The 55,754-nt window shown below is 70.0% G+C and carries 52 protein-coding genes (2 of these 52 cut by a window edge); 29 read left to right on the forward strand and 23 right to left on the reverse strand.

The features are described 5' to 3' along the window. Positions 1 to 456, forward strand: partial view of a DUF899 domain-containing protein gene (locus tag E9232_RS04080; protein WP_309792299.1) — the 3' portion only. It extends 339 nt beyond the left edge of the window; only the last 456 of its 795 coding nucleotides appear in the window; its start codon lies beyond the left edge, outside the window; its stop codon occupies positions 454 to 456. A 24-nt stretch (positions 457 to 480) separates the two neighbouring features. On the opposite strand, the gene E9232_RS04085 is transcribed toward E9232_RS04080, so the two are convergent. Then, positions 481 to 1,380 carry a LysR family transcriptional regulator gene (locus E9232_RS04085; protein ID WP_309792301.1) on the reverse strand — a complete coding sequence of 300 codons (900 nt, stop codon included), beginning with the start codon at positions 1,378 to 1,380 and terminating at the stop codon, positions 481 to 483. A 148-nt stretch (positions 1,381 to 1,528) separates the two neighbouring features. Between E9232_RS04085 and E9232_RS04090 the strand changes: the two genes are divergently transcribed. Beyond that, positions 1,529 to 2,530, forward strand: coding sequence for a DUF1254 domain-containing protein (locus E9232_RS04090; protein WP_309792302.1), 1,002 nt, complete (start codon positions 1,529 to 1,531; stop codon positions 2,528 to 2,530). A gap of 109 nt (positions 2,531 to 2,639) precedes the next feature. Then, positions 2,640 to 2,897 (forward strand): hypothetical protein, encoded by a 258-nt coding sequence (locus tag E9232_RS04095; RefSeq protein ID WP_309792303.1) that lies wholly within the window; start codon positions 2,640 to 2,642, stop codon positions 2,895 to 2,897. 13 nt (positions 2,898 to 2,910) lie between these two features. Here the strand turns inward: E9232_RS04095 and E9232_RS04100 are convergent, their stop codons facing one another. Together E9232_RS04100 and E9232_RS04105 are read right to left on the reverse strand one after the other, a co-directional pair. After that, a complete protein-coding gene (locus E9232_RS04100) occupies positions 2,911 to 3,078 on the reverse strand; it encodes a hypothetical protein (RefSeq protein ID WP_309792304.1) in 168 nt (55 codons plus the stop codon). A 55-nt stretch (positions 3,079 to 3,133) separates the two neighbouring features. Continuing rightward, positions 3,134 to 3,556: a VOC family protein gene (locus E9232_RS04105; protein WP_309792305.1), complete on the reverse strand. Its 423-nt coding sequence runs from the start codon at positions 3,554 to 3,556 to the stop codon at positions 3,134 to 3,136. Positions 3,557 to 4,053: 497 nt separating this feature from the next. Here E9232_RS04105 and E9232_RS04110 point away from each other — a divergent pair, with 497 nt between their 5' ends. The 3 genes from E9232_RS04110 (at position 4,054) to E9232_RS04120 (ending at position 6,735) form a co-directional block, all read left to right on the forward strand. After that, positions 4,054 to 4,701: a MarC family NAAT transporter gene (locus E9232_RS04110; RefSeq protein ID WP_309792306.1), complete on the forward strand. Its 648-nt coding sequence runs from the start codon at positions 4,054 to 4,056 to the stop codon at positions 4,699 to 4,701. Positions 4,702 to 4,819: 118 nt separating this feature from the next. Beyond that, positions 4,820 to 5,767, forward strand: coding sequence for a threonine/serine dehydratase (locus E9232_RS04115; RefSeq protein ID WP_309792307.1), 948 nt, complete (start codon positions 4,820 to 4,822; stop codon positions 5,765 to 5,767). A 434-nt stretch (positions 5,768 to 6,201) separates the two neighbouring features. Next, positions 6,202 to 6,735: a Ros/MucR family transcriptional regulator gene (locus E9232_RS04120; protein WP_309792308.1), complete on the forward strand. Its 534-nt coding sequence runs from the start codon at positions 6,202 to 6,204 to the stop codon at positions 6,733 to 6,735. A gap of 248 nt (positions 6,736 to 6,983) precedes the next feature. Here E9232_RS04120 and E9232_RS04125 read toward each other — a convergent pair whose 3' ends face one another. The 7 genes from E9232_RS04125 to E9232_RS04155 form a co-directional block, all read right to left on the reverse strand. Beyond that, a complete protein-coding gene (locus E9232_RS04125) occupies positions 6,984 to 8,414 on the reverse strand; it encodes an aldehyde dehydrogenase family protein (protein WP_309792309.1) in 1,431 nt (476 codons plus the stop codon). Between the two features lie 197 nt (positions 8,415 to 8,611). Beyond that, the gene (locus E9232_RS04130; protein WP_309792310.1) at positions 8,612 to 9,622 is read right to left on the reverse strand and encodes a LacI family DNA-binding transcriptional regulator; all 1,011 of its coding nucleotides are present in this window, start codon (positions 9,620 to 9,622) and stop codon (positions 8,612 to 8,614) included. Between the two features lie 88 nt (positions 9,623 to 9,710). Continuing rightward, a complete protein-coding gene (locus E9232_RS04135; RefSeq protein WP_309792311.1) occupies positions 9,711 to 10,310 on the reverse strand; it encodes a sarcosine oxidase subunit gamma in 600 nt (199 codons plus the stop codon). Next, positions 10,303 to 13,278 (reverse strand): sarcosine oxidase subunit alpha family protein, encoded by a 2,976-nt coding sequence (locus E9232_RS04140; protein ID WP_309792312.1) that lies wholly within the window; start codon positions 13,276 to 13,278, stop codon positions 10,303 to 10,305. The genes E9232_RS04135 and E9232_RS04140 overlap by 8 nt, the downstream gene beginning before the upstream one ends. Continuing rightward, a complete protein-coding gene (locus E9232_RS04145; protein ID WP_309792313.1) occupies positions 13,275 to 13,541 on the reverse strand; it encodes a sarcosine oxidase subunit delta in 267 nt (88 codons plus the stop codon). The genes E9232_RS04140 and E9232_RS04145 overlap by 4 nt, the downstream gene beginning before the upstream one ends. A 12-nt stretch (positions 13,542 to 13,553) precedes the next feature. Beyond that, positions 13,554 to 14,804, reverse strand: a complete 1,251-nt coding sequence (locus E9232_RS04150; RefSeq protein ID WP_309792314.1) for a sarcosine oxidase subunit beta family protein — start codon at positions 14,802 to 14,804, stop codon at positions 13,554 to 13,556. A gap of 161 nt (positions 14,805 to 14,965) precedes the next feature. Beyond that, the gene (locus tag E9232_RS04155; RefSeq protein WP_309792316.1) at positions 14,966 to 15,919 is read right to left on the reverse strand and encodes a GlxA family transcriptional regulator; all 954 of its coding nucleotides are present in this window, start codon (positions 15,917 to 15,919) and stop codon (positions 14,966 to 14,968) included. 134 nt (positions 15,920 to 16,053) lie between these two features. Here E9232_RS04155 and dinB point away from each other — a divergent pair, with 134 nt between their 5' ends. From dinB to E9232_RS04170, 3 genes are all read left to right on the forward strand, one after another. After that, a complete protein-coding gene (gene dinB, locus E9232_RS04160) occupies positions 16,054 to 17,301 on the forward strand; it encodes a DNA polymerase IV (RefSeq protein ID WP_309792317.1) in 1,248 nt (415 codons plus the stop codon). Between the two features lie 193 nt (positions 17,302 to 17,494). Beyond that, positions 17,495 to 18,106 (forward strand): TetR/AcrR family transcriptional regulator, encoded by a 612-nt coding sequence (locus E9232_RS04165; RefSeq protein ID WP_309792318.1) that lies wholly within the window; start codon positions 17,495 to 17,497, stop codon positions 18,104 to 18,106. A gap of 124 nt (positions 18,107 to 18,230) precedes the next feature. Next, positions 18,231 to 18,851, forward strand: coding sequence for a hypothetical protein (locus tag E9232_RS04170; RefSeq protein ID WP_309792319.1), 621 nt, complete (start codon positions 18,231 to 18,233; stop codon positions 18,849 to 18,851). A 48-nt stretch (positions 18,852 to 18,899) separates the two neighbouring features. On the opposite strand, the gene E9232_RS04175 is transcribed toward E9232_RS04170, so the two are convergent. After that, entirely contained in the window at positions 18,900 to 20,042 is a 1,143-nt protein-coding gene (locus E9232_RS04175) for an alpha-hydroxy acid oxidase (RefSeq protein ID WP_309792321.1), read from the reverse strand. A 117-nt stretch (positions 20,043 to 20,159) separates the two neighbouring features. On the opposite strand from E9232_RS04175, the gene E9232_RS04180 reads away from it, so the two are divergent. Next, a complete protein-coding gene (locus E9232_RS04180) occupies positions 20,160 to 21,722 on the forward strand; it encodes a D-aminopeptidase (RefSeq protein WP_309792322.1) in 1,563 nt (520 codons plus the stop codon). Between the two features lie 22 nt (positions 21,723 to 21,744). On the opposite strand, the gene hisC is transcribed toward E9232_RS04180, so the two are convergent. Continuing rightward, positions 21,745 to 22,812, reverse strand: coding sequence for a histidinol-phosphate transaminase (gene hisC / locus E9232_RS04185; protein ID WP_309792323.1), 1,068 nt, complete (start codon positions 22,810 to 22,812; stop codon positions 21,745 to 21,747). Between the two features lie 143 nt (positions 22,813 to 22,955). Between hisC and E9232_RS04190 the strand changes: the two genes are divergently transcribed. Further along, positions 22,956 to 23,786 (forward strand): isocitrate lyase/PEP mutase family protein, encoded by an 831-nt coding sequence (locus tag E9232_RS04190; protein ID WP_309792325.1) that lies wholly within the window; start codon positions 22,956 to 22,958, stop codon positions 23,784 to 23,786. Between the two features lie 19 nt (positions 23,787 to 23,805). Here E9232_RS04190 and E9232_RS04195 read toward each other — a convergent pair whose 3' ends face one another. Further along, positions 23,806 to 25,884: a M3 family metallopeptidase gene (locus E9232_RS04195; protein ID WP_309792326.1), complete on the reverse strand. Its 2,079-nt coding sequence runs from the start codon at positions 25,882 to 25,884 to the stop codon at positions 23,806 to 23,808. Between the two features lie 337 nt (positions 25,885 to 26,221). Between E9232_RS04195 and E9232_RS04200 the strand changes: the two genes are divergently transcribed. Further along, positions 26,222 to 27,268: a calcium-binding protein gene (locus E9232_RS04200; RefSeq protein ID WP_309792327.1), complete on the forward strand. Its 1,047-nt coding sequence runs from the start codon at positions 26,222 to 26,224 to the stop codon at positions 27,266 to 27,268. 68 nt (positions 27,269 to 27,336) lie between these two features. Here E9232_RS04200 and E9232_RS04205 read toward each other — a convergent pair whose 3' ends face one another. Both E9232_RS04205 and E9232_RS04210 read right to left on the reverse strand, forming a co-directional pair. Continuing rightward, positions 27,337 to 27,699, reverse strand: a complete 363-nt coding sequence (locus tag E9232_RS04205) for a YidB family protein (RefSeq protein ID WP_309792328.1) — start codon at positions 27,697 to 27,699, stop codon at positions 27,337 to 27,339. Positions 27,700 to 27,770: 71 nt separating this feature from the next. Further along, positions 27,771 to 28,232, reverse strand: a complete 462-nt coding sequence (locus tag E9232_RS04210; RefSeq protein WP_374710593.1) for a hypothetical protein — start codon at positions 28,230 to 28,232, stop codon at positions 27,771 to 27,773. Positions 28,233 to 28,395: 163 nt separating this feature from the next. On the opposite strand from E9232_RS04210, the gene E9232_RS04215 reads away from it, so the two are divergent. After that, the gene (locus E9232_RS04215; protein WP_309792329.1) at positions 28,396 to 30,093 is read left to right on the forward strand and encodes a peptide ABC transporter substrate-binding protein; all 1,698 of its coding nucleotides are present in this window, start codon (positions 28,396 to 28,398) and stop codon (positions 30,091 to 30,093) included. 57 nt (positions 30,094 to 30,150) lie between these two features. Here the strand turns inward: E9232_RS04215 and putA are convergent, their stop codons facing one another. After that, positions 30,151 to 34,050, reverse strand: coding sequence for a trifunctional transcriptional regulator/proline dehydrogenase/L-glutamate gamma-semialdehyde dehydrogenase (gene putA / locus E9232_RS04220; RefSeq protein ID WP_309792331.1), 3,900 nt, complete (start codon positions 34,048 to 34,050; stop codon positions 30,151 to 30,153). Positions 34,051 to 34,212: 162 nt separating this feature from the next. Between putA and E9232_RS04225 the strand changes: the two genes are divergently transcribed. The 3 genes from E9232_RS04225 to E9232_RS04235 all read left to right on the forward strand — a co-directional run bounded on the left by E9232_RS04225 (position 34,213) and on the right by E9232_RS04235 (position 36,436). Then, entirely contained in the window at positions 34,213 to 34,833 is a 621-nt protein-coding gene (locus tag E9232_RS04225; protein ID WP_309792332.1) for a DapH/DapD/GlmU-related protein, read from the forward strand. Positions 34,834 to 35,022: 189 nt separating this feature from the next. Further along, positions 35,023 to 35,709 carry a nucleotidyltransferase family protein gene (locus tag E9232_RS04230; RefSeq protein ID WP_309792333.1) on the forward strand — a complete coding sequence of 229 codons (687 nt, stop codon included), beginning with the start codon at positions 35,023 to 35,025 and terminating at the stop codon, positions 35,707 to 35,709. A 10-nt stretch (positions 35,710 to 35,719) separates the two neighbouring features. Next, positions 35,720 to 36,436: a metallophosphoesterase family protein gene (locus E9232_RS04235; protein ID WP_309792335.1), complete on the forward strand. Its 717-nt coding sequence runs from the start codon at positions 35,720 to 35,722 to the stop codon at positions 36,434 to 36,436. Positions 36,437 to 36,713: 277 nt separating this feature from the next. On the opposite strand, the gene mepK is transcribed toward E9232_RS04235, so the two are convergent. Next, a complete protein-coding gene (mepK, locus tag E9232_RS04240; protein ID WP_510184259.1) occupies positions 36,714 to 37,292 on the reverse strand; it encodes a peptidoglycan L,D-endopeptidase MepK in 579 nt (192 codons plus the stop codon). A gap of 285 nt (positions 37,293 to 37,577) precedes the next feature. Then, on the reverse strand, positions 37,578 to 39,269 hold the full coding sequence (locus E9232_RS04245) for a L,D-transpeptidase family protein (RefSeq protein WP_309792337.1): 1,692 nt from the start codon (positions 39,267 to 39,269) through the stop codon (positions 37,578 to 37,580). 198 nt (positions 39,270 to 39,467) lie between these two features. Between E9232_RS04245 and E9232_RS04250 the strand changes: the two genes are divergently transcribed. Both E9232_RS04250 and E9232_RS04255 read left to right on the forward strand, forming a co-directional pair. Further along, positions 39,468 to 41,324, forward strand: coding sequence for an ABCB family ABC transporter ATP-binding protein/permease (locus E9232_RS04250; RefSeq protein WP_309792338.1), 1,857 nt, complete (start codon positions 39,468 to 39,470; stop codon positions 41,322 to 41,324). Next, entirely contained in the window at positions 41,321 to 42,028 is a 708-nt protein-coding gene (locus E9232_RS04255; protein ID WP_309792339.1) for a DUF4241 domain-containing protein, read from the forward strand. Before E9232_RS04250 ends, E9232_RS04255 begins: the two co-directional genes overlap by 4 nt. Positions 42,029 to 42,044: 16 nt before the next feature. Here the strand turns inward: E9232_RS04255 and E9232_RS04260 are convergent, their stop codons facing one another. Continuing rightward, positions 42,045 to 43,349 carry an MFS transporter gene (locus tag E9232_RS04260; RefSeq protein WP_309792340.1) on the reverse strand — a complete coding sequence of 435 codons (1,305 nt, stop codon included), beginning with the start codon at positions 43,347 to 43,349 and terminating at the stop codon, positions 42,045 to 42,047. A gap of 118 nt (positions 43,350 to 43,467) precedes the next feature. After that, entirely contained in the window at positions 43,468 to 44,295 is an 828-nt protein-coding gene (locus tag E9232_RS04265) for a phytanoyl-CoA dioxygenase family protein (protein WP_309792341.1), read from the reverse strand. Between the two features lie 80 nt (positions 44,296 to 44,375). On the opposite strand from E9232_RS04265, the gene E9232_RS04270 reads away from it, so the two are divergent. After that, positions 44,376 to 45,176 (forward strand): IclR family transcriptional regulator, encoded by an 801-nt coding sequence (locus E9232_RS04270; RefSeq protein ID WP_309792343.1) that lies wholly within the window; start codon positions 44,376 to 44,378, stop codon positions 45,174 to 45,176. Positions 45,177 to 45,185: 9 nt separating this feature from the next. Here the strand turns inward: E9232_RS04270 and E9232_RS04275 are convergent, their stop codons facing one another. Beyond that, positions 45,186 to 45,500, reverse strand: coding sequence for a metalloregulator ArsR/SmtB family transcription factor (locus E9232_RS04275; protein ID WP_309792344.1), 315 nt, complete (start codon positions 45,498 to 45,500; stop codon positions 45,186 to 45,188). A gap of 140 nt (positions 45,501 to 45,640) precedes the next feature. Here E9232_RS04275 and E9232_RS04280 point away from each other — a divergent pair, with 140 nt between their 5' ends. The 7 genes from E9232_RS04280 (at position 45,641) to E9232_RS04310 (ending at position 52,643) form a co-directional block, all read left to right on the forward strand. After that, a complete protein-coding gene (locus E9232_RS04280) occupies positions 45,641 to 46,558 on the forward strand; it encodes an acyl-CoA desaturase (protein WP_309792345.1) in 918 nt (305 codons plus the stop codon). A 27-nt stretch (positions 46,559 to 46,585) separates the two neighbouring features. Further along, a complete protein-coding gene (locus tag E9232_RS04285; protein ID WP_309792347.1) occupies positions 46,586 to 46,975 on the forward strand; it encodes a hypothetical protein in 390 nt (129 codons plus the stop codon). Positions 46,976 to 47,033: 58 nt separating this feature from the next. Further along, positions 47,034 to 48,008: a methylmalonyl Co-A mutase-associated GTPase MeaB gene (gene meaB / locus E9232_RS04290; protein ID WP_309792348.1), complete on the forward strand. Its 975-nt coding sequence runs from the start codon at positions 47,034 to 47,036 to the stop codon at positions 48,006 to 48,008. Positions 48,009 to 48,349: 341 nt separating this feature from the next. Next, the gene (locus E9232_RS04295; protein WP_309792349.1) at positions 48,350 to 49,726 is read left to right on the forward strand and encodes an FAD-containing oxidoreductase; all 1,377 of its coding nucleotides are present in this window, start codon (positions 48,350 to 48,352) and stop codon (positions 49,724 to 49,726) included. Then, the gene (locus E9232_RS04300) at positions 49,723 to 50,001 is read left to right on the forward strand and encodes an acyl carrier protein (RefSeq protein WP_309792350.1); all 279 of its coding nucleotides are present in this window, start codon (positions 49,723 to 49,725) and stop codon (positions 49,999 to 50,001) included. Before E9232_RS04295 ends, E9232_RS04300 begins: the two co-directional genes overlap by 4 nt. 146 nt (positions 50,002 to 50,147) lie before the next feature. Continuing rightward, entirely contained in the window at positions 50,148 to 51,926 is a 1,779-nt protein-coding gene (locus tag E9232_RS04305) for a tetratricopeptide repeat protein (protein WP_309792352.1), read from the forward strand. 165 nt (positions 51,927 to 52,091) lie between these two features. Continuing rightward, positions 52,092 to 52,643: a thioredoxin family protein gene (locus E9232_RS04310; RefSeq protein ID WP_309792353.1), complete on the forward strand. Its 552-nt coding sequence runs from the start codon at positions 52,092 to 52,094 to the stop codon at positions 52,641 to 52,643. Between the two features lie 18 nt (positions 52,644 to 52,661). Here E9232_RS04310 and E9232_RS04315 read toward each other — a convergent pair whose 3' ends face one another. Both E9232_RS04315 and E9232_RS04320 read right to left on the reverse strand, forming a co-directional pair. After that, positions 52,662 to 53,030 carry an ArsC family reductase gene (locus E9232_RS04315; RefSeq protein WP_309792354.1) on the reverse strand — a complete coding sequence of 123 codons (369 nt, stop codon included), beginning with the start codon at positions 53,028 to 53,030 and terminating at the stop codon, positions 52,662 to 52,664. A 58-nt stretch (positions 53,031 to 53,088) separates the two neighbouring features. Beyond that, positions 53,089 to 53,751, reverse strand: coding sequence for a 2'-5' RNA ligase family protein (locus E9232_RS04320; protein ID WP_309792355.1), 663 nt, complete (start codon positions 53,749 to 53,751; stop codon positions 53,089 to 53,091). Between the two features lie 200 nt (positions 53,752 to 53,951). Between E9232_RS04320 and E9232_RS04325 the strand changes: the two genes are divergently transcribed. From E9232_RS04325 to E9232_RS04335, 3 genes are all read left to right on the forward strand, one after another. Beyond that, positions 53,952 to 54,305 carry a YciI family protein gene (locus E9232_RS04325; RefSeq protein WP_309792356.1) on the forward strand — a complete coding sequence of 118 codons (354 nt, stop codon included), beginning with the start codon at positions 53,952 to 53,954 and terminating at the stop codon, positions 54,303 to 54,305. A 10-nt stretch (positions 54,306 to 54,315) separates the two neighbouring features. Next, positions 54,316 to 55,590: an RNA polymerase sigma factor gene (locus tag E9232_RS04330; protein WP_309792357.1), complete on the forward strand. Its 1,275-nt coding sequence runs from the start codon at positions 54,316 to 54,318 to the stop codon at positions 55,588 to 55,590. Positions 55,591 to 55,651: 61 nt separating this feature from the next. Continuing rightward, positions 55,652 to 55,754, forward strand: partial view of a GFA family protein gene (locus E9232_RS04335; protein WP_309792360.1) — the start only. The gene runs 398 nt beyond the window's last position; only the first 103 of its 501 coding nucleotides appear in the window; it begins with the start codon at positions 55,652 to 55,654; the stop codon falls past the right edge of the window.

A 55,754-nucleotide genomic window follows, 5' to 3' on the forward strand; every position in this document is an offset into this window, starting at 1 on the left:
GTCGCCCACCTCGCCCATCTCAACGCCCGCGACACCACCCTGGTGTTCGTCTCGCGGGCGCCCCAGGCGGATATCGCGCGGCTGAAGGCGCGGATGGGCTGGGAGATCCCGTGGTTCACCGTCACCGACAGCTTCGACGCCGATTTCGGCGTGGACGAGTGGCACGGCACCAACGTGTTCTATCGCGACGGCGACCGCGTGTTCCGCACCTATTTCGTCAACAACCGCGGCGACGAGCAGATGGGGGGCACCTGGAACTACCTCGACATCACACCGCTGGGCCGGCAGGAGGTGTGGGAGGACTCGCCCGAAGGCTATCCCCAGACCCCGACCTACAAATGGTGGAACTGGCACGACAGCTACGTCGCGGACGCGGCGCCCGACAAGAAATGGGTCGAGGTGTCGGACGCCGGAGAGGCGGCGTTCCGGAACCAGGACACGGCCACGAAGCCCTGAGGCGGGCCCGCCGCCCCGCTCCGCTCACCCGCCGCCGCCGATATCGCAGGCCTGGACGATCTGCGGGAGATAGCCCTGGCAGAAGTCCAGATAGGTCCGGACGATGGTCGAGGGGTGGCGGTGGGGCGGATAGACCAGGTGGAGGGGCCATTCCGGCAGCGGGTGCTGCGGCAGCAGCTGCACCAGCCGCCCCTCTCGGATCGGCCTGGCCACCAGAAAGGGCGGCAGCTCAGTCACGACGTCGCCGCCCAGCGCCCGGCTGCACAGCTGGTGGTAGTCGTTGGTGGACAGCACCGCCCGGGGCGCCACCACCTGCCCGCCCAGATCCCAGCGGGCCGGGACATCGAGGCGCGTCGCCCACACCGCGCAGGGGTAGCGATGCAGCGCGTCGGGTCCGGTCGGCAGGCCCAGCCGCTCCATCAGCGTTGGGCTGGCAACGAGGACATTGCGGAAGGACAGCAGGCGCCGCGCCACCATGGCCTCGTGGACGATCGCGCCGACCCGCAGGGCGACGTCGATGCCGTCCTCGACCAGGTCCATGCGCCGTTCGGTCGAATAGACGTGGACCTCGATGTCGGGGTAGCGGCGCTGGAAGGCGGCCAGCAGGTCCCACCACGGTTCGAAGGTCTGGGGCAGCGACAGGCGCAGGCGCCCCTTCAGCCGCGCCTGGTCGCTGACCACCGCCTGCTCGGCCTCCAGCAGCGCCTCGATGCCGCCGCTGGCATGCTCGTACAGCCTCGCCCCGGCATCGGTCAGCCGGGTGCCGCGCGCCGAGCGTTCCAGCAGTTGCACCTTGAGCTGCCGCTCCAGCTCGCGGATGCGACGGCTCAGCGTGGGCAGCGGGGTTCCGAGACGGGCCGCCGCTGCCGAAAGGCTGCCCGCCTGGACCACCGCGACGAACATGCGGGTGGCATCCAGATCCATGCCGGGAGCATACCATTTCTGAGAGACTTGTTACCAATCTTGCCGGTTAATCTTCATATTCGATCGGCCTAGGGTGCCGCGCATCGGGAAGGGGGTTTTCGCCCGGGAAAGCACGATGAAACTGACCAGCATGAGGATCTTGGCGGCCATGTCGTTGATCGCGAGCTCCATCGCATCGGCCCAGACGGCGGCGGCACCGGCCCAGCCCGTCACCGTCGAGACCTACAGCCGCGCCCAGACCGATGTGAACTTCGCCGGGGTGGTGAAGGCCGGCGGCTTCGGACGGTTCAAGCATGGCCGCGAGTTGGCGCCCCCGGTCCAACAGGGCATCGTGCGCCCCAACCGCGACACGCTGTATTCCTTCGCGATCCTCGACCTCGACGCTGGGCCGGCGACGATCACGCTGCCGGATGCCGGCCGGCGCTTCATGGGGATGCAGGTCGTCAACGAGGACCAGTACACCCGGGCCACCTATTACAGCCCGGGCCCCCACACCCTGACCCGGGAGGCGGTCGGCACGCGCTACGCCATCGTGGTGGTGCGCTTCCTGGTCGATTTCGCGAACCAGCAGGATGTCGGCCAGGTCCACGCCCTGCAGGATGCCGTCACGCTCGGCCAGGACCGGCCCGGCACCTTCGCAGTTCCCCACTGGGACGAGGCCAGCCTCAAGACCATTCAGGCGGCGCTGCAACAGCTGGGAACCACGGTGTCCGACACGCGGCGCATGTTCGGTCCTGACGCGGACGCGGTCGACCCGGTCCGGCACCTGATCGGCAGCGCCATGCTGTGGGGCGGCGCGCCTGAGAAGGACGCGCTCTACCTTCCGACCACGCCGGCCCGGAACGACGGCCGCACCGTCTACGCGCTGAGGGTCGGGGACGTGCCGGTAGACGGCTTCTGGTCGCTGACCGTCTATAACAGCGCGGGCTACCTCCAGCCGAACCCGGACAACGCCTATGCGGTGAACAGCCTCAACGCCAGGAAGGGCCCGGACGGTTCGGTCGCCATCCGGTTCGGCGGCTGCGACGGCACAGCCCCGAACTGCCTGCCGATCACGCCGGGATGGAACTACACCGTGCGCCTGTTCCGCCCGCGTGCGGAGATCCTCGACGGCACCTGGACATTTCCATCGGTCCAGCCCGAGGGCTGAAGCTGTCGGCTGGCAAGCCACAGGGGAGACCGTTCGAGGATGCGTCTGGGGTGAGTCGAATGGCCATTGAAGCCGGCCGGCCGCGGTGCATGTCAGTATGATGAGATCCATGATCCGCCTGGCGCTGGTCGCCGGCCTTGCCTTCGCCGCCGCATCGGCGGCCCAGGCGCAATGCATCGTGAACCCCGGCGCCATCGGCGCCCCCTGCGTCAACGGCGGCACGCCGCCGCTGACCCACGACCGGCAGCCGGTCCTCCAGAATATCAAGCCGCCGCCGAGGGCGACGCCCGCACCGTCGGTCAAGGTCTCCCCGCCGGCCCAACCGGCCCCGAGACCGCCGATCGTGCCGCTGGCGCCGAAGCGATGACGCGCCGGCCGCCTCAGCGGCAACTGCAGGGGCTGCCCTTGCCGCCGAAATTCCTGGCGGCGAAATTCTCGGCGTCCGAGGCGTAGTCGAAGCTGCCGAACTGGCAGACATTGCTGCCGCGCGCGGTTATCTCCTGCTCCAGTGTCCGGTACTCGACCTCGATCCGCCTGCCTCGGGCCATCGACTCGGCGGGACGGGCGCCCGGATTGATCAGGACGCCCGTTCTGTTCGGCCGATCACGCGGTCTCGGGCGTCCCTGCGATCGCCGCCGGATCCATCCACATGATCTCCCAGACATAGCCGTCGGGATCCTCGACGCTGCGGCTGAACATGAAGCCATGGTCCTGCGCCGGGTTGGGATCGGCGCGACCGCCGGCCGCCACCGCGCGGGCCAGCGTCGCATCCACCGCGTCGCGGCTGTCGACGCTCAGGGCGAGCAGGACCTGGCTGTCGCGCCGCGCGTCGCCGATCGGGCGCTTGGTGAAAACGCCATAGTGGGCGTGGGTCAGCAGCATCACCCCGATTGCGTCCGAGAACATGATCGAACTGGACTGCTCGCCCGAAAACTGCGGGTTCAGCGTGCCGCCGAGCGCGAGGTAGAGCGTGGTCGAAGCGGCGAGATCGCGGACCGGCAGGTTCACGAAAATCATCTTGGGCATCACGTCCCTCCTTCTCTTGATCTGCGAGCCGCGCTTTTGTCTCGCTGCTATGTTGGTAGACGCAATATGTCTTATCGTCAAGATACATTACGTCGAGAGAAAAGACTCATGGATCGTGCCGACGTCGCGACAGAGCAATGGGCCCGCGAGCGCCCGGACCCCCCACGCTGCCGATGGCGGTGCTCGGCCGCCTGTCCGAAGCCGCCGGGCGGGTGACGCGCGACCATCTCAACCCGCTGTTCGCCAGCGCCGGGCTGCAGCCGGGCGAGTTTGACGTGCTCGCGACCCTCCGGCGATCGGGCGTGCCCTGCATGCTGTCACCCACCCGGCTTTACGATAGGAGCGGCTGCTGTCGGTGCTCACCACCGCCGAGCAGGAAAAGCTCAACGCCCTGCTCAGGAAGCTGATCACCGGGCTCTAGCCTCTTGCCGTGATCCCGATGTTGCGGCCGGCACCGCAGATCAGCCAGGGTGTCTGGCCACATCAGGGGGACGCGCATGGGCGGTTCGATCCAGACATTCCTGCTCACCCTCTCGGCCCTGTTCTCGATCGTCAACCCGATCGGGGCGGCGCTGATTTTCAGCCAAATCACCGCCGACCGGTCGCATGACGAACGCCGCCAGCTGGCGCGGACGATCGCGATGTACTCCACCCTGGTCATGCTCGGGGCGCTGTGGGGCGGCGCCTATGTGCTGAGCTTCTTCGGAATCAGCCTGTCCGCCCTGCGCATCGCCGGCGGCTTCATCATCGCCGCCAGCGCCTGGCGGCTGCTGCAATCGCCGGAGCAGCAGGAGGAGCGCAAGCAGCAGCAGGCCTCGGAGGCCGAGGGCATCGACGCCGTCGCCTTCTTCCCGCTGACCATGCCGTTCACCACCGGACCGGGGACGATCTCGGTCGCCATCGCCATCGGGTCGAGCCTGCCGGTGGGGCAGCCGTCCTTCCTGCCCTTCGTGCTCGGCGCCTCCGCCGCGGCGATCGTGCTCGCCGTCATCATCTGGGTCGCCTACTCCTCGGCCGACCGGATCGTCGCCTTCCTGGGCCATGCCCGGGCGCGCGTGCTGTCGCGGCTGATGGCCTTCCTGCTGCTGTGCGTCGGCACCCAGATCACCCTGAACGGCATCGCCGATTTCGTGCATACGCTGTAGCCCGCGCCGGACGGCGGCCGGCAAAGGGGAATTGCGTCCGGCCGTCTGGAATTGGTAGTTTGCCAATCGACGAATTCCTGACCCGAACATCAGCCGCAGGGGCGGCACCGGAGACGAGATGTCCAGGATCATCCCGATCGACCGCAGCCGGATCGCCGCCACCGAGCCGGTGATCCGCCCCCACATCCGGCGCACCCCGGTGGTCGCCGCCGAGGGCCGCGACTTCGGCATCGAGGCCGGCGCGATCACGGTGAAGCTGGAACTGCTGCAGCATGCCGGGTCGTTCAAGACCCGCGGCGCCTTCGCCAACCTGCTGACCCGCCCGGTGCCGGCGGTCGGGGTCGCTGCGGCGTCCGGCGGCAACCACGGCGCCGCGGTGGCCTTCGCCGCGCGGGCGCTGGGCCTGCCCGCCCGGATCTTCGTGCCGGCCATCTCCTCGCCCGCCAAGATCGACCGCATCCGCAGCTACGGCGCCGATCTGGTGGTCGGCGGCGACCGCTACGCCGACGCGCTGGCCGCCTGCGACGCCTGGGCGGCCCAATCCGGCGCCCTGTCCATCCACGCCTTCGACCAGGCCGAGACCATGCTGGGCCAGGGCACGCTGGCGCTCGAGCTCGAGTCCCAGGCGCCGGAGCTGGACACGGTGCTGGTCGGGGTCGGCGGCGGCGGGCTGATCGGCGGCATCGCCGCCTGGTATGCCGGGCGGGTCAAGGTCGTGGGCGTCGAGCCCGAGGCGTCGCCCACCCTGCACCGCGCCTTCGAGGCCGGGCACCCGGTCGATGCCGAGACCGGCGGCATCGCCGCCGATTCCCTGGCGCCGAAGCGGATCGGCGAGCAGGTCTTCCCGATCGTGCGGCAGCATGTGCAGGCGACCGCGCTGGTGACCGACGACGCGATCCGCGCCGCCCAGGCGGCGCTGTGGTCGGGCTTGCGGGTGGTGGCCGAACCCGGCGCCGCCGCCGCCTTCGCCGCCCTGCTGTCAGGCCGCTACCGCCCCCGGCCCGGCGAGCGGGTCGGCGTCGTGGTCAGCGGCGGCAACACCGTCGCGGTCGATTTCAGCCGCTAGCTCGACGCCTCCATCACATCGGCCGACCACTGCGCCGTTTCCCCGAGGCTGGCCGCCGAATCCTTCGGCCGGCGCGGGGCCGATCGGCATAGAGAGAGAACTCATGGCCACGCATCCGCTGGATTGGGCGGAGCCGTGGCTGCTTTGAATTCCCGGCGTGGCCATCAGGGAAACAACAAGCATGCGAAGGGGCGACGCAACAATTGTGCTCGATCCTGATTATTTTCCGCAGGCGAACCGGCGCAAGGGAAAGAGTCGCAGGACCGAAAACTTTTTTCTGAATCCCCTGGAACCTTAGAGCCAGTCTTGTCTTGTAGCATTTGACGCCATGAGAGCAGTCTCGATGATGCTGACGGCCCCCCGTGACGACCTGCGGACGCGTTGCGGCGCACAGGACATAAGGGGCGGCACACAGGACTTAAAGGGAAAGCGCGATGTCCACGCTGAGCGAAGATGAGATCCTCAAATTCACCAAGGAAATCATCGTGGCCCATGTGTCGCACAATGCGGTGGACAGCGAGTCCCTGCCGGGTCTCATCCGCAGCGTCCATCTGTCGCTGATCGCGGCCCGCGGCACGCCGGTCTCGCAGGACATGACGGCCGTCGACGGCGACCAGGAGCCCGAGGCCATCCGGGCCGAACCCGGCGCCGACCATCACCCGGCGGCGCATCCGCGCCTCGTCGCGGCCTCGACCCCGGCGGTGCCGGTCGCGGAGTCGGTGACGCCGGACTACATCATTTGCCTGGAGGACGGCCGCCCGTTCAAGATGATGAAGCGCTGGCTGCGCGCCACCTACGGCATGACGCCGGAACAGTACCGCGCCAAATGGAACCTGCCGGCGGACTACCCGATGGTGGCGCCGAACTACGCCCGCTCGAAATCGGCCTATGCCAAGACCCAGGGCCTCGGCACCACCCGCCTCCGCCACCGCGCCGAGAAGCACCGGCCCCAGCGCGCCGCCGTCTGAGGCTTTGCGCCTGCCGTCAGGCGATGGCGACGGCCGGTTCGGCGAGGCCGGCCATCGGCAGGACCAGGCTGCCGCCGAGGGCGATACCGGCCAGTGCAACGCCGGGCGGGAAGCCACCACGCCAGGATGGCCGCCCCCCGCAGGCGGATGCTGGTTCCCCGCAGCCTGCGTCGCCGCAAAAAGAATTCAGGAAGAGGCCGGCAAGCCGGAGCCCTCCGCGGCGAACCACGGAAGGCTCCGGCGAGGACTCAGGCGGCCTCGTAGCCGATCACGCCCTTGATCTCGAGGAAATCCTCGAGGCCGAATTCGGCGTATTCCCGGCCGTTGCCCGACTGCTTGTAGCCGCCGAACGGCGCGCCGGTGTCCCAGGCGGGGTAGTTGATGTGGACGTTGCCGGTGCGCAGCTGCGACGCCACCTTGCGCGCGCGGTCCAGGCTGCCCGACTGGACATAGGCGGCGAGGCCGTAGACCGTGTCGTTGGCGAGGTCGATCACCTGCTCTTCAGTCTCGTAGGTCAGGATCGACAGCACCGGGCCGAAGATCTCCTCGCGCGCCACCGACATCTCAGGCGTCACCCGGGCGAAGACGGTCGGGCGGATGAAGTAGCCGCGGTTCAGCCCCTCGGGCCGGCCCGGGCCTCCGGTCACCAGCTCCGCGCCCTCGGCGATGCCGGATTCGATCAGCTTCTGGATCTTGTCGTACTGCACCTGGCTGACCACGGGGCCCAGCATCGTGCTTTCGGCATCCGCCGGGCCGACCTTGAAGGTCTCCGCCGCCGCCTTGGCGTAGCCGACCGCCTCGTCATGCCGGTCGAGCGGCACGAACATCCGGGTCGGGGCGTTGCAGGACTGGCCGCTGTTGCCGAAGCAGCCGGCGACGCCCTTGGTCACCGCCCGCTTCAGATCGGCGTCCGGCAGGATGATGTTGGCCGACTTGCCGCCCAGCTCCTGATGCACGCGCTTGACCGTGTCAGCCGCCGATTTGGCCACCAGGACGCCGGCGCGGGTCGACCCGGTGAAGGACACCATGTCGACATCGGGGTGGCTGGAGATCGCGGTGCCGACCGTCGGCCCGTCGCCATTGACCAGGTTGAACACGCCCTTCGGCACGCCGGCCTCATGCAGGATCTCGGCGAAGATGATGGCGTCGAGCGGCGCGATCTCGCTGGGCTTCAGCACCATGGTGCAGCCGGCGGCCAGGGCCGGGCCGACCTTGCAGGTGATCTGGTTCAGCGGCCAGTTCCACGGGGTGATCATGCCGACCACGCCGATCGGCTCCTTGGCGATCAGGGTGGTGCCCTTGATCCGCTCGAACTCGAAAGTCTCCAGCGTCTCGATCATCCGGGCCAGATGGGCCTCGCCGGCGCCGGTCTGGGATTCCAGCGCGAATTTGCGCGGCGCGCCCATCTCGCGCGACACGGCGAGCGCGATGTCGCCGGCACGGCTCTTGTAGACCTCCAGGATGCGGCGCAGCAGGGCCAGACGCTCCTGCCGGCTGGTGCGGGCGAAGACCGGGAAGGCCCGCTTCGCCGCCGCCACCGCGCGGTCGACATCCGCGGCCGAGCCGAGCGAGATCTGGGCAAACGCCTCCTCGGTCGACGGGTCGATCACGTCGAGCGTCTTCGGCGTGATCGGGTCGACCCAAGCGCCGTCGATGTAGAATTGCAATTCGTGCGCCATCAGAACCTCGTTCGGTCGTGGGGCGGAGGGGAGCCGAAGGCCCGGCCCTCCGGTCGCAATGCCATCGCCGCGGCAAATGCCGGGCATGACAGCCTGGACGAGACGTTAGAGCAGCGCCGTGCGGCGGGGAAGCGTTGCCGGGTGAGCGACGGCCATGCGCCCGCCAGGCCTTGCCGCCGCGCCGCGAGTCCGGCGCACTATCGGATGGCGAAGCCGACCGATGCCCGGACCACAAGCTCCGGCGCCAGGGTGACGGCGGCCGGCAGCGGCGCCCCCTCCTCCAGGTGCCGCAGCACCGCCGTCGCGGCGGCGGCGCCGATCTCGGCGGCGGGCTGGCGGATGGTGGTCAGCGGCGGGAAGGTCTGGCTGGCGAATTCGATGTCGTCATAGCCGATCACCGAGAGGTCCGCCGGCACCGACAGGCCGGCATCTTGGGCGGCGTGCAGCGTGGCGATCGCCGACAGGTCGTTCAGCGCGAAGATCGCCTCGGGCCGCTCGCCCGGCGGCAGCGCGATCAGCTCTCGCGCCACCACAGCTCCGCCGGCAATGGTCAGGTCGCAGCGCCGCGTCAGCGCCTCCGGCACGCCCAGGCCGTGCGCCGCCAGCGCCGCCCGCAGCCCGTCCAGCCGCTCGATCACGCGGGGATGGTCGGCCGGGCCGGCGATGCAGCCGATACGACGGAAGCCGCGCCGGGCCAGGAAATCGCCGGCCAGGAAGCCGCCGGCCCGGGAATCGTCGTTGAACACCGACGGCACGATGCCGGCGGCAGCATCGATCGCCACCACCGGCACCTCGCGCACCTGGCCGAGGCGGCGGAAGAACTCGGGGCTGGCATGGGTGGTCATCACCACCACGGCGTCCACCCGCTTGGCGAACAGCATCTCGAGATAGCGGGCGAGATGCGCCGTCTCGTCGTCGGTGTTGCACAGCATCAGGGCGTAGCCATGGTCGAAGCAGGCGCGCTCGACCCCGCGCATGACCTCGCCGAAGAACGGGTTGGTGGTGGTGGTGACGATCATGCCGATGGTGCGGCTGCGGTTCGACTTCAGCGCCCGCGCCACATCCGACGGGAAATAGCCCAGCGCGGCGATGGCGCTGCGCACCCGCTCCGCCGTCTCGCCGCTCACCGGCCGGGTCCGGTTGATGACATGCGAGACGGTGGTGAAGGACACGCCGGCCTGCCGGGCGACGTCCTTGATCGTGACCATCACGGGCGCCTCGCGACCAACTCCGGGGGCATGTCCCAGCGTGTAGGAGCGAAGCCGCCCGGGCACAAGCCCGGAAACGCCGAAGCGGCTAGGCCTCGACCTCGCAGCCGAACTCCGCCGCCGAAGCATCGAGCCAGCGCCAGACGCTGCCGGCGAAGCCGCGGAGCACCGCGATCTCGTAGGTCGGTGCGTCGTCCAGCTGCCACAGCTGGGCGCCGACATGAGCGATCACGGTCACCGCCGCATCATCAGGGCCGAAGCCGCGCGGATGCAGGTCGAGGCCGACACCCTTGACCAGCGCGTCGCGGGCGTGGGGGCCGGAGACGCGCAGCACCGCCAGCCCGTCGCTCTGGTCGCTCACGGCCGCAAAGGCGCCGACGGCCGCGGCCAGATCCCGGACGAGGTCGCGCCCATCCTCGGCCACGGCGAGCCATTGCCCGGGGCCCGACCAGACGAAGGCCAGACCGCCCTGCTCCACCCGCTTCGGCGTGGTCGGCAGGTCCAGGCCGTACTGGGACCGGATCGCGGTGGCGAGGTCCGCGGCCCGGCCTTTGCGGGCGATCAGCCGGGCCAGGGCCAGCCCGTCACGCGGCCGGACGGTGACGCCGGCCTTATTACCCTCGGCACGGCCGTGGCGGCCGGGCACCAGGATGCCGGCGAAGGCGGATCGGGGGGTGAGGTCAGACACGCAGGCGCTCCCCATCGGGGTCGTAGAACACAGCTGACACCACCTCGACCGCGATCTCCTCGCCGCGCACCGGGTCGCAGGCGCGCAGGGTCTCGCCGATCCGCTCCGCCCCGCGGGCGAGCAGGCCGAGCCCGATCCAATGGCCCAGCATCGGCGAGAAGGCGACCGAGGTCATGAACCCCTGGTCGTTCTCGGTGGTCGCCGCCGCGCCGTCGGCGATGAAATGCGCCCCGGCCCGCAGCCGCCGCGACCGGTCCACCGGCCGGAAACCGATCACGCTGGGCCGCGCCGGATCGGCCAGCCCCGGCCGCCCGGCCAGGACCCGGCCGATATAGTCCTTCTTGGTCGACATCATGCGGCCGAGGCCGAGATCGGCCGCCGTGGTCTGGCCGTTCAGCTCGTTGCCGGCGACATGGCCCTTCTCGACCCGCATCACGCCCAGCGCCTCGGTGCCGTAGGGGGTGATGCCGAGATCCTTGCCCGTCTCCATCAGCCGCCGCACCAGTGCGTCGCCGTAGCGCGCCGGCACCGCGACCTCATAGGCCAGCTCGCCGGAGAAGGAGATGCGGAACAGCCGCGCCGTCACGCCACCGCAGACCGTCAGCTCGGCCGCGCCGAGATAGGGGAAGGCGGCGTTGCCGATGTCGAAGGGCGGGTCGACGATACGGGAAAGCAGGTCGCGTGCCCTCGGCCCGGCCACCGAGAACTGCGCCCACTGGTCGCTGACCGAGGTGAACTGGACATCGAGCTCCGGCCACAGGCACTGGTGGCAGAACTCCATGTGCTGCATCACCTTGGCGGCATTGGCCGTGGTGGTGGTGACCAGGAAGCGGTCGTCGGCCAGGCGGGAGGTGGTGCCGTCATCCATGACAATGCCGTCTTCGCGCAGCATCAGCCCGTAGCGCGCACGGCCGACCGCCAGGGTGGACCAGCCGTTGATGTAGAGCCGGTTCAGAAACTCCGCCGCATCGGCGCCCTGCAGGTCGATCTTGCCGAGGGTGGAGACGTCGCAGATGCCGACCGCCGATCGGGTCCGGCGCACCTCGCGGTTCACCGTCTCCAGCCAGTCCTTCTCCCCCGGCCGCGGGAAATACTGCGCCCGCAGCCACGCCCCGGCCTCGACGAACACCGCCCCCTGCTCCGCCGCCCAGTCATGCGACGGGGTCAACCGGGTCGGCCGGAAGTCGCGGCCGCGGGCGTGGCCGGCGAAGGCGCCGAGCGACACCGGGGTGTAGGGCGGCCGGAACCGGGTGGAGCCGACGGCGTCGATGTCCCGCGCCGTGATCTCGGCCATGATGCCGATGGCGTTGACGTTCGAGGTCTTGCCCTGGTCGGTGGCCATGCCGAGGGTGGTGTAGCGCTTGAGGTGCTCGACCGCGCGGAAGCCCTCGCGCTCGGCCAGCTCGATGTCCTTGTCGGTGACGTCGTTCTGGAAGTCGACGAAGCGCTTGCCCCCGCCGCCCTTGACCCGCCACAGGGCGCTGACCCCGGTCGACTCCGCCGCCACCGCCGGCGGATCGAAGGCGCCGCCGTCGTAGCCGCAATCCCGCGCAGACTCAACACCGGCCTTGCCGCCGCCGGAGAGGCAGCCGGCCAGATCGAACACGCCGGCGGCGCTGCCGGCGACGGCCATGCCCGGCGGCAGATCGCCCGGCACGAAGGCGGCGAGGCCGGGGTTCCAGGCGGGACGGCCGCCGAGATGCGAGGTCAGGTGGACGTTGGGGCTGAAGCCGCCGGACATCGCCAGCAGGTCGCAGGGCAGCGTCACGGTCCGGCCAGCGGCATCCCGCACCTCGGCCGCATGCAGCCCGCGGGCGCCGCCGACCGCGCGGGTCACCACCGCCCCGGCCAGCAGCCGGGTGCCGGCATCGCGCGCCGCCCGATCCAGCTGCGCCTCCGGCCGGGCGTCGACGATCGCCTCCACCGCCACGCCCGATGCGGCGAGGTCGGCGGCGACCGCCCCGGCCGCATCGTTGTTGGCGAAGATCACCGCGCGGCGGCCAGGGGCCACGGCATGGCGGTTGAGATAGGTCCGAACGGCGCCGGCGAGCATCACCCCGGGCCGGTCGTTGTCGCCGAACACCAGCGGCCGTTCCAGGCTGCCGGCCGCCAGCACGCAGCGCTTCGCCACGATCCGCCACAGGCGCTGGCGCGGAGCGTGGGGCTCCGGCACCGCCAGATGGTCGCCGACCCGCTCCACCGCGCCATAGGTGCCGTGGTCGAACACGCCGAACGCCGTGGTCCGGCGCAGCAGCCGCACCTCCGGCAGTGCGGCCAGCTCGGCCTCGGCCGCCGCCGCCCAGCCCGGCGCCGCCTGGTCACCGACCGCCCGGCGTTCGGACAGCAGGCTGCCGCCGAGCCGGAAACCCTCGTCGCACAGGATGACGCGCGCGCCGGACCGTCCCGCCGCCAGCGCCGCCGCCAGCCCGGCCGGGCCGGCGCCGACCACCAGCACGTCGCAATGGATGGTGGCCTTCTCGTAGTGGTCCGGGTCGGGCTCGGTCGCCGCCCGGCCCAGGCCGGCGGCGCGGCGGATCAGCGGCTCGTAGACCTTCTCCCAGAACCGGGCCGGCCACATGAAGGTCTTGTAGTAGAAGCCGGCGGCGAAGACCGGCGACAGCAGCCCGTTCACCGCCATCAGGTCGAAGCCGAGGGACGGCCAGCGGTTCTGGCTCTGCGCGTCCAGCCCGTCGAACAGCTCGACCATGGTGGCGCGGCTGTTCGGCTCTCGCCTCGCGCCGCGGCGCAGCTCGACCAGCGCGTTCGGCTCCTCCGCCCCGGCCGAGAGGATGCCGCGCGGGCGATGATATTTGAACGATCGACCGGTCAATCCAACGCCGTTGGCCAGCAGGGCCGAGGCCAGGGTGTCGCCGGGATGGCCCTGGTACTCCCGCCCGTCGAAGCGGAAGCCCAGCGTCGCGGCGCGGTCGATCTGCCCGCCGGCGGGCAGGCGGAAAGGCTGGCTCATGGCTGCGCCTCCCGGCCGCGGGCGTCGACGGCGCCGAGGATGCGGTGGTCGCGGGTGTCGCGCGTCACCACCAGCCAGCTGCGGCAGCCGCCGCCATGGTACCAGTACTCGGCCAGCGCCCCGGCCGGGTTGTCGCGCAGATAGGCGTATGCGACGAAGGCGTCGACCCCGGCATCGGGCGCCGGGCGCTGCACCGTGGCGTCGCCGAGATAGCTGAACTCCTCGGCCGCGCGCTCGCCACAATGGGGACAGGGGATCCGCATCTCTGATGTCCCTCAGTGCAGGTTCGGCTGGGCGCCGACGCCCTTTTCGTCGATCAGGTGGCCGGTGGCGAAGCGGTCCAGCCGGTAGGCGGCGTTCAGCGCATGCGGCGCGTCATGGGCGATGGTGTGGGCGAAGCACCAGCCCGAGGCCGGGGTCGCCTTGAACCCGCCATAGCACCAGCCGGCGTTGAGGTAGAGGTTGCGCACCGGCGTCCGGTCGATGATCGGGCTGCCGTCCATCGACATGTCCATCAGCCCGCCCCACTGCCGCAGCAGGCGCAGCCGGCCGAGCGCCGGTAGGATCGCCAGGCCGCCCTCGACCACATCCTCTACCACCGGCAGGTTGCCGCGCTGGGCGTAGGAGTTGTAGCCGTCGATGTCGCCGCCGAACACCAGCCCGCCCTTGTCGGACTGGCTGACGTAGAAATGTCCGGCGCCGAAGGTGATAACGCCGTCGACCAGCGGCTTCAGCCCTTCGGAGACGAAGGCCTGCAGCACATGGCTCTCGATCGGCAGCTTCAGCCCCGCCAGCGCCGCGACGCGCGAGGAGTTGCCGGCGCAGGCCAGCCCGACCTTGCTGGCGCGGATCCGGCCCCGGCTGGTCTCGACCCCGACCACCGCGCCGTCCTCGATGGCGATGCCGGTGACCTCGCAGTTCTGGATGATGTCGACGCCGCGGCTGTCGGCGGCGCGGGCATAGCCCCAGGCCACCGCGTCGTGGCGCACGGTGCCGCCGCGGCGCTGCAGCAGCCCGCCCTGGATCGGGAAGCGGGCATTGTCGAAGGCCAGCAGCGGCGCAAGCGCCCGCACCTGCTCGCGGTCCAGCAGCTCGGCATCGACGCCGTTCAGCCGCATGGCGTTGCCGCGGCGGGCGTAGGCGTCGCGCTGGGCGTCGGAGTGGTAGAGGTTCAGCACGCCGCGCTGGCTGACCATGGCGTTGTAGTTGAGGTCCTGCTCCAGCCCCTCCCACAGCTTCATCGACCATTCGTAGAACGGCGTGTTGCCGGGCAGCAGGTAGTTGGAGCGGATGATGGTGGTGTTGCGGCCGACATTGCCGCCGCCGATCCAGCCCTTTTCCAGCACCGCGACATTGGCGATGCCGTGCTCCTTGGCCAGGTAATGCGCGGTGGCGAGCCCGTGGCCGCCGCCGCCGACGATGATCACGTCATAGGCCGGTTTCGGCGCCGCGTCGCGCCAGGCCGGCGTCCAGCCCTGCTGGCCCCTTAGGGCTTGGCCCAGCACAGAGAAGATCGAATAGCGCACGCCGTGCCTCCGTTCGGGCCGGAGCCACCCCCTCACCCGGAACCGCCGACGCGGTTCCGGGTGAGGGGGTGGCTCAGGCCTATCCTTACCAAGCATCCACCCCATACCGCCCTTCGATTTGCCTCAGAGCGTCATCGGCATGTCCCATGGAGACAAGCCGCTCACTCCGCCCGGTCCCGGGCCGGCGGAGAGCCGAAGCGCTGGCGGTAGGCGCGGGAGAAGTGGCTGGTGCTGACGAAGCCGCAGGCCAGCGCCACCTCGGTCACCGACAGCGTGGTCTGGCGCAGGTGGCGCCGCGCCGCCCGCAGCCGCAGGTCGAGATAATGCTCCGCCACGCTGCGCCCCAGCCGGCCGCGGAACAGCCGCTCGAGCTGGCGCAGCGACAGCCCGGCGATGCCTGCGAGGTCCTGGCGCGACAGCGGCTCCTCGATCCGCTCCTCCATCCGCGCCAGCGCCGCCAGCAGGCCGGGATGGCTGACGCCGAAGCGCCGGCGCGGATCCAGCCGCTGCGGGTCGTCGCCATGGCGCAGCTGGGTGTGCATGAACCAGTCGGCCACCGCCGCGGCCAGGGCCACGCCGTCGCGCCGCTCGATCAGCGCGTGCATCAGGTCGAGCGCGGCGATGCCGCCGGAGCAGGTCAGCCGGTCGCGGTCGATCTCGAACAGGTGCCCGGTCGGCTCCAGCGCCGGGAAGCGCTCGGCAAAGGATGCCAGATGGTCCCAGTGCAGGGTGAAGCGGTGGCCGTCCAGCACCCCTGCCCGGGCGAGCAGGTAGGGCCCGCCGGAGACGGCGCCCAGCGCGGTGCCGTGGCGCGCCAGGTCGCGCAGCCGGGCCAGGGTCGGCGGATGGTCGAAGCCCTCGATCCCGGTGCCGGCGCAGACCAGCAGCAGGTCGACCTCCGCCATGCGGTCCGGCGGCCGGTCCGGCGCCACGGCGATGCCGTTGGAGGCGCGCACCGGCTGCCCGTCCGGGCTGAAATGCAGCCAGCGATAGCGCTCGCGCCCACCCAGCAGGTTGGCGGCGCGCAAGGGCTCGATCGCCGCGGCATAGGGCATCAGCGGAAAGTTCGGGATCAGCAGGAAGCCGACGGTGAACGCCTCCTCCGCAGCCTGCATCCCCGTCCCTCCCCACGCCGGTCGCCCTGGCCGAAAGGACGCGATCGGGCGGCGCGGGTCAAGCCCGGAGCTTGACAATCATCGGCGTTTGTTCTCTTTTTGTTCCAATCATCCTCTGCAGGTGAACGGTCGGGATGGACACCGCAGCCACCATCCTCCATGCCGACCTCGACGCCTTCTACGCCTCGGTCGAGCAGTTGCTGGACCCGTCCCTGCGCGGCAAGCCGATCGCGGTCGGCGGCGGGGTGGTGCTGGCCGCGTCCTACGAAGCCAAGGCCTTCGGGGTGCGCGGCGGCATGCCGGGCCGGCAGGCGCGCCTGCTGTGCCCCCACCTCATCTTCGTCGACGGCCAGTTCCAGGAGTACCAGCGGCTGGGCGACGCCGCCATCGGGGTGCTCGGCGACTTCACGCCCCTGGTCGAGCGGATCTCGATCGACGAGGCCTTCGCCGACGTCGCCGGCTGCACCCACCTGTTCGGCCCGCCGGCCGAGATCGCCGCCGCCATCCGCCGCCGGGTGCGGGCGGAGCTCGGCCTGCCGATCTCGGTCGGGGTGGCGCGCACCAAGCACCTGGCGAAGATCGCCTCGCAGGTGGCCAAGCCGGACGGGCTGATGGTGGTCGACCCCGCTGCCGAGCTGGCCTTCCTGCACGATTTGCCGGTCGAGCTGATGTGGGGTGTCGGCCCGGTCACCAAGGCGCGGCTGGCCGAGACCGGCGTGCGCACCATCGGGCAGCTGGCCCAGGTGCCGGGGTGGTCGCTCGAACGGCTGCTGGGCCGCGCGGCCGGCGAGAAGCTGGCGGCGCTGGCCTGGAACCGCGACCCGCGCGAGATCCGGACCAACCGCCGGGCGCAATCGGCCGGGGCCCAGTCGGCGCTGGGGCGGAAGCCGGCCGAGGAGCGGGTGTTCGTGCCGACGCTGCGCCATCTGGCGGACCGGGTCGCCACCCGGCTGCGGGCCAAGTCGCGGCCCGGCCGGACCGTGACGGTCCGCGTCCGCTTCGCCGACCTGCGCTCGGTCACCCGCTCGATCACGCTCGACGCGCCGATCTCGGCGACCACGATCCTGGCCGAAATCGCCGAGGAGCTGGTGCGCACCGTGCTGGCGCAGCACCCCCAGGAGAAGACCATCTCGCTGCTGGCGATCTCGGTCTCGCATCTCGACGACCGGGAAGCGCTGCAGCTGGACCTCCCGCTCGGGCTCGACGACGAGCGGCGCCGGCCCGGCGCCCGGAAGGGCATGGCGCGGGGAAAGGCCGACCGCGCCGTCGACGCGATCCGCGACCGGTTCGGATGGGCGGCGGTCGGCTATGGCTCGGTCGCGCTGGGACGGTCCAGCTCGGTGCCCGACGCGTTCCGCGAACTCGCGGAGAAGGACCTGTAGCGCCCCGGCGACCGCAGCCTGGAACGGCTGCGCCGGATCAAGTATCACCTCAAGGTGATGGGGCCCGGCGAAGAGAAAATCTGAGCCCCCTCGCCCTTGACGCCCCGCTTGTCCCGGACCATTGTTCGACTGGATGGTCGGTTAATGAATGGGCGCCCCGTTCCGCGGGTCGGCAGCCAGGGCGGACAAAGCGATGCGCAAACTCGACCCCGAGAAGCACGAGGCCAGGCGCCAGCAGATCCTGCGGGCGGCGACGGCCTGCTTCGCCCGGCGCGGCTTCCACCAGACCCGCACTGCCGAGATCTGCGTCGAGGCCGGGATGAGCCCCGGCAACCTGTTCCACTATTTCGACAGCAAGGAAGCCATCATCGAGGCGCTGGTCGAGGAGGAGCGGCACGAGGCCGCCCAGATCTTCGAGCAGCTGCGCCAGGCCGACGACCTGCTGCAGGCGCTGCTCGACCTGGTCGACGTCGCCTTCGACGCGCTGGCCGACCGGTCCGAGGCGCGGCTGGCGGTCGAGATCGGCGCCGAGGCGATGCGCAACCCCCGCATCGCCGTGATGTTCGAACGGTCCGACGCCGAGACCAAGGCGGCGCTGATCGGCGTGCTGACCACGGCGGTGGCGCGCGGCCAGATCGACCCGACGCTGGACCTGCCCAGCACCGCCGGCTGGCTGATCGCCCTGTTCGACGGCATGATCAGCCGCGCCGCGATCGACCCGACCTTCGACGCTGCGGCGCAGGCGCCGATGCTGCGCCTGCTGATCGCCCGCTTCCTGCGGCCGCAGCCGGCCGCGCGCCCGTAAGCACAACGACCAGCGGCCCAACGGGAGCTCGATGCGCGATTTTCCGGTCGAGCCCCATCCCCGCCCTTGCATTCGTCCGAAAACAACGCACCATGGATGGAAAGTAGCCAAGGAGGAGGCTGCCATGGGCAACGCCCATCTGGAAAAATGGCATTCCCTGGTCGATGAATTCAGGGAAAAAGCCAGACAGCTGGAACTGGAAGAGCACAACAACTGTGCCGCCAGGACCGCTGATGACAGGGCCAAGGTCGCTGAAGCCCAGCGCTTCATGGAGACCAGCTGTATCGGCGAGGCGCTCTGCGCGCTGGTGTGGGATGTCCGCCGCTTCGCCGCCTGGACAAGCACCAACAAGCGCCTCTCGATCCCCAGCGAATACAGCAACCTGCAGATCGTCGCCGACAACATGAAGGATTTTGCCGTCAGCTTCACCTACCGGGGGAAGCGCGACTACGGCATCACCTTCAAGGAGCTTTCCTTCCATTTCGATGCGAACGGCAACAGCCGCGGCGAGGCCTTCCTGTCGGCGGGCGGCAAGACGGTGTTCGGCGTCTCGGCGACAAGCAAGGCCGGGGCCGAATACGACGATTGGCACCCCACCACGATCGAGGCCTTCCGGCCCGGCCATTGGATCGCCGACCTGCTGGAGATGCATGGCGGGTGCAAGCGCATGAGGGAAGCCTCATACGCGAAGTTCCGGGACCAGATGGTGGGCCGGAGATCGTCGATGATCTCTCTGGACGAATAAGGCAGGGATGCCTCCGCGCGGAGGCATTCCCAATCCGTGTCCCCGGCCCTAGCCCCGGATCACCAGGCTGCTGCGGTCGACCTTGGTGATGTCGCCGGTGCCGGTCAGCGCCATGCTGATGTCCAGCTCCTTGCGCATGATCTCCAGCGCCTTGGTCACGCCGGCCTCGCCCATCGCGGCCAGGCCGTAGAGGAAGGCCTTGCCCATCAGGCAGCCGCGGGCGCCCAGCGCCACCGCCTTCAGGATGTCCTGGCCGGACTGCACGCCGCCGTCGAACAGGATCTCGGTCTGGTGACCGATGGACTGGACGATCCCGGGCAGCGCCGAGATCGAGGATTGCGCGCCGTCGAGCTGGCGGCCGCCATGGTTGGAGACCACGACGGCGTCGGCGCCGGTCGAGGCCGCGATCTTCGCGTCATCCTCGTCCAGCACGCCCTTGAGGATCAGCTTGCCGGGCCAGATGCTGCGCACCCATTCGACGTCCTTCCAGCTCAGCGACGCATCGAACTGGCTGGCGGTCCATTCCGACAGGGTCTTCAGGTTGCCCGCGCCCTTCACCTGCCCTTCCAGATTGCCGAAGCTGCGGCGCTTGCCGAACAGCACCTTCATCGCCCAGGACGGCTTGGTGGCGATGTCGAGCGCGTTGGCCAGCGTCAGCCGCGGCGGCACGGCGAGGCCGTTCTTGAGGTCGCGGTGGCGCTGGCCCTGGATCTGCAGGTCGAGCGTCAGCACCAGGGCCGAGCATTGCGCGGCGATGGCGCGTTCGATCAGCGACTTCGAGAAGCCGCGGTCGCGCATGACGTAGAGCTGGAACCAGAACGGCTTGGTCACCGCGCCGCGCACATCCTCGATCGAGCAGATCGACATGGTCGAGAGGCAGAACGGGATGCCGAAGGCCTCGGCCGCGCGGGCGCCGTGGATCTCGCCATTGCCGTGGAACAGGCCGGTCAGGCCGGTCGGCGCGATCGCCAGCGGCATGGTGACGTCCTGGCCCAGGATCCTGGTCGCGACCGAGCGCTTGTCGACATCGATCATCACCCGCTGGCGCAGCCCGATGGCGGCGAGGTCCGCCCGGTTGGCCCGCAGCGTCACCTCGTCATAGGAGCCGCGATCGGCGTAGTCGAAGATGGCCCGCGGGATGCGGCGCTTCGCCAGCGTCCTGAGGTCCTGGATATTGGTGATCGTCGGCATCGGCTTCTTCTTGGGCAAGGTTCTTATGTCTGATAAATGCCGCAGGGGCGGCTGTCACCCGCAATTCCGGCAGGGGCCATCTTTACACAGCGCGGCGGCGACGCCAGGGTGGCGGCCATGAGCGACTCCCTCTCCACCCGCCTCGACCGTGTCCTGGACACCCTGCCCCGCAACTATGCCGGGCCCGGCGGCGCCGTCGCCGTGCTGCAGGACGGCGAGGTGCTGGCCCGCCACGCCTGGGGCTGGGCCAATGCCGAGCGGCGCATCCCGTTCACGCCGCAGACGCTGTTCCGGATGTGCTCGATCACCAAGCAGTTCACCTGCGGCCTGGTGCTGGACGCCTTCCCCGACCCGACCGTGCTGGACGACGATGTCCGCGCCCGCCTGCCGCTGCTGGAGCAGGCGGCGCCCGGCGCCCTGCACCTGTGCCACAACCAGTCGGGCCTGCGCGACTACTGGGCGGTGGCGATGCTGCACGGCGCGCCGGTCGAATCACCCTTCGGCGACACCGAGGCCGCCCGCGTCATCGCCGGCACCCGGACGCTGCATTTCGCGCCGGGCACCCGCTACTCCTACGTCAACCAGAACTTCCGCATCCTGTCGGACATCGTGCAGGAGCGCACCGGCTGCAGCTTCGCGGAGCTGCTGCGCACCCGCATCTTCGACCGCGCCGGCATGGGCAGCGCGGTCCTGGCCGCCGACACCCGCGCCATGCCCGATGGCACCGAGGGCTATGAAGGCACCCAGGCGGGCGGCTTCCGCGCGGCGGAGAACCGCATCCTGTGGACCGGCGACGCCGGGCTCGGCGCCAGCCTGGACGACATGATCGCCTGGGAGCGCCACATCGACGCCACCCGCGACGATCCGGAGGCGCTGTACAGCCGCCTGTCCGTCCCGGTCGGCTTCGCCGACGGCGCCACCGCCCCCTATGGCTTCGGCCTGAGCCGGGGCACCGAGCTGGGCCGCGCCGTCATCGGCCATGGCGGGGCGCTGCGCGGCTGGCGCAGCCATCGCCTGTACGTGCCGTCGGAGCGCGTCTCGATCGTGGTGATGTTCAACCACTTGGCCGACGCCAGCGCCGCGGCGGTCGACCTGCTGGCCGCCGTGCTGGGCGAGACCCGGCCGCAGCCCGCCGCCGGCCTGCCGGCGCCGGAGTGGCTGGGCAGCTACATCGAGCCCGAGACCGGCCTGTCCGCGCGCATCGACGCAACCAAGGAGGGCCGGGTGCGGCTGCGCTACGGCCATTCGGCGGAGCGGCTGGACCTGCAAGCCGACGGCACCGCCGGCAACGGCCGGACCCGGCTGCGCGCCGGCGAGGGCGGGCTGTGGATGGACCGGCCGCAGGAGAACCAGAGCACGCGCCTGATTCCCTGCAACGGCACGCCCACGATCGACATCGCCGGCCGCTACCGCTGCGACGAGCTGGCGGCCGAGCTGGAGGTCGCCGATGCCGGCGGCGTGCTGTATGGCGGCTTCTCCGGCTTCCTCGGCCAGGGCCGGATGGAACTGCTCGACCCGGTCGGGCCGGATGTCTGGGCCCTGCCCTGCCCGCGGGCGTTGGACCACACCCCGCCCGGCGACTGGACCCTGAGCGTCCGGCGCGACGGCGCGGGCCGGGCCGAAAGCGTCGAGGTCGGCTGCTGGCTGGCCCGCGGCCTGCGCTACGAACGGGTCGCCTGAGGGGCGCCGTGCCGGAAAGGCGTCAGGCCGGCGGATCGACCAGTTCGGCCAGGCCGGCCACCAGCCGGTCGCACTCCGCATCGGTGCCGATGCTGATGCGCAGATGGTCCTGGATGGGCGGCCTGGCGAAGCGCCGCACCAGGATCGACCGCGCCCGCAGCCCGGCCGCCAGGGCCTCGCCGGAGATCGTGGCGTGGCGGGCGAACAGGAAGTTCGCGGCCGAGGGCAGCACATCGAAGCCCAGGGCGCGCAGGGCCCCGGCCAGGCGTTCGCGGCTGGCGATGACGCGGTCGCGCTGGGTCTCGAACCAGCCGCGGTCCTCCCACGCCGCGACCGCCCCGGCGATGGCCAGGCGGTCCAGCGGGTAGGAGTTGAAGCTGTCCCGCATCCGCTCCAGCGCCTCGATCAGCGGCCGCTGGCCGATGGCGAAGCCGACGCGCAGCCCGGCGAGGCTGCGCGATTTCGAGAAGGTCTGCACCACCAGCAGGTTCGGGTGCCGCGCCACCAGCGGCACCGCGCTCGTCCCCCCGAAATCGACATAGGCCTCGTCGATCACCACCGGCTGGTCGGGGTGGTCGTGCAGCAGCGCCTCGATGTCCTGAAGCGGCAGGGCGCTGCCGGTCGGGGCGTTCGGGTTCGGCAGGATGATGGCGCCGCAGGGCTGCCGGAAATCCGCGACGCGGACCTGCAGCCCCTCGTCGACCGGCACCTCGCGGAAGGTGATGCCGTACAGCCGGCTCCAGCTCGGGTAGAAGCTGTAGGTGACATCCGGGAACAGCAGCGGCGCGTCGTGCTTCAGCAGGGCGGCGAAGCTGTGCGCCAGCACCTCGTCCGAACCGTTGCCGACGAACACCTGGTCGGGCTCGACCCCGTGGCTGCGGGCGATCGCGGTGCGCAGCCGCAGCGCGGTCGGGTCGGGATAGAGGCGCAGCACATCCGTCGCCGCCTCGCGGATCGCCGCCAGGGCCTGTGGCGACGGGCCATAGGGATTCTCGTTGGTGTTGAGCTTGACCAGGTCGGGCAGCACCACCTGCTCCCCCGCGACATAGGGGGTCAGGCTGCTGACGACGGGGCTCCAGAACCGGCTCATTCCATTGTCCATCCGATGGGGTCGCTCCACTGTAGCAACCTCGACGCGGCACCGGCAGCGGCGGCATGCCCCACCCCAGCCATGCCTTGACCTCTCTAGAACAAACAGCGAACCTGTTCGCCACACCCGATCCGGAGGTTCCGATGCCAACCCAGACCGAAAAGGCCCTCGCCTTCCAGCGCCTGCACGCCCGCCCCGGCGCCTTCGTCATCCCCAATCCGTGGGATGCCGGCACCGCGCGGCTGCTGGCCGGGCTCGGCTTCGAGGCGCTGGCGACCACCAGCGCCGGCTTCGCCTTCACCCTGGGCCGCAACGACGGCGCCGGCAGGATCAGCCGGGACGAGATCCTGGCGAACGCCCGGGCCATCGTCGAGGCCACCGACCTGCCGGTCTCGGCCGACCTCGAAGGCGGCTTCGGCGATGCGCCGGAGGCGCCGGCCGAGACCATCCGCCAGGCCGCCGCGGTCGGGCTGGTCGGCGGCTCGATCGAGGATTCGACCGGCCGGGACGCCGACCCGATCCATGGGTTCGATCTCGCGGTGGAACGGGTGCGGGCGGCGGTGGAGGCGGCACGGTCCCTGCCCTTCCCCTTCACCCTGACAGCGCGGGCCGAGAACTTCCTGCACGGCCGCCCCGACCTGGCCGACACCATCCGCCGGCTGCAGGCGTTCCAGGAGGCCGGGGCCGATGTGCTCTACGCACCCGGCCTGGCCAGCCTGGATGATATCGCCGCCGTGGTCCGCGCGGTCGATCGGCCGGTCAATGTCGTCATGGGCCTGGTCGGCGCACGCTTCACCGTCGACCAGCTCGCCGGAGTCGGCGTGCGGCGCATCAGCGTCGGCGGGTCGCTGGCCCGAGCCGCGCTCGGCGCCTTCCTGCGCGCGGCGCGCGAGATCCACGACCAGGGCAGCTTCGGCTATGCCGCCGACGCCGTGCCGCACAAGGAGCTGAACGGGCTGTTCGCAGCCCGCTGACCGCGACCGGCCGGGGCGGCTACTCCGCCGCCTCGACCAGGCCGCGTTTCCGCAGCAGCGCCGCCGGCTCGGGCGGGCGGCCGCGGAAGTCCTGGTAGGCCTTGGCCGGGTCCTGGAGGTAGCCGGCGGAGTAGACGAAGTCGCCCAGCCGCTTCGCCACATCGGGGTCGAACACGTCGCCGGCCTCCTCGAAGGCACCGAAGCCATCGGCGTCCAGCACCTCGGACCAGAGGTAGCTGTAATAGCCGGCGGAATAGCCGCTGCCGGCGAAGATGTGCTGGAAATGCGGCGGCCGGTGCCGCATCGCGATCGCCGCCGGCATGCCGATCCTGGCCAGCGACTCGCGCTCGAACGCCGCCGGGTCGGCCGCGTCGGCGCCGGCCGCGTGGAAGTCGAGGTCGACCAGGGCGGAGGAGATGAACTCCACCGTGGCGAAGCCCTGGTTGAAGGTGCGCGCCGCCAGCAGCCGGCGCAGCAGGTCCTCCGGCATCGGCTCGCCGGTGCGGTAGTGCAGCGCGTGGCGGCGCAGGATCTCCGGGCGCTCCAGCCAGTGCTCGTAGAGCTGCGACGGGAACTCGACGAAGTCGCGCGCCACGTTGGTGCCGGAGATCGAGGGGTAGGTCAGGTCGGACATCAGCCCATGCAGGCCATGGCCGAATTCGTGGAACAGGGTGCGGGCGTCGTCGAAGCTCAGCAGGCTCGGCGCGCCCTCCGCCGCCTTGGCGAAGTTCATGACGTTGACGATGATCGGCCGGACCTCGCCGTCCAGCTTGTCCTGCTCCCGGATCGCCTCCATCCAGGCGCCGCTGCGCTTCGAAGGCCGGGCGAAATAGTCGCCGTAGAACAGGCCGACCAGCTGGCCGTCGCGGCCGGTGACCTCCCAGGCCCGCACGTCGGGGTGCCAGACCGGGACGTCGTGCCGCTCGGCGAAGGACAGGCCGAACAGCCGGTGCGCGGTGTCGAAGGCGGCCTCAATCATGCGGTCGAGCTGCAGGTAGGGCTTGAGCTCGCTCTCGTCGAGGTTGTATTCGGCCTTGCGCTGCTGCTCGGCGTAGTAGCGCCAGTCCCAGGCGGCGATCTCGAAATTGCCGCCCTCGGCCGCGGCCAGCGCCTGCAGCGCCTCCTGCTCGCGCAGGGCCCGGGCGCGGGCCGGCGTCCACACCGAGCGCAGCAGGCCGAGCGCCGCCTCCGGCGTCTTCGCCATGGTGTCGTCGAGGCGGAAATGGGCATAGCTGGGATAGCCCAGCAGCCGCGCCTGCTCGGCCCGCAGCGCCACGGTCTCGGCGATGATCGGGCGGTTGTCGGCGGCCGCACCCTCGCCGCGGGCCAGCCAGGCCTTGAACGCGGTCTCGCGCAGGTCGCGCCGGGCGGAGAACTGCAGGAACGGCTCGATGCTCGACCGGCCCAGGGTGATGGCGTGCTTGCCGGCCAGGCCGCGGGCGGCCGCGCTCTCGGCGGCGGCGTCGCGCAGCTCCGGCGGCAGCCCGGCCAGGTCGGCCTCGCCGTCCAGCACCAGGGCATAGGCCTTCTCGTCGGCCAGCACGTTCTGGCCGAACTGGGTGCCCAGCGTGGCCAGGCGTTCGCCGATCTCCGCCAACCGGCGCTTGGCCGGCTCGTCCAGCCCGGCGCCGCTGCGGGTGAAGCCGATGTGATAGCGCTCGAGCACCCGGTCCTGCTCCGGCGTCAGGCCCAGCGCGCCGCGGCGGGCGAACAGCGCGTCGACCCGGCGGAACAGCGCCGGGTTCAGCTGGATCGCGTTGCGGTGCCGGGCCAGCAGCGGCGCGATGTCCCGCTCCACCGCCTCCAGCGCGTCGTTGCTGTGCGCCGAGGTCAGGTTGAAGAAGGCGGCGGCGACCCGGCTCAGCGTCCGGCCGCCGCGCTCCAGCGCCGCGATGGTGTTCTCGAAGCTGGGCTCGGCCGGGTTGCCGGCGATGGCCTCGACCTCGCGCAGATGTTCAGCCAGCGCGGCATCGAAGGCCGGGCGGAAATGCTCGGTCGCGATCTCGTCGAAGGGCGGGCTGCCGAACGGCGTCGTCCAGGGCGCGAGCAGGGGGTTTCCGGCGGTCTGCGGCGACGGGGTCGGCTGGTCTGCGCTCATCTTGGGCACCGGCTGGTGATCGGGAGGCGTTGGCCGGCCACACTAGCAGAGGATGGCCGCAGCGTGTCAGCCACCGTCTCGACGCCCGGCCGAGCGGCAGGAATCATTCGTCATCGGCTTCGAATCTTGTTTCTTTGGATAGTGACGAAAGATTTAAAATCTTACAGACCCTGATTTCTGGCTGGGATCGATGGATTCGACAGATCGTCAAGCAGGATATGGCCGTGAATACATTTGAAATGTGGTGGCGATGCCTGTGATCGGCCAATAGCATAAGACCGTATTCTCAATGGCGGTCGCCGGCCCCTGATGTCCGGCCACCGAACAGGGGTTCCGCATGACCACGCTGACAGTGAACGCGCCGAACGGCATCGCCGGCGCCGGGTTTTCGTTCGAGGCTCTGGGGTCGCTGGATTTCGGCCATCCGCACGTCGCCTCTATCACCTCATCCCAGGCCCATATCGATTTCGACGGCGTCTCCGCCACGCTCACCGGCGCCGGCCTCGGCATCGGGCTGTTCGGCATCACCGGCGTCGTCACCGGGATGGTGCTGTCCCAGGGCGGCAGCGCGGTCGTCACGCTGACGGGCTTCTCGATCACGGCCGCGGCCGCCTATTCGGCGATCAGCAACGGCGACATCTCCGGCCTCGCCACCACCCTGTTCGCCGGCGACGATTCGCAGACCGGGTCGCAGCAGGCCGACACCCTGTCCGGCCTGGCCGGCAACGACGTCCTCAGCGGGCTCGCGGGCAACGACACGCTCGAAGGCGGCGTCGGCAACGACACGCTGCGCGGGGGCGCCGGGGCGGACCACCTGGTCGGCGGCGCCGGCATCGATTCGGCGATCTACAGTGAAAGCGCGGTCGGCGTGACCGTCGACATCGCCGCCGGCACCGGCCTCGGCGGCAACGCCCGAGGCGACGTGCTGACCGGGATCGAGAACCTCTACGGCAGCGCCGGCAACGACGTGCTCAGCGGCGGGGCCACGGCCAACGGGCTGGTCGGCGGCGCCGGCAACGACGTCCTCGACGGCCGGGCCGGCAAGGACACGCTGATCGGCGGTGCCGGCGCCGACCGCTTCGTGTTCTCGTCGGCCGCGCACAGCGTGGTCGGCGCCAATGCCGACCGGATCACCGATTTCAGCCATGCCGAGGGCGACAGGATCGACCTGCATCTGATCGACGCCAACGCCGCCGCTGGCGCCAACCAGGCGTTCCACTTCATCGGCACCGGCGCCTTCACCCACCATGCCGGCGAGCTGCATTATGCCATCGCCGGCGGGGTCACCACCATCTCGGGCGATGTCGACGGCAACGGCACCGCCGATTTCAGCGTCGCCCTGACCGGGTCGGTCGCCCTCGTCGCCGGCGACTTCGTGCTGTAGCCGAGGTTCCCAAACGAACAATCCCCGCCGGCCGGCGGGGATTGCTGCAGGTCATGCCGAGGCAGGCCTCAGGCGGTCGCCGCCGGCGGCAGCGTTCCGTTCGGCGTGGCGTGGTCCACCGCCGCGGGCAGGTGCTGCGACAGAAAGGCCAGGACCTTGTCCGCCGGGATGCCGAGCGAGGCCGCGATCTGCTGGACGTGCTGGTCGCCCAGGGCGGCCTGGATCTGGGCGCCGCTGATCGGCAGATTGCCGCCGGTGCCGACCCAGGAGCTGACCTGGGAGCCGAGGCCGCCGGCCTGGAGCTTGGCCAGGATGCCCTGCATCCCGCCCGCCTGGGTCAGGGCGTTGGACAGCAGCGCCGGAATGCCTTCCGGCGCCTCGCGGGCCACGAGGTCGCCGAAGGCGCCCTTGATGTTGTCGAACAAGCTCATGATCGACTCCCTGTCGCTGCGCGATCGGGTGGGCGGCGCCGCCCCGTGGAACGGCGCCGCCGGATAGAGGATCAGCCCTTCAACCGGGTGTTGCACTGGCTGTAGTAGCCGCCGCCCTTCTCGATCCAGCGGAGGCCGCCGTTGCCGTTGGTGGCCTTGTTGGCGTTGTACTGGTCGAGGCAGGTGTGCATCCGCGCCTTGCCTGCGGATTCGGCCGAATACTTCGCCGACACCGCCGACGGGAACACGGCGCTTCCCGCCGCGGCGGGGGCTGCCGGAGCCGCTGCTGCGGCGGCCGGGGCCGGCGCGGCAGCCGCGGGTGCTGCGGCGGCCGGGGTCGCATCGGTGCCGCATTCCGCCTTGCGGAAGTCGTTCCACTTCATGCCGTTCAGCGTACCGGCCGTCTGCGCAGCCTGATACTTCGCACTGCATTCCTGCATGGTCAGCGCCTGGGCCGGCGCCATGGCGACGAATGTCGCGCCGGCGGCCAGCACGACCGCGCCGAGACCACTCACCATCGCTCGATTGAACATCAGCACTCTCCGTGACCGAGGACCGGGATGCCATCGCGGCGCCGATGGGCGCCAAGTGGCGATAGTAACACTTTATGTCGCACGGCGTTCCAAGAATTCGCGGGATTCCGCAGTTGCGAAACTCGCAGCGGACGACCCGGAACTTGGCCGTGACTTTGCGCCCGTGGCCTTCGACACTAATGTCAGCCGTCGGGCTGTGCGCGAGGGGGCCGGCATCGACAACGGCCTGCCGCTGCGGCTCGCCGAAACCGAGGGAGGACTCATGTATCGCTTCGTCAGGGCTCTGGCACGCGGGCTGGTGTTCGCGGTTCTGTTCGGCAGCGTCTCCAGTGCCGCCCTGGCCGAGATGGTCCTCAACAAGGGCAATGGCGATGATCCCAAGACCTTCGACCCGCAGCGGATAGGGGTCCTCGCGGAGGCCGCCGTCACGGCGGATCTGTTCGAAGGGCTGATGGCCTACGGCGCCGACGGCACCCCGGTGCCGGGCATGGCGGAAAGCTGGACGGTCGCCGATGACGGCCTGACCTACATCTTCAGGCTGCGTGCGGATGGGAAGTGGTCGGATGGCACGCCGGTCACCGCGGCCGATGTCGTCTTCGGCTGGCAGCGCCTGGTCGATCCGGAGACCGCCTCGCCCTATGCCACCTATCTGGACGGGGTGGTGAACGCGAGGGATATCCGGACCGGCGCCAAGCCGCCCACAGACCTCGGTGCCCAGGCAATCGACGCCATCACCCTGAAGGTTCGGCTGGTCGCGCCCGCGCCCTACTTCGTGACATCCCTCACCCATCCCGCGACCTCGGCGGTCAGCCGCGCCAGCGTCAAAAGGTTCGGGGCCGATGCGTTCAAGCCCGGCAATCTGGTCTCGAACGGCGCCTACATGCTGGCCGAAGCCGCGCCACGGGATCACGTCAAGCTGACCCGCAACCCGCATTTCCATGATGCCGCGTCGATCCGCATCGATACGGTGATGATCTACCCGACCGAGGATGCAGATGCCGAACTGCGCCGTTTCCGGGCCGGCGGGCTGGACGTGACCTATGATCTGCCGGGCCAGCAGGTCGAGGCCCTTCGGCAGGCGAATCCAGGCCAGATCCACATCACGCCGTACCTGGGCACCTACTACTACGCCTACAACCTGACGCATGAACCGTGGCGCAGCAGCCGCGAGCTGCGCGAGGCCCTGTCATTGGCGATCGACCGCGACTTGCTGGTCACCCGCGTCACACGTGGCCGGGAACTGCCGGCCTACAGCTTCGTGCCGCGGGGCACCCTCAATTTCCCCAGCTGGCAACCCGATGCCGCGAGGCTGACGCAGGCCCAACGCGATGCCAAGGCCAAGGAGCTGTTCGCCAAGGCAGGCTATGGTCCCGACAGACCCCTGAAACTGGAGCTCTTCTACAACGTCAGCGAGAACCACGAACGGATGGCCCGGGCGATTGCCGAGATGTGGCAGAAGAAGCTGGGGGTCGTCGTCGAATTCCGGACCCAGGAGTGGGGGCCGTTTCGGGCGACATTCGACGGGCGGCGGTTTTCCGACATCGCGCGCAACGGCTGGATCGGCGACTACAACGACGCTTACAGTTTCCTGCAGCTTGGGACCGGCGGCTCACCACCCTTGAACGGAACGGGCTATGCCAATCCCAAATATCGCAGCCTGATCGCCCGGACGGCCACGGAGACGGATCCCGCGCGGCGCGGCCAACTGCTGCAGCAGGCCGAGAGGATCATGATCGACGATCTGCCGATCATCCCGATCTACCACTACGCCAGCAGGCATGCGGTCTCGCCGGCCGTGAAGGGCTGGGTGGATAACGTGCAGGACTTCCATCTGGTGCGCTGGCTGTCGATCGAGCGCTGAGCGACAGCGCCCGTCGCGGGTCGGGCTCGCCTCTGGCGGCCCGACACCCCGAACGCCTCACCCGATCGTCATCAGGCTGGCGTTGCCGCCGGCCGCCGCGGTGTTGTTGCTGACCGACCGTTCCAGCAGCAGCCATTCCAGGGCGTAGCCGGCGCGGCCGGAGGCCAGGTCGTCGCGGGCCGCCCCCTGGACCGGCACCAGCGGGCCCGGACGCGCCGCCACCGCCTGGTTCAGCGCATGCAGCGCATCGCTGTCGCCCTCGAACAGCACGGCATCGGCCGCCGCCGCAGCCCAGTCGTCGCTGCGCGACAGCAGCGGCTTCAGGGACTGCGGCACGGCGCCGAGCACTGTCTTCGCGACGTCCGCCGGGGCCGAAAGCACAACCTTGTTGCCGGTCGCCAGCGCCGCGCCGACCTGCAGCGCGGCGCCCGCCGCACTCTGGGCGATGCACAGCACCGTGCCGCGCGGCTCCAGGCTGTAGCTGTTCTTCTCGCCGACCGGGCCGGGCAGGTCGAGCGTCACGCCCAGCGGGCTGCGCGCCTCATAGCCGGCGACGCGCTCGGCCTCCGCCCCCTGCCCGATCGACCGCAGATGGAATACCCACTCCCGCAGCGCGTGGAAGCGCTTGTCGCCCACCTCGGCGCCGGCCGGGTCGGCCGCCACCGGGCCGGCCTCGGGCCGGGTCGAGAGCAGGCGGTACAGGTACATCGGGCCGCCGGCCTTGGGGCCGGTGCCGGACAGGCCGTGGCCGCCGAAGGGCTGCACCCCGACCACCGCGCCGATCAGGTTGCGGTTGACGTAGACATTGCCGGCGCCGATGCGGTGCGAGACGCGGGCGATGGTCTCGTCGATCCGGGTGTGGACGCCGAAGGTCAGGCCGTAGCCGGTGGCGTTGATGGCGTCGAGCAGCTGGTCGAGCTGGCTGCGGCGCCAGCGCAGCACATGCAGCACCGGCCCGAACACCTCGCGCTTGAGGTCGGCGATGCCGTCGATCTCGATCAGGGTCGGCGGCACGAAGGTGCCGTGTTTCGCGGCCTCCGGCAGCGGCAGCTGCTGGACCTTGCGGCCCTTGGCCCGCATCGCCTCGATGTGCCCGTCGATGATGCCCTGCGCCTCGCCGGTGATCACCGGGCCGACATCGACCGCCAGCCGGTCGGGGTTGCCGATCGACAGCTCCGCCATCGCCCCCTTCAGCATGGTCAGGACGCGGTCGGCCACATCCTCCTGCACGCACAGGATGCGCAGCGCCGAGCAGCGCTGGCCGGCGCTGTCGAAGGCCGAGGCCAGCACGTCGCCCACCACCTGCTCCGGCAGCGCCGAGCTGTCGACGATCAGCGCGTTCTGGCCGCCGGTCTCGGCGATCAGCGGGATCGGCCGCCCCTCCGGGTCCAGCCGGTCGGCCAGCACCTTCTGGATGATCTTGGCGACCTCGGTCGAGCCGGTGAACATCACGCCGCGGGTGCGGGCATCGGCCACCAGCCGCGCCCCGACCGGGCCGGCGCCCGGCACCAGCTGCACCGCGCCGGCCGGCACCCCAGCCTCGCGCAGGATCCGCACCGCGGCGGCGGCGATCAGCGGCGTCTCCTCCGCCGGCTTGGCCAGCACGGTGTTGCCGGCGGCCAGCGCCGCGGCGACCTGGCCGCTGAAGATCGCCAGCGGGAAGTTCCACGGGCTGATGCAGACCACGGGCCCGAGCGGCCGGTGGGTGTCGTTGGAGAAGCCGTCCCGCACCTGGGCGGCGTAGTAGCGCAGGAAGTCGACCGCCTCGCGCACCTCGCCGACCGCGTTGGACAGGGTCTTGCCGGCCTCGCGGATGATGGTGCCGAGCAGGGCGGGCATCCGCGCCTCCATCAGGTCGGCGGCACGCAGCAGGCAGGCGGCGCGGTCGGCCGGCGGGGTGGACTGCCAGATCGGCGCCGCGGCGGCCGCCTGGGCCATGGCCTCGTCGACCTGCTCGGCCGAGGCCTCGACCACATGGCCCACCAGGTCGCGCCGGTCAGCCGGGTTGCGGACCTCCTTTGCAGGTCCGTCGCGGTCGCCGTCGCCCAGCATCGGCACGGCGCGGACCACGGCGTCGGCGCCCGACAGCAGCGCGGCCGAAAGCGAGGCCAGCCGCTGCTCGTTCGACAGGTCGATGCCGGCGGAGTTGTCCCTGACATCGCCGAACAGGCCGCGCGGCGAGGCGATCCGGGCGTGCGGCGCACCGAGCGGCTGGACCTTGCGCGCCGCCTCGACCGGGTCGCCGATCAGCTCGTCGACCGAGACATCGGGGTCGCCGATGCGGTTGACGAAGGAGGTGTTGGCCCCGTTCTCCAGCAGGCGGCGGACGAGATAGGCCAGCAGCGTCTCATGGGTGCCGACCGGCGCGTAGATCCGGCAGGGCCGGTCCAGCTTCTCGCGGCCCACCACCTCCTCATACAGCCCCTCGCCCATGCCGTGCAGGCACTGGAACTCGTACTGGCCGCGATAATAGTTCTCGCCAGCCATCTTGTAGATGGTCGCCAGGGTCTGGGCGTTGTGGGTGGCGAATTGCGGGAACACCGCGTCCGGCGCCGCCAGCAGCTTGCGGGCGCAGGCCAGGAAGGAGACGTCGGTGTAGATCTTGCGGGTGTAGACCGGGAAGCCCTCGAGCCCATCGACCTGGGCCCGCTTGATCTCGCTGTCCCAGTATGCGCCCTTGACCAGCCGCACCATCACCCGGTGGCCGCTGCGCCGGGCGAGGTCGACGATGTAGTCGATCACGAAGGGGCAGCGCTTCTGGTAGGCCTGGACCACGAAGCCGATGCCGTTCCAGCCGGCCAGCGCCGGGTCGAAGCACAGCGCCTCCAGCAGGTCGAGCGACAGCTCCAGCCGGTCGGCCTCCTCGGCGTCGATGTTGAGGCCGATGTCGTAGCTGCGGGCCAGCACCGCCAGCGCCGTCAGCCGCGGCAGCAGCTCGGCCTTCACCCGGTCGGCCTGGGCGCGGGAATAGCGCGGATGCAGGGCCGACAGCTTGATCGAGATGCCCGGCCCCTCATAGATGCCCCGCCGCTCCGCCGCCTTGCCGATGGCGTGGATCGCCTGCTCGTAGTCGCGCAAGTAGCGGTCGGCATCGGCCGCGGTGGTCGCCGCCTCGCCCAGCATGTCGTAGGAGTAGCGGAAGCCGCGGGCCTCCAGCTTGCGGCCGTTGGCCAGCGCCTCGGAGATGGTCTGGCCGGACACGAACTGCTCGCCCATCATCCGCATCGCCATGTCGACGCCCTTGCGGATCAGCGGCTCGCCGCCGCGGCCGATCAGCCGGGTCAGCGCGGCGGACAGGCCGGCCTCGCTGCTGGTGGTCACCAGCTTGCCGGTCACCACCAGGCCCCAGGCGGCGGCGTTGACGAACATCGACGGGCTCTGCCCGACATGGGACTGCCAGTCGCCGGACGAGATCTTGTCGCGGATCAGCGCGTCGCGGGTGGCGCGGTCGGGGATGCGCAGCAGCGCCTCGGCCAAGCACATCAGGGCGACGCCCTCATGGCTCGACAGCGAGAACTCCTGGATCAGCCCCTCGACGCCGCCGCCGACGCCCTTGGCGCGCAGCGCCTCGACCAGGGTGCGGGCGATGTCGCGGGCGCCGTCGGTCACCGGCTTGGGCAGGGTGGCACCGGCCAGGATAAAGGGCAGGCACTCCTCCTCCGGCCGGCGATAGGCGGCGGTGATCTTGGCGCGCAGCACGGTCTGCGGTTGCACCGACTGGGCGAAGTCGAGGAAGGGCTGCGGCCCGGCCGTCTCCGCGGCGGCGCCTTCGACCAGGTCGACACCGTCGGCATCCTCAGGCCCGCCGAAGCTCTCGCCACGCTCGACCCGGTCGAGCATCGCCAGCATGGCCTGCTTGACCAGCCAGTGCGGCGTTCGCCCCTGCTTCTCCGCCGCCGCCTTCAGCCGCGTGCGCAGATCATCGTCGATCTTGATCCCGAAGGTGGTGTTGGCCATGACCCCTGCCCGTCCGGTTGCACCTAGTTGGTCCGATCGGTAGCACCGATTTCGTCAGAGGTGCAACCTCCTTCGCGAATCGGTGATTTCCCGGCCCGACGCCAATAGAACCGTCATCGAATTCGTCTAGACCACCGGATGAGATCCACTGGAGTCCGACCGATGAGCAGCAAGTCCCTGGGGCTGGAGCCCCTGATCCACCCGACCGCGCGGGTCAATGACAGCCGCCTGGGCATCTACACCGAGATCGGCGCCAACGCCGTGCTGGGCGAGGTCGAGCTCGGCGACTACAGCTACCTGATGGACGGCGCCATGGCCTGGTGCGTCGAGATCGGCAGGTTCTGCTCGATCGCCGCCTACACCCGCCTGAACGCGCCGAACCACCCGACCTGGCGGGCGACCCAGCACCATTTCACCTACCGCTCCTCCGCCTACGGGCTGGGCGAGGCCGACGACCAGGGCTTCTTCGACTGGCGCCGCGGCAACCGGGTCACGATCGGCCACGACGTCTGGATCGGCCATGGCGCGATCGTGCTGCCGGGGGTGACGGTCGGCACCGGTGCTGTGATCGGCGCCGGGTCGGTGGTGACCCGCGACGTGCCGGCCTACACCATCGTCGCCGGCAGCCCGGCCCGGCCGCTGCGGCGGCGGGTGACCGAGGCGGTCGAGGCCCGGCTGCTGGCCCTGGCCTGGTGGGACTGGCCGCATGACCGGCTGGGCACGGCGCTGGCCGATTTCCGGGCGCTGGAGGCCGAGGAATTCTGCCGCAAACACGGCGCCTAGCCGACCGGCACCGGATGCCCCTGCCCTTCATCGGAACCGATCGCGTGTCGCTCCGGTTGCTCCATCGTCCGCGATCGCCATGATCGCCACGATGAGGACCGGCCCATTCCCTCGATCATCGCCGCCGCCGCGCCGACCCCGCATGATCCCCAGGCCGAGGGGTTCTACACCGACGCCCTGCGCGAGCTGGTGGCGACCGGCCTGCCCTTCCTGCTGGCCGGCACCTACGCCGTCAGCGCCTACACCGGCATCTCGCGGCCGACCAAGGACCTCGACATCTTCTGCAAGGCCGGCGACAGCCCGCGCATCCTCGGCCATTTCCACGACCTCGGCCACGCCATCGAGATCGAGGACGAGCGCTGGCTTGGCAAAGTGCACAAGGGGTCACATTTCTTCGACGTGATCTACGCCTCCTCGAACGGCACCATGCCGGTCAACGACCAGTGGTTCGAGCACGCCCGCGAGATCGACGTGTTCGGCAGCACGGTGCGGATCGTCGCCCCGACCGAACTGATCTGGTCGAAGGCCTTCATCCAGATGCGCCACCGCTACGACGGCGCCGATGTCGTCCATGTCATCCTGAAGCAGCATGACCAGATCGATTGGCGGCGGCTGTTGGGCTACATGGAGCTGCATTGGGAGATGCTGCTGGTCCACCTGCTCAATTTCCGCTGGGTCTACCCGACCGAACGCGACCGGGTGCCGCGCTGGCTGATGGACGAGCTGATGGACCGGCTGCGCCACCAGCTCGACCTGCCGCAGCCGCAGATGAAGGTGTGCCGCGGCCGCATGCTGTCGCGGATCGACTACGCCACCGCGGTCGAGGATTGGGGCTTCGCCGATGTCGGCGGCGAGGGCGAGTGGCGCGATGAGTGAGGAAAAGGCCATGCCCGACCGGGAGAAGTTCACCGTCGCCGCGATCGGCGACATCCATGTCAAGGACACCTCCGACCCGCTGCGCGACCTGTTCGGCGAGATCGCGCAGGCGGCCGACGCGCTGGTGCTGTGCGGCGACCTGACCGACACCGGCACGCCGCGCCAGGCCGAACGGCTGGCGGAGGATCTGCGCGGCTGCCCGATCCCGGTGGTCGGCGTGCTGGGCAACCACGACTACGAAGGCGGCCAGGTCGACGAGGTAAAGACCATCCTGACCCAGGGCGGCATGCATCTCCTGGACGGCAGCTCCTGCGAGATCGACGGCGTCGGCTTCGTCGGGGTCAAGGGATTCGCGGGAGGATTCGGCAAGCGGATGCTCGGCTCCTTCGGCGAGCCCGAGACCAAGGATTTCGTCGCGGTGGCGGTGGGCGAGGCGATGCGGCTGGAGAACGCCATGCGCACGGTGAAGACGCAACGGTCGCTGGTGGTGCTGCACTATGCCCCGATCGCCGAGACCATCGAGGGCGAGCCGCTGGAGATCTACCCCTTCCTGGGGTCGTCGCGGCTGGCCGAGACGATCGACCGCTTCACCGTCAGCGCCGTGGTGCACGGCCACGCCCATCGCGGCGTCCATCAGGGTCACACCCCCGGGGGTGCGCCGGTCTACAACGTCGCCTGGGGGATCGAGAAGCCGAGCGGCAAGCCCTATGCGTTGCTGGAGCTGTGATGGCGGGCGCGGCAATGCGGAGCCACCCCAAAAGCCGTCATTGGCAAACCCGCGGAGGCTCACCCCTAAATTGTCATTGCCCGGCTTGACCGGGCAATCCAGTGGCCACCAAGAACGGCTCTGGCCGCCCCTGGATGCCACGGTCAAGCCGTGGCATGACAATAGAAGTCGAGAGCCGGGGCCTAGCCCGCAACCCGAAGATCTCAGCAGGCCCCAACGAAAAGGGCCGCCACAGGCGACCCTCTTCACATCGAGCGGTTCCGCCTTGCGGCGGGATCTACCAGGTGCGCACGTCGCCGGTGTCGACATGCACGAAGTTCGAGCGCGGATAGTAGCCGACGCCGCCGGCGTCGAGCGCGACCGCGTTCGACCGCAGGCTCGCCAAGCTCATATTCGGCATGAAGATGTCAGCCGCCTGGCCCTGGATGTGCAGGGAATTGCGCGCGACACCGCGGCTGCGCCGGGCCAGCATGGCGTTGGTCGCCCGGGATCGGTAGCCGCAGACCACATGGATCGGCTCGTTCGACCCGCCCCGGCGCTGCAGCGAATTGAGGATGTCCAGCAGCTTCGGGTCCATCACGCGGACCTCGTCCGAGCGCCAGTCGCGCAGGAAGTAGTTGAACTTGGCCAGGACGTCCGGGTTGTACCAGCCGTCGACCCAGTAGTCTTCCTTGATTTCGACCAGGTTGTGCGCGTCGTAGAGGTGTAGCGACCTTCGGTTGGTGGCGGCATAGGCTGAGAGTGGCGCGAGTGGCGTGACGGCAACGGCCGCAGCGGCCCCTGCCGACATTCTGAGGAATTGCCGTCTCTGCATCGTCCCCGCTGCTCCTAACATAACTACATGCGCGCCCAGCATTTCTGACGCTTTACACGCCTTTATTCGGCGCCGGACGTTCGATGAAGACCTTTCTGAGGCAGGACGAAGCGGGAATCAACCATTTCTTCATATGATTGCAAAGAAAAACTGTGCCATATCGGCAACATTGTTGTACATCTGTCGCACTTTTGGAACAGATGTAAGTAAAAAACGGAAAAATCCTAATATAAAACTTACATCACTGTGAAAACATCAAGATAAAATAAAAATCGGCGGCCGAATTACGGCCGCCCATCGGAGCAACGTCAGAGTCCAGTGTGGCGTTCAACGCGAGGATGCGAGTTGTTCGCGCTGGGTTTCGCGGGCCTTGAGTGCCTCGATGACCTTTGCGTCGATGCCGTAGACGTCGCCGCGGAACGCCATCTCGCCGGTCTGGTCGACCCATGCGGTCTGGTAGACGATGTAGAGCGGCATCGGAGTCGGCAGGTTGATTCGGGTGGTCGGGTTCCAGCTGCCCATCACCCGCGCCCGTCGTTCCGGCGACCAGTCGGGGGAGCCGTCGAGCAGGTAGTCCGCCAGCCAGATCGGATCCTGCAGGCGCACGCAGCCATGCGACAGGGCGCGGTCGGCCTTCTGGAAGAAGCTCTTCGACGGCGTGTCGTGGAGGTAGACGCTCCAGTTGTTCGCCATCATGAACTTGACCTTGCCCAGCGCGTTGCCCGGCCCCGGCTCCTGCCGGATGCGCAGGTTGCGCATGCCGCCGGCGCCGACGCCCTGCCAATCGACCGACCCGTCGCTCATCTCCCGGCCGCCGCTCCAGCTCGAGAACAGCTTGTAGTTGCGACTGGACAGATAGGTCGGGTCGTTGCGCAGCTTGGGCAGGTACTCCTTGCTCGCGATCGAGGGCGGCACGGTCCAGGTCGGGTTGAATTCGAGATAGGTCAACGCGCTGTTGAACATCGGCGTCGGCAGGTCGGGCTTGCCGACCACCACATCCATGGTCCGCACCAGCTTGCCGTCGGTGACGATGTCCATGGTGTAGGCGGCGAGGTTGACCATCAGGTAGTCGTCGCCGAGATCGTCCGGCAGCCAGCGCAGCCGCTCCATGCTGGCGATGATCTGGTTCATCCGGTCGGCGCCCTGCTTGTTCAGGGTGGCGATGGTGCCGCGGCCGAGGATGCCGTCGGGCTTCAGCCCGTGCTTGGTCTGGAACTGCTCCACCGCCGTCACCAGCACCGGGTCGTAGACCGGGCTCTGGTCGGTCGGGTCGCCGGCGAACTCGCCGGTCGCGGTCAGCCGGGCCCGCAGCACCGGCACGCGGTCGCTCGACTGCCCCGGCCGCAGGCTCTCGCCGGCCGGGATGGTCGGCCAGCCGGCATCCGCCAGCGCCTCATAGCCGCGCAACGCGCCCTTCAGCTGCTGGTACAGCGCATGCTTCGGCGCCAGCTCGACCAGGAACGCATCGGCGTCGGGCAGCATCGACGCGGCGGTGGCGAGGCCGGCGCGGTCGACCGGCTTCGGGGTGATGTCGAAATTCTTGTCGACGTCGCGCGGCACCAGCCGCCCGGAATGGACATCGGCGCCGTAGCGCATCACCGCGGCGCTGAGCAGGATCTCGGCCGCGACCACATCCTCGGCATCGCCGGAGCGGATCAGCCCCTGCAGCGCCTCGACATAGTAGTCGGACGGGCGCAGCCCCTCGTCGCCGGCCTTGGCCAGGCGGGCGACGATCGGGTCGACCCGCCGGTCCAGCCGGCCGTCCGTGTCGATCCACAACGGGAACCAGCCGCGCGCGGCGTAGAGGTCGCGCACGTCGCCGGCCTTCAGGATCACGCCGCCGACCGCGACCGTGTTGGCGGTGCCGATGGCGGCCTCGATCGCCAGGCGCGGGTCGGACAGGCCAGCGGCCGCCTGGGTGGGGGGCGCGGCCTGAACCAGGGCGGCCTGTGCCATGGTCGCCGGCAGGCCGGCCGAGCACAGCAGCAGGGACAAGAGGGGGACGGCGAGGCGGCACATGATCAATTCTCCGGCGAACCTTAAATACCTAGCGCGGCAATCGGATAAGAGGAGCCCACTATGCGTAAATCGATCGTGAAAGTCACAGTATGTTGCCAATAAGCAACATAATCAAGCAATTTTATCCAACCTGGTCCGCGCTGTCCAGGGACGGCTTTGGCCTTCCCGCCCGGCCGGCGCCCGCCTAGGTTACGCAGCATGAACGCCGCCACACCCCCCTCCGTCCTCGATACGGCCAAGGGCCGTCACCCCTTGCGCTCGCTCGCGCCCTATCTCTGGCCGCCGGGCCAGTTGGAGATGCGGGCGCGGGTGGTGATCGCGGTGCTGCTGCTGATCGCGGCCAAGGTCGCCAGCGTCTACACCCCGATCTTCTACAAGGACGCGATCGACACCCTGTCGATGAAGGGCGGGCTGGCGCTGATGCTGCCGGTCGGCGCGATCCTGGCCTATGGCATGGCGCGGGTGCTGAGCCTGGCCTTCGGCGAGCTGCGGGACGCGATCTTCGCCAAGGTGGCGCAGCGCGCCATCCGCCGCACCGGCCTGGCCACCTTCGAGCACCTGCACGGCCTGTCGCTGCGCTTCCATCTCGACCGCCAGACCGGCGGCCTGTCGCGGGCGATCGAACGCGGCAATGCGGCGATCGACACGCTGCTGCGCTTCATGCTGTTCAACATCCTGCCGACCCTGGTCGAGATCCTGTTCGTCGTCGCCGTGCTGTGGTGGATCCTCGACATCTGGTTCGCCCTGGTGACGTTGGTCACCGTCATCCTCTACGTCGCCTTCACCCTGATGGTGACGGAATGGCGGACCAAGTACCGCCGGCAGATGAACGAGACCGACCAGGAGGCCAACACCAAGGCGATCGACAGCCTGCTGAACTTCGAGACGGTCAAGTATTTCGGCAACGAGGCGCATGAGGCGCGGCGCTACGAGGCGTCGCTGATCCGGTACGAGCGCGCGGCGGTACGCAGCCAGGTCTCGCTGTCGCTGCTGAACATCGGCCAGGCCGCGATCATCGCCGCCGGGCTGACCGCCGTGATGTGGATGGCGGCCCAAGGCATCGTCGACGGCAAGCTGACGGTCGGCGACTTCGTGCTGGCCAACACCTATCTGATCCAGCTGTACCTGCCGCTGAACTTCTTCGGCTTCGTCTACCGCGAGGTGAAGCAGGCGCTGGTCGACATCGAGAAGATGTTCTCGCTGCTCGGCGTGCCGCCCGATGTGACGGATGCCCCCGGCGCCCCGCCGCTGGAGGTGCAGGGCGGCACGGTCAGCTTCACCGATGTCGAGTTCGGCTACGACCCGCGCCGGGTGATCCTGAAGGGGGTGACCTTCACCGTGCCGGCCGGCCACACCGTCGCCATCGTCGGTCCGACCGGCGCGGGCAAGTCGACCGTCAGCCGCCTGCTGTTCCGCTTCTACGACGTCACCGCCGGGTCGGTGCGGATCGACGGCCAGGACATCGGCGAGGTGACCCAGGCCAGCCTGCGCGCCGCCATCGGGATCGTGCCGCAGGACACCGTGCTGTTCAACGACACCATCCGCTACAACATCGCCTATGGCCGCCCGGGCGCGAGCGAGGAGGAGGTGGTGGCGGCGGCGCAGATGGCCCGCATCCACGAGTTCATCCTGCGCCTGCCCGACGGCTACGAGACCAAGGTCGGCGAGCGCGGGCTGAAGCTGTCCGGCGGCGAGAAGCAACGCGTCGCCATCGCCCGCACCATCCTGAAGGACCCGGCGATCCTGCTGTTCGACGAGGCGACCTCGGCGCTGGACACCAACACCGAGCGCGAGATCCAGGCCAATCTGCGCGAGGTCAGCCGCGGCAAGACCACGCTGGTGATCGCGCATCGCCTGTCGACCGTGATCGACGCCGACGAGATCATCGTGCTGGCGGACGGCCGCATCGCCGAACGCGGCAGCCACGCCGACCTGCTGGCCCAGGACGGCCGCTACGCCGAGATGTGGCGCCGGCAGCAGGAGGCGGCGGAGCGCGGCGAACTGGTGGCGCCCGACCGGCCGAACCGCGACCCGGTGACGGTCGAGGTCTCGTGACCGCAGGGCGCCTGATCCTGGCGCTGGGCATACTGATCGGACTCTGCGTCCCGGCCGCGGCGTCGCCGCTTCCCCGGTCGGTGGTGTTCGCGCGGGCCTTCGGCCCCGACTTCACGGTGACGGCCAAGGACGGCGCGACCCATCTCTCCGGCCTGGAGATCGGCCGCCTGGACGTGCCGAGCGGCCGCATCGTGGCTTGCGATCCCTTCGCCTGCGACGGCGCCGAAGCCTTCACCCGCAGCGTGCCGACCGGCACGTTCCCGGTCCAGCTGGCGATGGCCCGGCTGCCGGCCGGCGACCAGCGGGTGGCGTTCGCGCGCATCCTGTTCGCCGATCGGCCGGCGCTGCGCTGGACCATGGCGCTCCACCCCGGTCAGCACCCGAAGGATCTCAAGTCCGGCTATTTCTTCGGCTACGGGGTCGACACCGGCACCGGCGCATTCATGGATGCGAGCGTCCAGGCCCCCTATCTGGCAGAGACCGCGGACAGCGATCTCACCGCGGATCTGGTCGACGTCATGAACCGGGCCGAAGCGGAGAACCGGGGCGGGCTGCTCTACGCGACCGGCCCAGGCAATGTCGCCATGATCTCCTCCGGCTTCGGGGACGGCCTCTACCCATCGTATTTCGGCCTCGACAAGGCCGGCCGGGTGGTCGCGCTGGTCACCGATTTCGGCGTGGTGGAGTGGCGGGCCGGGAAGTAGCCGGCCGCTCCTTCCGTCACCGGCGCGGCAGGACCGCTCCCGCCAGGCGTTCGGGCATCAGGGTCGGCGCCATGGCCGCCTTGGCCGGGCTGCGCACGAACACCGCGACCGACAGCGCGCCCAGGATGGCGATGGCGCCGGTCAGCACGAAGGCGCCGGCGAAGCTGCCGGTCCATTCGACGATGAAGCCGGTGACCGCCGGGGCGACGATGCCGGCGAGGTTGGCGATCAGGTGGACGAAGCCGCCGACGCTGCCGACCCGCCCCGGCTCCACCGTGTCCAGCACGATCGCCCAGTAGGTGTTGGCGGTCAGGTACATGAAGAAGACCGAGATCGCCATCAGCGCCACCACGGCGGCGACGCCCGTGACCACGCCCGCCAGAGCGACGCAGACCGCGGCGATGGCCAGGCTGCCGGCCAGGATCAGCTTGCGCGCGAACAGCGGGTTGCCGGTGCGCTTGTAGATGTGGTCGCAGACGAAGCCGCCCAGCACCATGCCGACGCAGCCGACCAGCCACGGAATGGCGTTGACCACGCCCATCTTCTGGATGCTGAGGTGCTGGGCCGAGGTCAGGTAGCTGGGGAACCAGGACAGGAAGAAATAGAGGATGTAGGCGTAGCCGAAGAAGGCGAAGGCGGTGGCCAGGATGGCCGGCCGCCGGAGATAGGCCGAGAGCGGCAGCCGGGACAGCGCCGGGGCGTCGGCCCTCGCCTTCTCCACCGTCTCCCGCTCGCTGTCCTCGAGCCAGCGGTGCTGGTCCGGCCGGTCGGTGGCGAACAGCACCCAGCACGCCACCCAGGCCAGCCCGATCACGGCGATGACGATGAAGGAGATGCGCCAGCCCGCCATCACCGCGATGGTGCCGACCACCGGGCCGGCCAGGGCGGCGCCGATCGGCTGGCCGGCATTGGCGAGGCCGACGGCGCTGGCCTGCTCGTGGCGGGGGAACCAGTTGCTGACCACCTTGTTCGCGGTGGCGCTGAACGGCCCCTCGCCCATGCCGAAGATCACCCGCACCACCAGCAGGGCGGCGATGCTGGTGGCCGCCGCGGTCAGCCCGCAGAACACCGACCAGACCGTCATGGCCAGGGTGAACACGTTCTTCGGCCCGATCCGATCGGACGCCCAACCGCCGACGAAGCAGAACAGCGCGTAGCCGAAGAAGAAGCTGCTGAAGACGATGCCGAGGCGGGCGGGGTCGAGGTCGAGATCCTGGGCGATCAGCGGCGCCGCGATCGACAGCGCCGCCCGGTCGAGGTAGCTGATGCCGCCGCCGAGGAACAGCAGGAAGACGATGAACCACCGCAGGCGCGCGAACATGGCGTCCCTCCCCTATGGGACCGGCCGCTGCGGCCAGTCGCCTATGGTGCCGGCCTTGCTGGCCGGTCGGATTGCTTGCCCGTCCGCGCCCCGGACGGACGCGGACGGATCGGTGACGTCAGGCCGCCGGCGGCCGGTCGGTGCCGCGCATCAGGATCTGCTGGTGCGCGCCGGTGACCTGGGCGTGGAACGCCAACGCCGCCTCGGACAGGTCGGACTCGGGCCGCTGTTCCGGCGCGAAGTTGTGGAAGGCATCGACGCCGCGGACCAGCGTGGCGGTGTCGTGCGTGCCGACGACCTGGCGGACATGGGTCGGCAGGTAGCGGATGGCGAAGCCGATGCGGCGCTTGCCCGACGGGTTCGGATCCGAGCCATGGATCAGCCGGACATGGTGCAGCGACATCTCGCCGGGCTGCAGCACCAGCATGTGCGCCCGCTTCTCATCGACCTCGACCGCGATCTCCTGGCCGCGCGACAGCAGGTTGTTGGCGGCGAAGGTGTCGCGATGCGGCACCTGGTCCAGCAGGTGGCTGTCCGGGATCACCCGCATCGCCCCGTTTTCCGCCGTGCTTTCGGACAGCGCGACCCAGGCGGTGACGATGTCGGCGGGGTCGAGGCCCCAATAGGTCGAATCCTGGTGCCAGGAGACGTAGCCGGGATCGTGCGGCTCCTTGATGAAGAAGCTCGACCCCCAGGCCAGAATGTTGGGACCGATGATATCCTCGACCGCGTCGAGGATGCGGGGATGCCGGATCAGGTCGTCCAGCCAGGTGAACAGGAGATGGCTCTTGTGACGCAGCGGCCCCTTCAGCGCGCCATGTGCGGCCTCATGCGCCTCGAGCTGCCGGCGGGCCTCCGCCGCCTCCTTGGCCGAGAGCGCGCGGATCGGCGCGACATAGCCATGCTGCTGGTAGTGCGTCACCGAATCCGGGGACAGCATCTTCATGGCGGTTCCTCCGATGCCGGATACCTTGGCGGTATCCGAATTTCATTGGTGTCGTTATAATTTCAAATATGGAACGCCATATGGATGATGAAGTCAACGCTGACGACAGGGGGGCCGACGACACCGCCCCCCGCCCCGGCGCGCCCGCGCTGGAGAAGGGGCTGGACCTGCTGGAGGCGCTGGCGGCCGAACCCGGCGGCATCACCCAGAAGCAGCTGGCGGCCCGCGTCGGCCGATCGGTCGGCGAGATCTTCCGCATGCTCGGGGTGCTGGAGCGGCGCGGTTATGTCGCCCGCAATCCGAAGACCGGTGAATACGGCCTGACCCTGCGGCTGTTCCAGCTGGGAACGCAGCACCCGCCGACCCGCCGGCTGCAGCAGGCGGCGCTGCCGGTGATGGAGGCGCTGGCCGCCCAGGTCGCGCTGGCCTGCCATCTCAGCATGGCCAGCGGCGAGCATTTCCTGATTGTCGCCCAGGCGGAGCCCGACCGGCCGATGGGCTGGACGGTGCGGCTCGGCGCCGTCTTCCCGCTGTCGACCCATCTGGTCTCGGCCCGCATCCTCACCGCCTTCCAGCGGGAGCCACGGCGCGGCGAGATGGTGCGGATCATGGCGCAGCGCGACGACCTGCCGGTCGACGACATCCTGGCCCGGCTGGAGGGCATCGCGGCGACCGGGCACGACGTGGCGCCGAGCGAGACGGCGCCCGGCCTGACCGACATGAGCGCGCCGATCCTGGATCCCTCCGGCCTCGCCGTCGCGGCGCTGAGCCTGCCCTACCTGCCGCAGCGCGGGAACACGGTGTCGCTGGCCGAGGCGCTGGCCGCGCTGCGCGAAGCGGCCGCGCGCATCTCGGAGCAGATCGGCGGCCCGGCCGGCTGAGGCGGCGCCTCAACCCTCCTGCTTGGCCTTGGCCAGCCGCGCGCTCTCGCGCTTCAGCGGACGGCTGACCGGGCAGACCTCCTGGACGAATCCGTTCAGCGTGTTGGCCAGGTTGTCCTGCAGCAGCCGGTAGTAGACGTACTGGCCGCGCTTCTCCCCGGCGATCAGCCCAGCCGCCTCGAGCACGCTGAGATGCTGCGAGATCGACGGCTTCGACATCTCGAAGCGCGAGGCGATCTCGCCGGCGCTGAGCTCGGCATGGGCGAGATAGGCCAGGATCTTGCGGCGGTGGACCGACGACAGGGCTTCGAAAACACGCTGCATGATGGTCCCGCCACAAGCTCGACACAGTAATTAAGTATTTAACTAACCATTGACAGCCGCGCCGCCTTCTAGTTAGGTAAATACCTAATTACCGAATTCGACGGCGCGACGCAACCGTTGCCGGGACGAAGGGGGCACCCATGGCCTGTCTCTCCACCCCGCGGATGATGGCCGATGCCGAAACCAGCGCAGTGCGCGGCCGGGTGGAATGGGCCCCGGCGCGGTCGCTGTGGACCGGCGGTATGACGGTCGCGGCGCTCGGCCTCGCCCCCTTCGCCACGAGTTGGAGCGCCGTGGCGCTGTTCGTCGCCACCACCGCCGTCACGATCTGCGCCGGCCATTCCGTCGGCATGCACCGGCTGCTGATCCATCGCAGCTTCGCGGCGCCGCTGTGGGTCGAGCACCTCATGGTCACTCTCGGCACGCTGGTCGGCATGGCCGGGCCGGTCGGCATGATGCGGCTGCACGATACCCGCGACTGGGCCCAGCGCCAGGCGGAGTGCCACGACCTGCACGCCCACCGTGCCGGCATGCTGCGCGACGCCTGGTGGCAGATGCATTGCCGGCTGGTGCTGGACCGCCCGCCCCGCTTCGCGCCGGAAGCCCATGTCGTCCAGAACCGGTTCTACCGCTTCCTGGAACGCAGTTGGATGCTGCAGCAGCTGCCCTGGGCCCTCCTGTTCTGGAGCATCGGCGGCCTGCCCTGGCTGGTCTGGGGCGTGCCGGTGCGGGTGGCGGTGTCGCTGACCGGCCACTGGCTGGTCGGACACTTCGCGCACCGCCGCGGTGACCAGGGCTGGCGGGTCGAGGGCGTGGCGGTGCAGGGCTACAACATCCGCCATTGCGGCCTGGTCACCTTCGGCGAGTCCTGGCACGGCAACCACCACGCCTTCCCGGACTCGGCCCGCCTCGGGCTCGAACCCGGCCAGGCCGATCCCGGCTGGTGGCTGCTGTGCGCCCTGGAGCGCTTGGGCCTGGTCTGGGACCTGAAGCAACCCGCCGACCTGCCGCCGCGGGCAGGGCTGCAGCGGGTGCGGCCGGCGCAAGCCGCGGGCTGACTGGGCTCCATGAGACAGGAGGAAACCATGCCCTGGATCGGGGCCACCCTTCTCGGCGCGCTCGTGCCCGCCGCTATCGTCTCGGTAGTGTTGGCGTGGCAGGAGTCTGCGGCCCTGTTGCTGCCGGCCTTAAGCTTCGCCTTCATTATCACGCTCGGCCATACCCTCATCCTCGGCCTGCCGGTGGCGCTTTTCTATCGCGCGAAGCGCTGGCATCGGCCCGAGTTGGCCGTCGCGACCGGATTCCTGATCGGAGTGGTCCCGGTCGGCGTGCTCGGCTGGCGGATACCCGTCTGGCCGGGATACCTTCTCATCCTTGTCCTGTTCGGAGGCCTCGGCGCATCCGGGGCGCTGGCGTTCTGGCTGACGCTGCGCCGGGCCGGCGTCCTGGATGGCGCCCCTGCGTCCTCTGAATAGGCACGCCCGGCCAAATCGCCTAGCCTTCCCAATGCAGAATCATCGCGAGGGATTGCAGGTGACGGCGGAGACGATCGAGGGCATGGCGGCGCAGATCCGCGGCGGCGACCGCCGTGCCCTGGCCCGCGCCATCACCCTGGTCGAGTCCCGCCGCAGCGACCACCGCGACCGCGCCGAGGCCTTGCTGGAGGCGCTGGCGCCTGCCGCCGGCGGCGCCATCCGCATCGGCATCTCCGGCCCGCCCGGCGTCGGCAAATCGACCTTCATCGAAGCCTTCGGCCTGCACCTGACCGGCCAGGGCCATCGCGTCGCGGTGCTGGCGGTCGATCCCTCGTCGCAACGCTCCGGCGGCTCGATCCTGGGCGACAAGACGCGGATGGAGCTGCTGACCCGCGACCCGGCCGCCTTCATCCGCCCCTCCCCGGCCGGCGCGACGCTGGGCGGGGTGGCGCGGCGGACGCGCGAATCCCTGCTGCTGTGCGAGGCCGCCGGCTATGACGTGGTGGTGGTCGAGACCGTCGGCGTCGGCCAGTCGGAGACCGCGGTGGCGCAGATGGTCGACGTGTTCCTGCTGCTGCTGATGCCCGGCGCCGGCGACGAGCTGCAGGGCATCAAGCGCGGCATCGTCGAGGTCGCCGACATCCTGGTGGTGAACAAGGCCGATGGCGACCAGAAGGGCGCCGCCAACCACGCCGCCGCCGAATACCGCCACGCTTTGGCGCTGCTGCGCGGCAGCGGCGGTTGGGCGCCGCCCGTGCTGCAATGCTCGGCGCTGGAGAACCGCGGCATCGACGCGGTGTGGGACATGATCGGCCGCTTCCGCGCCGAGATGGCCGAGGCCCTGGCCGTGCGCCGCGCCGACCAGGCCCGAGGCTGGCTGTGGCGCGAGCTGGGCGACGGGCTGCTCGACGCCCTGCGCGGCCATCCCGCCATCGCCGCGGCGCTGCCGGCGCTGGAGGCCGAGGTCGCCGCCGGCCGTCTGCTGCCGACTTTGGCCGCCCGGCGGCTGCTGGAGCGGTTCCTGGGGAGCTGACGGCCGGACCGTTCGATCGGTCGGGCCCGCGCGTTGCGCGGACCCGACCGGATCGTCCTCAGGCCTTCTTCGACGGCGCGACGGCCACCGTGGTGCTGCCGGGCTTCGCCTTTTCGGGGGCGTTCTTCTTCGGCTTCTTGGCTTCCTTGTTCGATCGCATCTGACCTTTGGCCATAGCGTGTCTCCGACTCACTGTTCAAACCGCGCGTCATGATCGGACGGCCGGGGCAAACCGTAAAGGTTGAACTGATTCAGGGGATCCCGGGCGCCGATCCCGGGTCCAGCCCGACGACGCGATGCGCTATGCTGGCCCGGACCGAGACGGATGCCAGGAGGCGGCGATGACCACCCATGACGCGATCATCATCGGCACGGGCCAGGCTGGCCCCGCCCTGGCCGACCGGCTGAGCCGCGCCGGCCAGCGCGTCGCGGTCATCGAGCGCGGGCGCTTCGGCGGCACCTGCGTCAACACCGGCTGCATCCCGACCAAGACCATGGTCGCCAGCGCCTATGCCGCCCGCATGGCCCAGCGCGCCGCCGAATACGGCGTGGTGCTGTCCGGCCCGCCCGGCATCGACATGGTCAGGGTCAAGGCGCGCAAGGACGAGGTCTCCGGCCAGTCGCGCACCGGCGTCGAAGGCTGGATGCGCGGCCTGCAGAACGGCACCGTGATCCAGGGCCACGCCCGGCTGACCGGCCCGAACAGCGTGCGGGTCGGCGACGAGACCCTGACCGCCGACCGGATCTTCCTGAATGTCGGCGGCCGCGCCTTCGTGCCGCCGCTGCCCGGCCTCGACACCGTGCCGTATCTGACCAACAGCACGATGATGGACCTCGACACCGTGCCGGAGCATCTGGTGATCGTCGGCGGCTCCTATATCGGGCTGGAGTTCGGCCAGATGTTCCGCCGCTTCGGTTCGGCGGTGACGGTGATCGAGCAGGGGCCGCGGCTGATCGGACGCGAGGACGAGGATGTTTCGGCCGCCGTGGCCGGCTTCCTGGAGAAGGAAGGCATCGCGATCCGCACCAACGCCACCTGCATAAGCTTGCTGCGGCATGGCGACGGTGTGGCGGCGACGGTCGACTGCACCGCGGGCGCGCCTGTCGTCACCGGGTCGCATCTGCTGCTGGCGGTCGGTCGGCGGCCCAACACCGACGACCTTGGGCTGGAGGCGGCCGGGGTGGCGACCGACGAGCGCGGCTACATCACGGTCGACGACCAGCTGCAGACCAGCGTGCCCGGCATCTGGGCGCTGGGCGACTGCAACGGCCGCGGCGCCTTCACCCACACCGCCTACAACGACTTCGAGATCGTCGCCGCCAACCTGCTGGACGGCGACACCCGCCGGCTGAGCGACCGCATCCCGGCCTACGCCCTGTACACCGACCCGCCGCTGGGCCGCGCCGGCATGACCGAGGCGGAGGCGCGGCGGGCCGGCCGGCACATCCTGGTGGCCAAGCGGCCGATGACCCGCGTCGGCCGCGCCGTCGAGAAGGGTGAGACCGAGGGCTTCATGAAGGTGGTGGTCGATGCCGGCAACCGGCAGATCCTGGGCGCCGCCATCCTGGGCACCGGCGGCGACGAGGTGGTGCACGGGCTCCTGGACCTGATGTACGCCAAGGCGCCCTACGACGTGCTGCAGCGGTCGATGCCGATCCACCCCACGGTCTCGGAGCTGCTGCCGACCCTGCTCGGTTCGCTGGAGCCGGCGGCGTGAGCGGCCGCGACCGGGTCGAGGCGGAGGTGATGCGGGCGCTGCGAGAGGCGCTGCCACGCGGCCGGCCGATCAGGCCGGGGGATCGGCTGATCGAGGATCTTGGGATCGATACCGATGCCGCCACCCGGCTGGCCTGGGATATCGAGACCGTCCTTGGCGTCGACCTGCCGCGCGACGACTACAAGGCCGTGCTGACGGTCGAGGCGCTGATCGACCTGGTCGACCGCCACTACGACCCGGCCACGGCGGACCCGAAGCACGGCTGGCACATGTGACGGGCGACGGCCCGCGGACCGATCCGGCCGGGCTCGTCCAGGTTCAGCCTTTTGGGTGAGCCGCGCCGCGGCTGGGACCGCTTTGCCGGCGTTGCACAAGCGGCGAGCACAGGCCAAGCTGAAGCAGTTGCCGGAGGCCAATGCCGATGCGCGCACCACGCCGGCTGACCGTCATCGTCTCGCTGGACGTTGTCGGCTTCACACGCCTTGTGCAGACGGACGAGCGCGCCACCCTGGCGGAGCTCGCAGCCATCCGCCGCGACCTGCTGAACGCGACGCTCGAAGCCCGCCACGGCCACATCTTCAAGACCATGGGCGACGGCGTGCTGATCGAGTTCTCCAGCATCGAGGACGCGGTCTGCTGGACGGTCGAGTTCCAGGAGGCGATGGCGGCACGCAACGCCCTGCAGCCTCGGCGGCCGATCCTGGTCCGCGCGGGGATCGCGCTCGCCGACGTCTTCGTCTCGGGAAAGGAGCGGTTCGGCGCCGCCATCGCCTTTGTCGTCCGCCTGCAGGAGGTGTCGCCGCCTGGCGGGATCGCGATGACCCATTCCGTCCGCTGGCAGCTCGGCCGGGACCTGGCAGCGCCGTTCGTCCGCATGCTCAAGACGCTCAAGAGCTTCGAAGAGCCGATGGAGGTCTGGGTCTGGGCACCCGGTGGCGTGAAGGTCGAGGATTCCGACGCATCGGCGGAGCAAGGCACGGCCACCGAGGATGAGGAAGAGGACCTGCCCTCGATCGTGGTCCTGCCCTTCGACAACCTCTCGGGCGACCCCTCCGCGGCCGCGCTCGCCGACGGCACCGTCGAAGAGATCACCGCGACGCTCTCCTGCATCCGCGACTTCACGGTCATCGCCCGCAATTCGGCCTATGCCTATGCCGCCGAGGCGGGGCCGGCGGATCCGCATGAGGTCGCACGTGCGCTGGGGGTGCGATACCTGCTCAAGGGCAGCCTGCGGAAATCCGGCAAGCGGGTGCGGATCATGGCGCAGCTGATCGACGCGGCCAGCGGGCTGCATCTGTGGTCCGGTCGCTTCGACGGGGTCCTCGAGGACGTGTTCGACCTGCAGGATCGGATCGCGGAAGGCGTCGCCGGCGCGCTGCATCCCTCCATCCGCGCGGCGGAGATCACGCTGGCGCAGCGCAAGCGGCCAGACAGCCTCGCCGCGTATGATTTCGTGATGCGCGCCCTGCCGCATCTCTGGGCCCATCGCAAGGCCGAGAACATCGAGGCGATCCGGCACCTGGACGCGGCGCTGGCGCTGGACCCGGACTATGCCCGCGCGGCCGCCCTTGCCGCCTGGGCGCATGCGCAGCAGGTCACCTACAACTGGACTACGGATTTCGCGGCCGAGCGGGCGGAGGGCGGCCGCCTGATCGAACTGGCGGCAGAGAATGCCCATGATGACCCGACCGCGCTGAGCGCCCTGTCCACGGCGGTCATGCTGCTGTTCGGCGATGTCGAACGCGCCCGGCTGTTCGTCGAGGAGGCCTTGGCACTCGACCCCAACCATGCCTGGGCCTGGACCCGGCAGGGCTTCCTGCATGTCTATCGCGGCGACCCGGCGGCGGGCCGGCCCTGCTTCGAGCGCGCCATCCGCCTCAGCCCTCTCGACCCGTTCAGCTTCAACTGCTTCATCGGCCTGGGCCTCGCCGCCTTTGCGCAGGGGCGACCGGAGGAGGCCGCAGGCTGGACCCGGCGCGCCCTGCATCAGAAGCCGGCGGCGACCTGGATGTTCCGTGACCTCGCCGTCTTCCTCACCCATGCCGGGCAGATTGACGCCGCGCGCGAGGCGCTGGCGAAGCTGACGGCGTCGCGCCCGGAACTCACCGTATCGACCGTGGCCGAAGCCCTGCACTACTTCGGACAGGATCTCCTCAGCCGCTATCTCGACGGCCTGCGCCGCGCCGGCCTGCCGGACTGATCCGGCGCCGCTGCCTGGACAATCCATCGCCCTGCGGCGGGTGCCGGAGGCCGAAGCCGCCCCTCTCTTGGCCCAAGGGACGACGCCCGGCATCTGCGCCTGGCGCTGACACCGGCCCCGGCCGCGGTCTAGACTGGGAGCTCGCCGAGCCCAGGAGGACGCGCCATGGCCACGCCCCCGCCCGTCAGGCCCGACACGCCGGCCCCGGATTTCCGGCTGCCGGCCACCGACGGCCGCACCTACACGCTGGACGACGTCGCCGGCCCGCGCGGCACGGTGATCGTCTTCCTGTGCAACCACTGCCCCTATGTGAAGGCGGTGATCGACCGGCTGGTCGCCGACGCCCGCGTGCTGCTGGCCGAGGGCATCGGCGTCGCCGCCATCTGCTCGAACGACGCGACCAGCCATCCGGAGGACGGCTTCGACCGGATGAAGGCCTTCGCCGCCGCGCACGGCTTCCCCTTCCCCTACCTGCATGACGAGGACCAGTCGGCGGCGCGGGCCTATGAGGCGATCTGCACCCCCGACTTCTTCGGCTACGACCGGTGGCGCGGGCTGAAGTACCGCGGCCGGCTGGACGAGGGCCGCACCACCCCGCCGCCGCCCGGCGCGCGGCGCGAACTGGTCGAGGCGATGCGCCGGATCGCCGAGACCGGCGAGGCGCCGGATGAGCAGCCGCCGTCGATGGGGTGCTCGATCAAGTGGAAGGCGGCGTGAGGCGGCGCGCTTCCTGCGTCAGCGCCCGGCGCCGAATGTGGCCTCGTACTGCTCCGGCTTGAACCCCACCAGCAGCCGGCCGCCGAGGTCGAGCACCGGCCGCTTGATCATCGAGGGCTGGTCGAGCATCAACGCGATCGCCTTGGCCTCGGTCAGGCCCTCCCGGGCCGGCTCCGGCAGCTTGCGGAAGGTGGTGCCGGAGCGGTTCAGCAGCACCTCCCAGCTGGCCTGGCGCACCCAGCCCTCGAGCGTGGCGCGCTCGATCCCCACCGCCTTATAGTCGTGGAAAGCGTAGGCGACGCCGTGGCCGTCGAGCCAGGCCCGCGCCTTCTTCATCGTGTCGCAGTTCTTGATGCCGTAGATCGTGACAGGGGCCGCTTTCGCCATGTCGGGTCCGCTCAACTGATGCGTGTCGGGCAGACCATAAGGGCGGCCAGGACGAACGTCATCCACGCAGCGGCCACCGCCCGAGAAATTGATGAATGCTTCGCCCGTAGAGGCTGTGCACCAGGGTGAAGTCGCAAACCCTCAGGGTGATCGGCTTGTCGAGCACGATCTCGGGAAATCGCTCCGAACCGTAGAGCAGGGTCATGTGCGGTGTGAACCAAGAAGGCAACGGGATCGGCAGGCCGACAGCATTCATCGCCGCAACGATGGCCTCTTGCAGAGCCTCCAGCTCGGCAGTGCCACAATCGCAACGCAGGACGAGCGCATGCTGGCCACTCCCGACGTCGAAATCGATCGCGCGAGTAAACAGGACATTGAACTGCGGCACATCGACGAGCGACGCCCCGCGCAGGGCGGCATCGAGGATATGCGAAGGCAAACTCTGATATCCCCCGAGGCCCAGAAGCGAGATGTGAAGCACCTCCGCCGGGCGCGGGCTGCCTGCCAACCCATACCGATGCCGCAGATCGTCGATCAGCTCCGACACAGGCGTCGCCGCAGCGGCGCCGGGCGATATGGCAAAGAAAACTTTGTCCTTGGATTTCGGAGTCTCCGATGGCGATGGAGACGGCGGGGGTGGAGGCAGCAGAGAGTCGCCGAGGTCGAGCCAAAGCTGCCTTGGGTCGCTGTGTTTCGCTCCTGACCGGCGTTTCGCCGCCATCCGATTGGCCCTCTCCCCGTGGCCGCGGCAGGCGCCGCGGTGGGAAACCAACCCCCAAAAGACATGGCCCGTCGGCGGGGGCCCGGCAAGTCACGGCCGGATTCACATCCCTTGAACCCCCGATGTCCAAATCGTCGGGGCTCGCGCGTCATAGGGTCGGCGGAGCATGCTGCCCGCCACAACCATCGGGGAGACTTCCCATGCAGTACATGCTGTTGCTCTACGCGAACGAAGGTGGCTGGGCCCATCTGACGCCCGCCCAGCAGGAACAGGGAGTCGCGGCCTACAGGGCGTATTCGGAGGCGTTGACGAAGGCCGGCGTGCTCAAGGGCGCGGACCGCCTCCAGGGCAGTTCGGCCGCGACCACCGTGCGCCTGACCGAAGGCAAGCCGCAGGTGCTGGACGGCCCCTATGCGGATTCGCGGGAGCAGCTGGGCGGCTACTACCTGATCGACGTGCCCGACCTCGATGCCGCGCTCTCCTGGGCCTCCCGCTGCCCGACGGTGGGGCATGGCGTGGTCGAGGTCCGCCCGCTCTGGGCGATGTCGGCCTGAGCCGCGACGCATGAACCTGAGGGAAGGCGGCGCGCAGGCGCAGGGCATGGCGGACGCGGTGGCGCGCCGCAGCTACGGCAAGCTCGTCGCCTTCCTCGCGTCCCGCACCCGGGACGTCGCCGCCGCCGAGGACGCGCTGTCCGAGGCGTTCGCCGCGGCGCTGGCCGACTGGCCGGTGAAAGGCTGCCCGGCGAACCCGGAGGCCTGGCTGCTGACCGCCGCCCGCCGCAAGCTGGTCGACGCCGCCCGGCGCCGCCACAGCGGCCAGGCCGCGGCCGCCCCGCTGCAGCTGCTGGCGGAGGAGCTGGGCGCCGCGGCGGCGGCCGAGGCCGAGATCCCGGACCACCGCCTGGCGCTGCTGTTCGCCTGCGCCCATCCGGCGATCGAGCCCGGCATCCGGGCGCCCCTGATGCTGCAGGCAGTGCTGGGGCTGAGCGCGGAGACCATCGCCTCGGCCTTCCTCTCCTCCCCCGCCGCGATGGGCAAGCGGCTGGTCCGGGCCAAGGACAAGATCCGCCAGGCCGGCATCCCCTTCGTCGTGCCGGGACGCGAGGATCTCCCCGACCGGCTCGGCGCCGTGCTGGACGCCGTCTACGCCGCCTTCACCGAAGGCTGGACCGCCCCCGGCGGGACCGACGCCGTCCGCCGCGACCTGACCGAGGAGGCCCTGTTCCTGGCCCGGCTGGCGACCGAGCTGCTGCCCGGGGAGCCGGAGGCGCTGGGCCTGCTGGCGCTGATGCTGCACGCGCATGCCCGGCGTGGCGCCCGCCGCGACGCCGAGGGCGAGTTCGTGCCGTTGGACAAGCAGGACCCGGCGTCCTGGGACGGCCGCATGATCGCGGCAGCCGAGGGGCTGCTGCGGCGCGCCGGCGCCATGGGCTCGATCGGCCGCTACCAGCTGGAGGCGGCGCTGCAGTCGGCGCATGTCCATCGCTGCCGCAGCGGCCGCGCCAACTGGGCCGAGGTGGTGCAGCTGTACGACGCGCTGCTGGCACTGGTCGGCTCGCCCGTGGTGGCGGTGAATCGCGCCCTGGCGATTGCGGAACTCCAAGGCGCGGAGGCCGGCCTCGACGCGATGCAGGCGGTCGCGTCGGACCCGCGGCTGGCCGAATACCCGCCCTACTGGGTGGCGCAGGCGGAGCTGCTGGCCCGGACCGGAGCCGATGGCGACGCCCGCCGCGCCTTCGAGATCGCGATCGGCCTCGAACGCGACCCCGCCGTCCGCCGCTTCCTGCAGCGGCGACAGTCGGTGCTGGGATCTTTTCGGGACCCCGGGAAAACCTGACACTCCGTGACAGCGATGGCCTGATACACCAGGGATCATCGCGCGACAGTCGGAGGCCGGGATGGGCAAGGCAGCGGTCGGAAAGATCCGGAAGACGCCGGCGGCGGTGGCGAAGGGCCGATGCCTGTGCGGCGCGGTGCAGGTCGAGATCGATGTGCCGGCCC

Origin of the sequence: Inquilinus ginsengisoli (genome assembly GCF_031453975.1) — a bacterium.
GTDB classification, from domain to species: Bacteria; Pseudomonadota; Alphaproteobacteria; order DSM-16000; family Inquilinaceae; genus Inquilinus; species Inquilinus ginsengisoli_A.

Bases quoted from the DNA above. Each gene is read 5' to 3' on its own strand.
- E9232_RS04260 (WP_309792340.1), bottom strand. From the start codon at position 43,349: ATGTTCGCGCGCCTGCGGTGGTTCATCGTCTTCCTGCTGTTCCTCGGC.
- E9232_RS04190 (WP_309792325.1), top strand. From the start codon at position 22,956: ATGCCAACCCAGACCGAAAAGGCCCTCGCCTTCCAGCGCCTGCACGCC.
- E9232_RS04225 (WP_309792332.1), top strand. From the start codon at position 34,213: ATGAGCAGCAAGTCCCTGGGGCTGGAGCCCCTGATCCACCCGACCGCG.
- E9232_RS04315 (WP_309792354.1), bottom strand. From the start codon at position 53,030: ATGGCGAAAGCGGCCCCTGTCACGATCTACGGCATCAAGAACTGCGAC.
- E9232_RS04125 (WP_309792309.1), bottom strand. From the start codon at position 8,414: ATGGCGCACGAATTGCAATTCTACATCGACGGCGCTTGGGTCGACCCG.
- E9232_RS04090 (WP_309792302.1), top strand. From the start codon at position 1,529: ATGTCGTTGATCGCGAGCTCCATCGCATCGGCCCAGACGGCGGCGGCA.
- E9232_RS04110 (WP_309792306.1), top strand. From the start codon at position 4,054: ATGGGCGGTTCGATCCAGACATTCCTGCTCACCCTCTCGGCCCTGTTC.
- E9232_RS04270 (WP_309792343.1), top strand. From the start codon at position 44,376: ATGGATGATGAAGTCAACGCTGACGACAGGGGGGCCGACGACACCGCC.
- E9232_RS04275 (WP_309792344.1), bottom strand. From the start codon at position 45,500: ATGCAGCGTGTTTTCGAAGCCCTGTCGTCGGTCCACCGCCGCAAGATC.
- E9232_RS04105 (WP_309792305.1), bottom strand. From the start codon at position 3,556: ATGCCCAAGATGATTTTCGTGAACCTGCCGGTCCGCGATCTCGCCGCT.
- E9232_RS04285 (WP_309792347.1), top strand. From the start codon at position 46,586: ATGCCCTGGATCGGGGCCACCCTTCTCGGCGCGCTCGTGCCCGCCGCT.
- E9232_RS04235 (WP_309792335.1), top strand. From the start codon at position 35,720: ATGCCCGACCGGGAGAAGTTCACCGTCGCCGCGATCGGCGACATCCAT.
- E9232_RS04205 (WP_309792328.1), bottom strand. From the start codon at position 27,699: ATGAGCTTGTTCGACAACATCAAGGGCGCCTTCGGCGACCTCGTGGCC.
- E9232_RS04130 (WP_309792310.1), bottom strand. From the start codon at position 9,622: ATGGTCACGATCAAGGACGTCGCCCGGCAGGCCGGCGTGTCCTTCACC.
- E9232_RS04085 (WP_309792301.1), bottom strand. From the start codon at position 1,380: ATGGATCTGGATGCCACCCGCATGTTCGTCGCGGTGGTCCAGGCGGGC.
- E9232_RS04120 (WP_309792308.1), top strand. From the start codon at position 6,202: ATGTCCACGCTGAGCGAAGATGAGATCCTCAAATTCACCAAGGAAATC.
- E9232_RS04165 (WP_309792318.1), top strand. From the start codon at position 17,495: ATGCGCAAACTCGACCCCGAGAAGCACGAGGCCAGGCGCCAGCAGATC.
- E9232_RS04320 (WP_309792355.1), bottom strand. From the start codon at position 53,751: ATGGCGGCGAAACGCCGGTCAGGAGCGAAACACAGCGACCCAAGGCAG.
- E9232_RS04155 (WP_309792316.1), bottom strand. From the start codon at position 15,919: ATGCAGGCTGCGGAGGAGGCGTTCACCGTCGGCTTCCTGCTGATCCCG.
- hisC (WP_309792323.1), bottom strand. From the start codon at position 22,812: ATGAGCCGGTTCTGGAGCCCCGTCGTCAGCAGCCTGACCCCCTATGTC.
- E9232_RS04310 (WP_309792353.1), top strand. From the start codon at position 52,092: ATGGCCACGCCCCCGCCCGTCAGGCCCGACACGCCGGCCCCGGATTTC.
- E9232_RS04265 (WP_309792341.1), bottom strand. From the start codon at position 44,295: ATGAAGATGCTGTCCCCGGATTCGGTGACGCACTACCAGCAGCATGGC.
- E9232_RS04095 (WP_309792303.1), top strand. From the start codon at position 2,640: ATGATCCGCCTGGCGCTGGTCGCCGGCCTTGCCTTCGCCGCCGCATCG.
- E9232_RS04200 (WP_309792327.1), top strand. From the start codon at position 26,222: ATGACCACGCTGACAGTGAACGCGCCGAACGGCATCGCCGGCGCCGGG.
- putA (WP_309792331.1), bottom strand. From the start codon at position 34,050: ATGGCCAACACCACCTTCGGGATCAAGATCGACGATGATCTGCGCACG.
- E9232_RS04145 (WP_309792313.1), bottom strand. From the start codon at position 13,541: ATGCGGATCCCCTGTCCCCATTGTGGCGAGCGCGCGGCCGAGGAGTTC.
- E9232_RS04325 (WP_309792356.1), top strand. From the start codon at position 53,952: ATGCAGTACATGCTGTTGCTCTACGCGAACGAAGGTGGCTGGGCCCAT.
- E9232_RS04210 (WP_374710593.1), bottom strand. From the start codon at position 28,232: ATGTTCAATCGAGCGATGGTGAGTGGTCTCGGCGCGGTCGTGCTGGCC.
- mepK (WP_510184259.1), bottom strand. From the start codon at position 37,292: ATGCTGGGCGCGCATGTAGTTATGTTAGGAGCAGCGGGGACGATGCAG.
- E9232_RS04250 (WP_309792338.1), top strand. From the start codon at position 39,468: ATGAACGCCGCCACACCCCCCTCCGTCCTCGATACGGCCAAGGGCCGT.
- E9232_RS04280 (WP_309792345.1), top strand. From the start codon at position 45,641: ATGGCCTGTCTCTCCACCCCGCGGATGATGGCCGATGCCGAAACCAGC.
- E9232_RS04330 (WP_309792357.1), top strand. From the start codon at position 54,316: ATGAACCTGAGGGAAGGCGGCGCGCAGGCGCAGGGCATGGCGGACGCG.
- E9232_RS04170 (WP_309792319.1), top strand. From the start codon at position 18,231: ATGGGCAACGCCCATCTGGAAAAATGGCATTCCCTGGTCGATGAATTC.
- E9232_RS04175 (WP_309792321.1), bottom strand. From the start codon at position 20,042: ATGCCGACGATCACCAATATCCAGGACCTCAGGACGCTGGCGAAGCGC.
- E9232_RS04305 (WP_309792352.1), top strand. From the start codon at position 50,148: ATGCGCGCACCACGCCGGCTGACCGTCATCGTCTCGCTGGACGTTGTC.
- dinB (WP_309792317.1), top strand. From the start codon at position 16,054: ATGGACACCGCAGCCACCATCCTCCATGCCGACCTCGACGCCTTCTAC.
- E9232_RS04295 (WP_309792349.1), top strand. From the start codon at position 48,350: ATGACCACCCATGACGCGATCATCATCGGCACGGGCCAGGCTGGCCCC.
- E9232_RS04140 (WP_309792312.1), bottom strand. From the start codon at position 13,278: ATGAGCCAGCCTTTCCGCCTGCCCGCCGGCGGGCAGATCGACCGCGCC.
- E9232_RS04195 (WP_309792326.1), bottom strand. From the start codon at position 25,884: ATGAGCGCAGACCAGCCGACCCCGTCGCCGCAGACCGCCGGAAACCCC.
- E9232_RS04100 (WP_309792304.1), bottom strand. From the start codon at position 3,078: ATGGCCCGAGGCAGGCGGATCGAGGTCGAGTACCGGACACTGGAGCAG.
- E9232_RS04180 (WP_309792322.1), top strand. From the start codon at position 20,160: ATGAGCGACTCCCTCTCCACCCGCCTCGACCGTGTCCTGGACACCCTG.
- E9232_RS04115 (WP_309792307.1), top strand. From the start codon at position 4,820: ATGTCCAGGATCATCCCGATCGACCGCAGCCGGATCGCCGCCACCGAG.
- E9232_RS04245 (WP_309792337.1), bottom strand. From the start codon at position 39,269: ATGTGCCGCCTCGCCGTCCCCCTCTTGTCCCTGCTGCTGTGCTCGGCC.